Genomic DNA, 57671 nt, shown 5'->3' with positions numbered 1-57671 from the left:
CTTCGCAGGCAAGCCAGCTCCCACACTTGGCACGGTGTGTCAGTTGGATCAGCTTCGGCTGTCAGGCCGTCACGGGAGCAAGCTCCCTCGCCACAGGTCCAGCTTTGCGCCAACGTTGTGTAGATACCTATGCCTATCGCAGGCAAGCCAGCTCCCATACAAGCCCGCTCCCGCCTTTTGGGAGCAGGATCAGTGTGCGAACAACGAGTTGCCCTTCTGCCCTGCCAGCTTTTCAGGCTTGATCAGGAATCGCGCCAGCGCCGGCAACAGCCACAGCGCGCCGAACATGTTCCACAGCAGCATGAAAGTCAGCATCAGGCCCATGTCGGCCTGGAACTTGATGGCCGAGAAGATCCAGGTGCACACGCCGATGGCCAGGCACAAGCCGGTGAACAGTACGGCCTTACCGGTGGACTTCAACGTCTGGTAATAGGCCTCTTGCAACGGCAAGCCAGCGCGCAGGAAGCTTTCCAGACGGCTGTAGATGTAGATGCCGTAGTCCACGCCAATCCCCACACCCAGGGCTACCACCGGCAAGGTTGCGACCTTGACGCCAATGCCCATGAACGCCATCAGTGCGTTACCCAGTACCGAGGTCAGCACCAGCGGCAACACGATGCACAGGGTCGCCGCCCAGGAGCGGAAGGTGATCATGCACATGGTCGCCACGCACAGGTACACCAGGATCAGGATGATCAGTTCCGACTCCTTGATCACCTCGTTGGTGGCCGCTTCGATCCCGGCATTACCCGCTGCGAGGATGAATTCCAGGCCGTCCTTGTTGTTTTCCTTGGCGAACTCCTGCACCGCATGCACCGCGCGGTCGAGGGTTTCGGCCTTGTGGTCATTGAGGAACACCAGCACCGGCGCCAGTGAGCAATTGTTGTTGTACAAACCATCGGCACGGGCGATGGAGTTGTTCAGCACATCCGGGTTGCGCGACAGGGTTTCCCATTTCAGGTTGCCCTCGTTCATGCCCTTGATCATTTGCTTGGACACGGTCACCAACGAGATCGCCGACTGCACGCCCTCGGTGTTCTGCATCTTCCACATCAACTGGTCGATGGGCGCCATGGCTTCATAGCGCGAGCAGCCTTCGGCCTTGGTCTTGACCATCACCACCAACACGTCGGAGCTGGTGGAGTAATTGCTGATGATGAAGTTGTTGTCCTTGTTGTAGCGCGAATCCGGGCGCAGTTCCGGTGCGCCTTGGTCCAGGTCGCCAATCTTCAGGTTCTGGCTGTACCAGAGGCCGCCACCAAAGGCGATCAACGCCAGGAATACCGAAACCGGCGCGACTTTCGGGCTGGCAAATTTGGACAGCAGGCGCCAGAAGCTATGTTCGCGGTTCGCGTCTTTCTTGCTCTTGGCGATGGCGCGCTTGCTGATGCCCACGTAGGAAATCGCGACCGGCAGCAGGATCAGGTTAGTGAACACGATCACCGCCACGCCGATGGACGCGCCGATAGCCAGTTCGCGGATCACGCCGATGTCGATGATCAGCAGCGTGATGAAGCCCACCGCATCCGCCAGAATGGCGATCATCCCCGGCAGGAACAGTTGCCGGAAGGTGCGCCGCGCGGCGGTGAGGGCGTTGTCTGCCTCGCTGGATTGCAGGGCAATGCCGTTGATCTTTTGCACCCCATGGGAAATGCCGATGGCGAAGATCAGGAACGGCACCAGCATCGAATACGGGTCCAGTCCGAAACCGAAGAAGTGCATCAACCCCAGTTGCCAGACCACCGCCACCAATGTCGTGCTCAACACCGCAATGGTGCTGCGCAGGCAGTTGGTGAACCACAGCAGCAGAATCAGGGTGATGACGAACGCAACGCCGAAGAACAGCACCACCATCACCAGGCCATCGATCAGGTCGCCGACCTTTTTGGCAAAGCCGACAATATGAATCTTGACGTTGGGGTTCTGGGTTTCGAACTTGTCGCGGATCTTGTCTTCGAGTTCATGGGAGAACTTGCGGTAGTCCAGGGCCAGCAACTTGCCCTGGTCTTGCGGGTCCGGGTAGGACTCCAACAGCGGGATATCAACGATGCTCGACTTGAAGTCATTGGCGACCAGCCGCCCGACCTGGCCGGACTTGAGCACGTTATTGCGCAACTGGTCGAGGCTCTGCGGCGAACCGTTGTAGCTCTGCGGGATGACCTCCCCGCCGGCAAAACCTTCTTCGGTCACCTCGGTCCAGCGCACGCTGGGGCTCCACAGCGACTTGAGGCCCGAGCGGTCCACACCGGAGATGTAGAACACCTCGTCGTGGATCTGGCGCAGGGTCTCCATGTACTCCTTGGTGAAGATGTCCCCGTCCTTGGCTTCCACCGAAATACGCACGGTGTTGCCCAGGTTGGCCAAATCGTTGCGGTGCTCCATCATTTTTTCGATGAAGGGGTGCTTGAGCGGGATCATCTTTTCAAAACTGGTGGACGGGCGAATCAAGGTCGCCTGCCAGAACAGGAAGAGGCTCACCAGCAGGCAGATGACGATCACCGCCGGGCGATTGTTGAAGATCAGACGCTCAAGAAAGGTCGCTTTATCGTTGTGATGACTGCTCATTGGATCCCCGCCTTCTTATTATTTTGAGAGCTCTGCGCCGGCCGATGTGGCAACCCGCACGCCACCCTGCCCCGCGAGGATCAAATTGCCATTGCCGGCCGCCGTGACCGCCGAGAGTGAAATACGGTCCGGGCGATTGAACACACTGAAGGTCTGGCCATCGTCATGGCTGACCACCACGCTGCCGCCGTTGCCGACCACAACAATGGAACCGTCCTCCAGCAAGGTCGCCCCCGACAGGCCAAACTCCAACGCGCCACGCGCTGCGTTCAATTGGACCTGTTCCCAAGTGCTGCCGAAATCGGTTGAGCGGTAGAGGTTGCCGCGCAAACCATACGCCAACAGGGTCTGTGGCTGTGCGGTGCTGATCACGCCAAACAGTGAACCCTCGTAGGGGCCTTCGAGTTTTTCCCAGGTCTGGCCGTCGTCGCTTGAGCGAAACATGCTGCCTTGCTCACCGACGATAAACAGGCCGGCGCCCTTGACGTGTGCAATGGCGTTGAGGTGGTACTGGTCTTCGTTGTCGAGGCGCTCGCTGACATCGTTCCAGGTTTTGCCGGCGTCGGTGGTCTCGATCAACGCACCGTAGGCGCCCACGGCCAGGCCGTGGTTGGCGTCGTTGAACCACACATCGAGCAACGGCGCTTCGCGTTTGAGGTCTTGATATTGCTGGGTCCACGTGGCGCCGCCATCGGTACTGGCAAGAATCTGCGCATCGTGGCCGACGGCCCAACCGTGCTGATCATCAACGAAAAACACCGCCGTGAGCAGTTGCCGGGTGGGTACTTTGGCTTGGGCCCAGGTGTTGCCCTGGTCATCGGAATAAAGGATATGCCCCCGATCACCGACCGCCACCAGGCGCTTGCCCGCGTGAACCACGTCGATCATCAAGCCTTTGGCGGCCTTGGGGGATTCAATTGCAAAGACTGCGGCGGCGGAGGTATCGCTGGCGGCCAGAACCGGCAGCGACAATGCGCTGCCAGCAAGCAGCGAGAGCGCTGTGGCCAGCAACGCAACCCTGCGTGCGGCGCGTGGGCGGCAAACAACCCAACCCATGACAGGCTCACTCATAGACCTTTCTCCCATTTATTATTGTTAGGTCGTCTTCTCTGCCAGGACCTTGAAACCTGCAATCTAGAGCGCCTGGAGGAAGCAGGAGCCATCCTATCGGGCTTTGGAATCGTCTGACAATCGGCGCTACGTTATCTTTTGTTAACTGGCGGCGTTTGGCCATGTGCTGAATATAGCTATATCAGCTGAAATGATGGCCCCACGTGATCGACGTGATCATTCCCACGCTCCGCGTGGGAATGCATCCGCTGACGCTCTGCGTCCTCACCGCGCAAACAGCGGGGCGCAGAGCGCCCGGGCGGCATTCCCACGCGGAGCGTGGGAACCATCAGGAGAAATGAATTTTTATTCTATCTATTGAATTCAGTGAATTTTTATTCCATTAATAGCTTTCCTGAAAACAATAATCCAAAGGACCACGACGATGCGTGAACTCGGAATCGGCTTGATCGGCACAGGCTTCATGGGCCGCGCCCACGCGCTGGCGTTCAACAACGCCCGGGCGGTATTTGAACTGCCGGTGCAGCTCAAGCTGGCCGCCCTGGCCGATGCCGACACCGAACGCGCCCAGCGTTGCGCCAGCGCCTGGCGGTTTGCCCAGGCCCATGGTGACTGGCAAGCGCTGATCAACGACCCAAAGGTCGACGTCGTGGCCATCACCACCCCCAACCATTTGCATTACCCCATGGCCATGGCCGCGATTGCGGCCGGCAAAGCCGTGTATTGCGAGAAACCCCTGGCCGTCAGCCTCGAACAAGCCGACGCCATGCGCCGCGCAGCCCATACCGCCGGGGTGGTGACGCGTGTCGGCTATAACTACCAGCACAACCCCATGATCGTGCTGGCCCGGCAGATGATTGCCCAGGGCGAACTGGGCCAGATCATCAGTTTCCAAGGTGAGTTCAGCGAAGACTTCATGGCGGACCCGGCCTCCCCTTGGTCGTGGCGCTGCGAAGTGGAGCATGCTGGCGGCGCCCTGGCTGACCTGGGCAGCCATTTGCTGTCAATGGCCCGCTACCTGGTGGGCGACGTGACCCATGTCTGTGCCGATACCCAGACCGTGCACAACCAACGCCCCGCCACCGCCGGCAGCCCAACCTCAAAAGCCATTGCCGTGGATGACCAGGTGCATGCCCTGTTGCGCTTCGCCAACGGCGCCCGTGGCACGGTGAGCAGCAGTTGGCTCAAGCACGGCTACAAGAACCATCTGAGTTTCGAGATCAGCGGCACCCAAGGCACGCTGGCGTTTGACCAGGAACGCTTGAATGAACTGCGCCTGCACCGCATCGGCCAGGACGGCTTCCAGCGCCTGCTGGCTGGCCCCGCCCTGCCCGGCTATGCGGCATTCAGCCCGGCGGCGGGGCATCAGTTGGGTTACAACGAATTGAAGACGTTGGAAGTGCACGAGTTGATCATGGCGCTGGCCGGCCAAGGGGCCCAGGGGACGGACTTTGAGGCTGCATGGGAGGTAGAGCGATTGGCGACGGCGATTCGAGTGGCCGCCCTTGAGGAACGCTGGGTCAAAGTGGACACGGTTTAAAAAGTGGGAGCGGGCTTGCTCGCGAATACGCTGTGTCAGTCGGCACCTTCACTGCCTGAACCGCCGCATTCGCGAGCAAGCCCGCTCCCACATTTGGTCGTCTGAACCGTAGATCAGCGCAAGGCCCGGCGCAGCACTTTGCCCACCGTGGTCTTGGGCAGTTCCGTGGTGCGAAACTCCACATATTTTGGCAGCTTGTACCCCGTCAGGTACTCCCGGCAGTGCGCAAGAATCTGCTCCTGGGTCAAGGTCGGGTCCTTGCGCACGACGATGATCTTGACCTTCTCCCCGGTCACTGGGTCTTCGACCCCAATGGCCGCCACTTCAGCAACCCCAGGGTGCATGGCCACCACGTCCTCGATTTCATTGGGGTACACGTTGAAGCCCGAGACCAGGATCATGTCCTTCTTGCGGTCCACCAGGCGGATATACCCGCGTGCGTCCATCACGCCGATGTCCCCGGTGGACAACCAGCCCTCGGCATCCAGCACCTCGGCGGTTTCCTTCGGCCGTTGCCAGTAGCCCTGCATCACTTGCGGGCCACGTACTTGCAACTCGCCCTGCTCGCCGATATCCGCCAGTTCGCCGTCTTCGCGCAAGAAGCGCACCCAGGTCGAGGGCAATGGCACGCCAATGCTGCCGGTGAATTCCATCTCGCGCATGCGGGAAATATCAATAGGGCTGATGCTCACCACGGGCGAGCATTCGGTCAGCCCGTAGCCTTCGATGATCGGCAGCCCGGTCACCTCTTTCCAGCGCTTGGCCACGGCGGTGTGGGTGGCCATGCCGCCAGCAATCACCAGGCGCAAATCGGAAAAGTCCCGCGCACAGAACTCCTTGTTCTCCAGCAACCCATTGAACAGCGTGTTCACCCCGGCAATGCCATTGAAGCGTTCCTTGCGCAGAATCATTTGCACGCGCTTCACGTCCCGAGGGTTGGCGATAAGGATATTGCGCCCGCCCAGGCACATGAACATCAGGCAGTTCACCGTCAGGGAAAAGATGTGGTACAGCGGCAGCAAGGTCACGTTGGTTTCCTGCTTGTGCTGGTCCAACTGATCACCAACCCAGGCCTTGGCTTGCAGCAGGTTGGCGATGATATTGCGATGGCTGAGCATCACACCCTTGGCATCGCCGGTGGTGCCGCCGGTGTATTGCAGGAAGGCCAGTTCATCGCGGTGCAGGCTGACCGGCAAATGGTGCATGGCCCTGCCCTGTTTGAGCACCTGGTTGAAACGCAGCGAACCGGGCAACCTGAAGGCCGGTACCTGCTTCTGCACGCTGCGCAGGATGAAATTCATTGCCGCGCCCTTGAAGGTGCCCAGCAAGTCGCCAATGGCCGCGACCACCACTCGCTTGACGCTGCTGCCCACCATGGCTTTTTCCAGGGTATGCGCGAAATTTTCGAAGATCACCACGGTTTCGGCGCCACTGTCCTTGAGCAGGTGCTTGAGTTCGTGGGCGGTGTACAACGGGTTGACGTTGACCACCACCGCCCCGGCCAGGATCGTGCCCAGCAGGCAGATCGGGTACTGCAAGCAGTTGGGCATCATCAGGGCCACGCGGTCGCCCTTCTTCACGCCCTGGTCCTGCAGCCAGGCGGCAAAGGCAATGCCCTGGGTGCGCCAATCGGCATAGGTCATTTGCGTGCCGATGCTGACGTAGGCCACCCGTTCACGGAACTTCTCCAGGTGCTCCAGGAACACTTCGCGCAGCGACGGGTAGTCCTCGATCCCCGCGTCAATGTCCGCTGGCACGCCGGGCAGGTAAGTGTTCAACCAAATGCGTTCGGTGTGTTCCAGGCTGATAGCGTTCATCGCAGTGTCCTTATTGTTGTTTTTGATAGCGCTACTTTTCGACGATGGCGGTGATGCCCAACCCACCCGCCGCGCAGATCGAAATCAGGCCGCGACCGCCACCGCGTTCATGGATGGCCTTGGCCAGCGCCGCCAGTTGCCGGCCACCGGTGGCCGCAAAGGGATGGCCGCAGCCCAGTGAGCTGCCGTTGACGTTCATCTTGGCCCGGTCGATGGCGCCCAGGGGGGCGTCAAGGCCGAGTCGCTCGCGGCAATACTGCGGGTCTTCCCACGCCTTGAGCGTGCACAACACCTGGGCGGCGAACGCTTCGTGGATCTCGAAGAAGTCGAAGTCGGCAAAACTCAAGCCTTCCCGCGCAAGCATGCGTGGCACAGCGTAAGCCGGCGCCATCAGCAGGCCCTCGGTGCCGTCGACAAAATTCACCGCAGCCGTTTCGCCGGTGCGCAAGTAGGCCAACACCGGCCAGCCATTGGCGGCGGCCCATTCTTCACTGGCCAGCAGCACCACCGAGGCGCCATCGGTCAGGGGCGTGGAGTTGCCGGCGGTGAGCGTGCCGTTCTGGCGGTCAAAGGCCGGCGACAAGCCGGCGAGCTTTTCCAGGCTGATATCGGCACGCAGGTTGTTGTCACGGGCCAAGCCGCGATGGGGGCTGATCAGGTCGTCGAAGAAGCCGCGTTTATAAGCCGCATCCAGGCGCTGGTGGCTGGTGAGGGTCAGCTCGTCCTGGGCCAGGCGCTTGATCTGCCAGCGCTTGGCCATTTCTTCGCAGTGCTCGCCCATGGACAGGCCGGTGCGCGGCTCGCCATTGCGCGGCAGCAACGGTTTGAACAGCATCGATGGGCGTACTTTCATCAAGGCCTTGAGCTTGTCGCCCAGGCTTTTGGCGCGATTGGCCGCAAGCAAGGTATGGCGCAAGGATTCGTTGATGCCAATGGGCGCGTCGGAGGTGGTGTCGGCACCACCGGCAACGCCCACTTCGATCTGGCCGAGGGCGATTTTATTCGCCACCAGCAGCGCAGCTTCAAGCCCTGTGCCACAGGCTTGTTGCACATCATAGGCGGGGGTTTGCGCCGACAACGTGGTGGACAACAGCGCCTCGCGGGCCAGGTTGAAATCCCGCGAGTGCTTGATCACCGCTCCGGCGGCAAACTCACCCAGGCGTTGGCCGTGCAGGTTGTAGCGCTCCACCAACCCTTGCAGGGCGGCGACCAGCAGGTCTTGGTTACTGTCGTGGGCATACACCGTGTTGGAGCGCGCAAATGGAATACGGTTGCCGCCGATAATCGCCACGCGGCAGGTCGGGGCTGGGGTAAAACTGTAGTCACTCATTGCTGGCTCTCTTTCCAAATGAATAGCCCGCGCATATGGGGCTTGTCCCCGGCGAAATTGCGCACTTCGAACTCGCGCCGTGGCCCGCTCACGGGGTGGCCCCACAGGGCGACCTGGCCGGGCAGGAAGATCGGCAATTTGAATTCGCAGTGGGCCTCGGCCTGATCCAGGCCACCGGGCGGCTGTTGCGCTGCCAATGCGCGGCCCAGGGTCCACATGCCATGGGCGATGGCGCGACGAAAGCCGAACAGCCTGGCACCGATGACCGACGTGTGAATGGGATTGAAATCCCCCGAGACCTTGGCAAAGCGTCGCCCCAGGTCGGCGGGCAGTACCCAGCGCTGGGTGCGTAACAGGCCGTCTTCCTGTAGCGGCAGAGGGTCATTCCAGGGTTCACCCACCGGATTGCTGACGTCACGGCGCAAATACAGACTGTCGCTTTCCCACACCAGGGTTTCCTGGCTGTAGGCACGGGTGGCGATATTCAAGGCCTGCCCTTTCGGATGAGCCACCCAGCGCTCGCAATACACCTCCAGGCGCACCGCCTGGCCCTCGTGCAAGCGTTGGTGCTGACGAATGCGATTGGCCAGGTGCACCATGCCACTGGCCGGGTACGGGAAGCTTGGCCGGGTCAGCAGCATGAGGTGCAGGGGGAACGCCAGCACATGGGGATAGGACAATGGCACGCCCTGTTCGCGACGAAAGCCACACGCCCGTGCGTAACCGGCGATACCGGCCGGCGAAAGCTCCACCGCGCTGCGCACCAGGCGCGCTGTAGGCAATGGCGGCGCACCGTCTAACTTGGGTTTGCGCAAGGCGCGCAGGCCGTCGAGCAACAACTGCGTGCGCGACGGCGATGGGTCGATAATCTGCGTCACGTAGTCCATCGGTCAGGCTCCCAACAGGCTTTGGCCGCACACCCGCACCACCTGGCCATTGACGCCGCCCGACGCCGGATGCGCCAGCCAGGCAATGGTCTCGGCCACGTCGATGGGTTGCCCGCCCTGGGACAACGAATTCATGCGCCGCCCCGCTTCGCGGATCATCAGCGGGATCTTCGCGGTCATCTGGGTCTCGATAAAGCCGGGCGCCACCGCGTTCACCGTGACCTGCCGGGCTGCCGCACGCGGTGCCAGGCCCTGTACCAGGCCTATCACACCGGCCTTGGACGTGGCGTAGTTGCTCTGCCCCAGGTTGCCGGCGATACCGGAAATCGACGACACGCACACAATGCGCCCACCAGGGTTCAAACCCTGACTGTCGAGCAAGGCCTCACTGAGCTGCCACGGCGCTTCGAGATTGACCGCCAGCACACTGCGCCAGGCGCCCTCGGTCATTTTGGCGATGGTCTTGTCGCGGGTGATCCCGGCGTTGTGCACCACCACATCAAAGGCGCCGTATTGGCTGACGTGGGTTTGCAACAGTGAGGCGGTGTCGGCGGCGGTGATATCCAGGGGCAACGCCGAACCGCCCACGCTGGTCGCCGCCTGCTGCAAGGCTTCCTGGGCCTGGGGCACGTCCACACACACCACATGGGCACCGTCCCGCGCCAGCACCTGGGCAATCGCCAGGCCGATGCCACGGGAGGCGCCGGTGACCAGGGCGCGTTTGCCGGCAAAGGGTTTGTCCCAGTTGATGGCGGCATGGCCATCGACCGGTTTTTCCAGGCGCACCACCTGCCCCGAGACATAGGCGGAACGGCGCGACAGGAAAAACCCCAGGCTGCTGTCCAGCGCGTCTTCCGCGCCCGGCGCCACGTACAGCAGTTGCACGGTGATCGCGCGGCGCAGCTCCTTGGCCAGCGACCGCACCAAGCCTTCAAGGGCGCGTTGGGCGATGGCCTGGGGCAAGTCGTCGCAATGCTCGGGTGCCGTGCCGAGCACCACTACTCGGCCATGCTGGCTGAGGCGCTTGGCATTGCTGTGAAAGAACAGGTAAAGCTCATCCAACTGTTGCAGGTCGGTCACGCCGCTGGCGTCGAACACCGCGCCTTGCACCTTGACCGTGGACGGTGCCTTGAGCGTCGCCGGGCTCGCGGCGACGGTGTCGGTGGCGCTGAACACGCGCTGCACCGAGGCCACCAGGCGCCCTGCCCCGGCGATGATCACAGGATTAGCCAGGCCGGCCTGGCCGCTGCGATGCCGTTGCAGGGGCAAGGGTTGCGGCAAGCCGACCGCCTGGGCCAGACGCCGGCCCCAGGGGGAATTGACGAACGAAAGGTAGCTGTCACTCATAAGGAGTCCACTCACAACACAGTTCTTGCCTGATAAACCGGTCAAATGTGGGGAACTGGATAGCCCTCTGTAGGAGCGAGCTTGCTCGCGAAAAACGTCAACGATAACGCTGGCTTCCTGAATCAACGCGGCGCCTGTGAGTTCTTCGCGAGCAAGCTCGCTCCTACAAAAAGCCTTCTGCCTGGTATTCAAGGCAAGCAGTTCCCACCTGTGGACCGGGTTTTCTCTTAATTGACCGGGACGCTGCGCCGTTTGGCCACCGGCTCGAGCGCCTGCTTACGCTGCTGCAGAGCCTCCAGCAAACCAAAGTCCTGGGGAAAGTCGTCCACCTGGATACCGTGGTCGGCGTATTGCACATAGCGCGCCAGCAAGGCGTCTTCGTCGTCGCTGATCAAATCCAGCGCCCGCGCCTTCACGCGCCAATCGGTGAAGGCCGTGGCAGAAATCGGCAGCGGGCCGAGCAGACCTTGCTTGATGGCGGGCTTGAGCCGCGCCTCGATCAGCTCCACTTGGGGCAGCAAACGGAAACCCAATTCGCCGTAGGCCAGCTTGTCGACTTCCGGACGTGGGATGTAGGAGTTGGCCAGCAAACGGTCGCGGGTCTCGCCAGGGGTCTGCACCACCTCCGCCACCTGCGCCAACAGGCGGTCCGACGGTTTGCGCAGCGGGATGCCAAACGGAAAGCTCAAGGTGCGCACTACTGCTGCTGCGGGTTTTGAAGGGTAGTTGTCGAGCACTTCGGCCAAGGCTTCGTGGGCGCGCAACAAGGCGTCCTGGGCCGCCCAGTGCACCAGCGGCAAGTCCGCCTGGGGCCTGCCGTCATCCTCGAAGCGCTTGAGCACGCAAGACAGGATGTACAGCTGCGACAAAATATCCCCCAGGCGCCCGGTAATACTTTCCTTGCGCTTGAGGGCACCGCCCAGCACGCCCATGGAGATATCCGAGATCAGCGCCAGCACCACCGACAGCCGATTGGCCTGGCGATAGTAGGCAGCCAGCGCCGGGTCGGTCTTGGCCGGGGCCGCAATCAGGCGCCCGCCGGTCACGGCATGCACCGCTGCGCGTACGGTGTTGGCTACTACAAAACTCACATGGCCAAACATTGCGCTGTCGAAGTCTTCCAGTGCCTTGCGCCGGTCGGGGTTGTGCGCCGCCTCCATCTCGCGGAACACGTAGGGATGGCAACGAATCAAGCCCTGGCCAAAGATGATCAGGCAGCGGGTCATGATGTTCGCGCCCTCCACCGTAATGGCGATGGGACTTTGCTGGTAGGCACGGGCGAGGAAGTTATTGGGGCCCATGCAAATGCCTTTGCCGGCGACGATGTCCATGCCGTCGTTGACGATGATGCGCGCCCGCTCTGTGACGTGGTACTTGGCAATGGCCGAGATCACCGACGGTTTCTCGCCGGCGTCCAGGGATGCCACCGACACCTTGCGCACCGCATCACAGGCATACAGATGCCCGGCCATGCGCGCCAGCGGCGCCTGTACACCTTCGAACTTGCCGATGGGCAGGCCGAATTGCTTGCGCATCGCCGCATAGGCTGTGGTACCGCGCACCGCCACTTTACCCAGGCCGACGTTGGCCGAAGGCAGGGAAATCGCCCGACCTGCCGCCAGGCATTCCATCAACATGCGCCAGCCGTTGCCGATTTGTTCGCGGCCACCGATCACCCATTCCAAGGGAATGAACACATCCTTGCCAGTGGTAGGACCATTCTGGAATACCGCATTCAACGGCCAGTGGCGTCGGCCGCTGTTCACCCCTGGATGGGAGGTGGGGATCAACGCACAGGTAATGCCCAGGGAACCTGGCGCGCCAAGCAAACCCTGCGGGTCTTCGGCGCGGAACGCCAGGCCCAGCACCGTGGCAATCGGGCCGAGGGTGATATAGCGCTTGTCCCAAGTCACTTTGAAACCCAGTACTTCCTCGCCCTCATGCATGCCTTTGCAGACAATGCCCAGGTCGGGGATCGCGCCTGCATCCGAGCCGGCATACGGGCTGGTCAGGGCGAAACACGGAATGTCGTCACCGCGTGCCAGGCGCGGCAGGTAGTAGTTGCGCTGGGCGTCGGTGCCGTAATGCAGCAGCAGCTCGGCCGGGCCCAGGGAATTGGGGACCATCACCGAAATCGCTGCCGCCGAGCAGCGTGTCGACAGCTTCATCACCACCTGGGAATGGGCGTAGTGGGAGAAGCCTTTGCCGCCGTACTGCTTGGGAATGATCATGCCGAGGAACCCGGCCTCCTTGGTGTACTGCCAGCCTTCGGGGGACATGTCCTGCCAGACCTGCGTGGTTTCCCAGTCGTTGGCGATGTCGCACAGGGTTTCGACTTCGTTGTCGAGGAAGGCTTGCTCCTCCGCGCTGAGGCTGGCCGGCGCGGCTTGCAGCAGGCGCTGCCAGTCGGGTTTACCGCTGAACAGCTCGGCATCCCACCACACGGTGCCGGACTCGATGGCCGCACGCTCGGTATCGGACATCGCCGGCATGATCGTGCGAAACAGGCCCAGAGCCTTGGTGGTCAGCAGCTTGCGGCGCAGGGGTTTGATTGCCAGCACCAAGGCGGGCAGCACCACCAGCAAAGCCGCGACAGTAAGGCCCAGGCCGGCCACCGCGTTGAACAGGTAACCAACCGCCAGCCAAAGGATGCCGGCGCTTAGCCACAGGGCGGCGGCGGCTTGTCGGTAAGCCAGGGCAATCGCTGCTGCGATACCCACCAATAACCAGATAAGCATGGGGGAGACCTCTACTTGATTCAGGACGTGAAACCACACTACAAACTTCAAATCATTAATTCAAATTTTGTTTTGAAATTTTTATTTAATTCCTTGCCGAAAAAATAGGCTGACCGGGTCAGCCTGACGAAAGAAGGAATCAATGCACGTCGCCGAAAACAACAGCCATGGCAAGGCCTCCAGATGCGCTGAGTGCCCTGCCTTGCACGCGCTTCAGAACTTATAAGTCGCCGACAGGCTGACCACGTCACCTGAGGATTCAGCTTTGCCGTCCAGCTGCGCGCCTCCAAGGCGGTCAACGTTCTTGGTCTTCAGATTGACCTTCTGGACGAATTGGTGCGAGTAGGCGGCATCCACCGACAGGCCTGGTACCGCCTTGATGTCATAACCTGCACCAAACGCAAGGAAGTAGCGATCCCCGTCGGGGATCCGAGGGTCACGGGTGGAGTTTCGGGTCGGTGTCTGGTCGTAAGCCACGCCGGCACGGAGGGTGAGTTCGTCGGTCGCTTTGTAGTCGCCGCCGATAGAAGTCATCCACGCGTTCTTGTAGTTGTAGGGTATGGCAACGATGGTCGAGCCTTGTGACTTGAGCGTGAGGTCCTTGAACGAGGACCACTCTGTCCACTGGGCACTCACGCCCAGCGTCCAGCGCTCATTGAACTGGTGGACCCAGTCAATCGCCGCCGTCGCCGGGATATCCAATTGAGCACTGGCATGCGCGCCATCCGGGAACAGTTTGAGACCAGGGTAGGCCATTTCAACCAGCGTTTCGCCGTTCGGACCAATCGGGTTGGTCATCGCGTTACGGCCAATCGCGTCTGTATAAACGTCGTACTTGCCCGTCATCTTGTTTTTGATCTTGGCGTGATAATTCACGCCCAGCGTGTCTTGCGCTGTCGGCTTCCAAACCACGCCGCCAAACCAGCCCACTGAGATATTGTCGACTTTCACGCGTATCAAGGAATGCCCGACGCCGGTCGGAAAACCGGTGCCTCCCAGACCGGGAGAGACATCCGCGGCAGCCAGCAGGTCAACGTTCTGGCTGACGTTCCCTTGGCTACGTTGAACGATGGCACCGGCACCGACGGAAAACTCATCATTGACCTTGAATGACAAGGAGCCTGTCAGGCCAATGGTCTCGATCTTGGTGTCAACGGCGAAATCTCGCAGCTTAGAGTTTTCGTTCCACGTACTTTTCATGCCTTGCGGTACGACTTGGCTCAGGCCAAAAGCAAAACGGTCGCCGATGGGCATGACCATAAAGCCAGTAGGTAGCCATGCGGTGAAACCACCCTGGCCGCCATTATTCGTATTCAGCGTCGGATCGCCCAGGTTGCCCTGATCATCCAGCACCGGCGTATTGGTCACCGGGTTACCGTTATGGTCATACGCCTGGCCAGAATATTTGATCTTGATCCGGGCGTAATCGACGGTCTGCTGCACGATGGTTGAATCGATGAACGCCATGGCCGCCGGGTTGTTGTACGCGGCACTGGGGTCGTTCTTGAACAATGAACCGCCACCAAACGCGCGCCCCCAGCCAGGCGCACCGTAGGTTGGCGTGGAAAAGCCGCCCGCCTGCACATTTCCTGTGGTCAACAAGCCTCCCAACAGCGCCAACCCCAGTAACGTGTGAGCGTGTTGTTTCTTATTATTCATGCGCTGCTCCTTATTATTATTTCGCCCGGCCCCTGCCGGTGGGTCGTGTGGCCGTAGGCAGACCGTAAGTACCCTGCCCAACCGATGCCTCGCATGAGGCATCGGCCTTTCAACGGGTGATCAGCCCTCTGGAGTCACATGCTTACGGGTTAACCGTCAGCGTCGGGGCAACAACATTCAGCGATACGACGGTGCAGTTGCCGGTCAGCGACTGATTGGTAGCCGAAAGTGTTTTGGTACCAGGAGTCCAAGCCACGGCAATGGTGGTAGGGCCGCAGTTAGTGGCCGGAATCGAGGAGATTTTGTAGCCTACGTTGGTCACGGTGCCGGTGGTGCCCGTCGCAGCGGTAAGAACCCAAGGCAGGTTGGTCAGCGTGGGCAGTGCGCACAGGCCGCCGCCGGTCAAGGAAGCACCGTTGATAGAAGCCACGCCACCGCTAACGTTGCCGGTAAAGGTAATGCCGCAAGTCACTGCCGCACCAAAGGATGAGGGCGACTTCACCACGATGGTACCGGCATTAGTCGAGAACGGACCGTCTGGAGAAACGGAAGCCGCGCTCGCCATGGAGGCGGCACCAAAGCACAGAGCAAACGAAGTTGCACAAACGAGGGTTTTCAAGCTTTTCATTGTTTTTCCTCACATGTAATGGCGATTCATTTCGCCAGGGGGTAATGGCCATGATCGAGAGGTCACGGTGAAACTGCAAAACTTCCCTTTCCAGCCAAATTTCAATGCATTTACCGCTACAACTGTCGGAACGTGTTATTCGACAACTTTGAAGTTGGGCGGCATCTTGATCGACACCGTCTTGATCTTGCAGTCTTCGCCAATCGCAACATCAACGGCTTCCAACTTGCCGGTGGCGTTATCCCAAGTTCCGTCGACCGTCGACGGCCCACACTTGCCGCCCAGGCCAAAGGCATGCACGTCCACGCTGATCTTCGACATGGAGCCGCTGTTTTTATCTTTGGCGATTAACACCCAGGGCAAGTTGATGGCTTCGACACGGCTGCACTTGAGGCCACCGTCGAACTCGACTTTGTCGACATTCACCGATGAACCATCGGCTGCAACCTTGCCGGCTACCTTGATGGTGCAGTCGGCACTGATGAGCTTGCCTTTGGAAAAGCTGATAGGTCCTTGGGCGGTGAAGGCACTGCCAGCGGGTTCGATACGCGCAGCCTGGGCCTGGTGGTAAGCAATCAGGCCCATGGCCGCCAACAGGATGTGGGCGGTGAACTTGGCAGAACTTTGCATGGTGTACGTCCTTCCCTTGAAATTATTGTTGTAGGGTCAAACCAGGTTCTTGCATTTCATTACCGGGGGCGATCAGAACCTGCGCGATACACAGATCCCGAGTACGCCCTGAACGCTTACTTCATCTCAAAACGGCTTGGCACTACCGCTGTACTTCTCCAGATACTTCAAACGCTTTGACGGCTGAAGATTGGTCAGGTTGATATCGCCGGCATAGTGATTCAGTACACGATGGTCCATGCGACGCCGCCACAAGTACGGCACATAAGCCCAGACAATCATGCTGGCGTAGCCATACGGAAGTTGCGGTGATTCATCAAAGTGACGCAGCGACTGATAACTACGGGTGGGGTTGGCATGGTGATCGGAGTGCCGCTGCAACTGGAACAGAAAGATATTGGTGACAATTCGATTACTGTTCCACGAGTGACGCGGTGAGCAGCGTTCATAACGGCCATTGGGCAACTTCTGACGCTTGAGGCCGTAATGCTCGACGTAGTTCACCACTTCCAGCAACGAGAACCCGTAGACGCCCTGGATAATCAGGAACGGAATTACCGCCGCCCCCAGCCAGGCAATCATTGCGCCCCACAACACCACGCTGTACATCCAGGCGCTGAGTACGGCGTTCTTCCAGTGCAAGGTCGGCAGGCCGAGTTTGCGCAGGCGTTCGCGCTCCAGGTTCCAGGCCGACACGGCGCTGAACCACACCGAACGCGGCAGGAATGCCCAGAAACTTTCACCGAGGCGCGAGCTGGCGGGGTCTTCCGGGGTGGCGACCCGTACGTGATGGCCACGGTTATGTTCGGTGTAGAAGTGGCCGTAGAAGGTCGGCGCCAGGGTGACCTTGGCCAGGAACACTTCCAGGGGTTTGGGTTTGTGCCCCAGTTCATGGGCGGTATTGATGGCAATACCGGTGGCGGCACCGGTGGACATGGCCATGCCCACATAAGTCAACCAGCTGACTGCACCGTGAAGTTCAGTGCGGGCGGTGATGAACGCGGCGGTCCTGGCCAGCCAGTTCGAGGGTTCCAGGGTGGCCGTGGCGTGCAACAGGCCGCCGTTGATGATCCAGTCTATACCGCCCGCAGCGAGCCAACCGGTGATGACCACCGAGGCAATCACAAACAGCACGCCGGTGTAGACGATCCAGCGGTAGTAGCGTTGGGACTCAAGGTGGCTGACCGCAGATTCGGGCGGGTTGCTGACGTCTTCGCCGAGCAGGCCGTCAATCAGCGGGATCAGGCCGAAGATCACGAGTACGCCCACCCACCACAGTTGTTGCACGCCTGTGGTGATGGCAAGGGCGCCGGAGAGCAAGGGCGTCGCCAGCGGCATGATGCCGAGCCACCACAGGTGGCGTTTGCCGTCGGCCCAGACATGCGGGGCTGCCAGAGTCTGGTTCATGGCAGCCTCCGAACGCATTCGGTGGGCAACGAGGCAGACGACAGGTATACGGAGCATTGACTGCTCCGGGAAATCAACCATGCGATAAAAGGCGTTTTTTTCATTATTTTATTCGCTCTTAGGCATTTCAAAAATAATTTCAAATTACACATTGAAATAATTTTTTTAAATAAATAGCGCGGAATCGTTAGGTCGTCAACTAGTTTCTCCAGCCCTTTTTTCCGTGACCGAGCAGTCTCTTTTCAGCCGTTTGGTCAGGTACTCAGGGGCAGGCGTCAACGCCAGGCGCCGCAGTCAAGTGGCACTGTTACTGGCTCGCCAGGGCGACAGGTGGGTTTATCGGCCGGACGCTCTCGCCGGGTCGAGCCCGCTTGGCCACCTGCTCCACCAGCGCCGCCACGCGCTCGGTGGCGGTGATCGGCAACATATGCCCACGGCCTTCGATCACCTGCATTTTCAGCCCTGGCACCTTGCTGGCCAGGGCCTGGCCGTGTTTCTGGAAGTCGAGCACCTTGTCCTGCGCCCCGTAGATCAGGCCGATGGGCAGGGTCAATCGGGAGTAGCGCTTGACCATCTCCGGCAGGTGGTCGTTGACCCGGTTGATCTCGGTGGACGCCGCGTAGAAATTGTCGGGTCGCATGCCCAACAAACCGCCGCCACGGGTGGCGAAGTCCGGCGGCGCAGGATCGGGGGCAAATACGCCCTTCACCACCGAGTCTTTGGTCAGCAGGCCGATGGGTAGGGTCAAGGTGTGGGCCACCCAGCGCCGTAGCCAGGCCGGGCGCACCGCCAGAGACAGAAACACCAGCGGCAGCATGCGTTGGGGGTGAGTCAAGGGCGCAACCAGCACCAGCCCGGAAACGGCATGGGGATGGTCGAGGGCCAGCGCCAGGGCAATCGCGCCGCCCAGGGAGTGCCCCAGTACCAGCGGTTTACCCAGATCCAGCGTATTGATGAAGGCCGCGATTTGTCGCGCCTGGGCCGGCAAGTCTGCCGGCGTGCCGCTGTGCCGGGTGGAATAGCCTGAGCCCGGCCGGTCGAGGCTGATGACCCGAAAATGCTCACGCAACTGACCGGACAAGGCATAGGTCAGGTTGCGACTACTGCCCATCAGCCCGTGAATCATCACCAGCGGCGGGCCCTTGCCCTCTTCGACATAATGAAAGCGCTCGCCATCCACCTCGACGAAGCGCCCGTTGATCGGCACAGTCGCTTCAATGCGCCGCGTCATCCAGGCACTCAAGCCCCATAACGCAGCACTGGCGCCCGCCAGCACACCCGCAGCGACAACCCATTCGACAGCCATAGCTCGGTCCTCTGCTTCCCTGCTGCTGGCGACCCGACCGGAATTGATCTGGCCCCAGCCATCGTCCACACCCTGGACCTAGACTTCATGCATACCACGTTCGTCCGTCGGACAAATCGCTCATGCGCAACAAGGCCCTAGCGTAGGCGAATTTTTCAGGTAGATTATTTAAAATCTTTTTTAAAATAAATAATTCAATTTTCCTTTGCAATGGTGTTCTATCTAAAAGACAAAACAAAAACAGGAGCACATCCGATGCCCAAGCGCTTTATTGACGAGGCAGCCCTATGAATGCCCCCAGTGACTCAATCGACATCGCCATCATTGGCTCCGGGTTCGCGGGCCTGTGCATGGCGATCAAACTCAAGGAAGCCGGGCTCACCGACTTCTTTATTGCCGAACAGGCCGAGACCCTCGGCGGTACGTGGCGCGACAACCACTACCCAGGTTGCGCCTGCGACGTGCAGTCCCATGTGTATTCGTTTTCCTTTGCGCCCAACCCGAACTGGACGCGACAGTTCGCGGCGCAACCCGAGATCCGCGCCTATCTGGAAGACTGCGCCAGGCGCTTCGAACTGGCGCCCTACCTGCGCTTTGGCATGGGCCTGCAACGTGCGGTGTTTGATGAACAGCAGCAGCGCTGGCAGCTGACCTTCAGTAACGGCCGCCACGTCAGCGCACGGGTGCTGGTGTCGGGAATGGGGGGCTTGTCGCGCCCGGCAATGCCGGATATCCCAGGGCTGGACAGTTTCAAGGGCAAGCGCTTCCACTCCCAGCAGTGGGATCACGAGTACTCCTTGAAGGGCAAGCGCGTGGCGGTGATCGGCACCGGTGCCAGCGCCATCCAGTTCGTGCCACAGATCGCCCCGCAGGTAGCGCACCTGGACCTGTTCCAGCGCACACCGCCGTGGATCATGCCCAAGCCTGATCGGCCGATTTCCGCTGTCGAGCGCTGGTTGTTCAAGCATGTACCGCTCACCCAAAAGCTGGTGCGCGCTACGCTTTACTGGGCGCTGGAAGGCCGTGTGGTGGGCTTTGCCCTGCATCCACGCCTGATGAAAATGGTGCAGAAAATCGCCCTGCGTCATCTGCGTAAACAAGTGGCCCGCCCTTCCCTGCGCAAAACCCTGACGCCGGACTACACCATCGGCTGCAAGCGCGTGCTGATCTCCAACGATTACTACCCGGCACTCTCGCGCAGCAATGTCGAGGTGGTCACCGACAACGTGCTGCGCATCGAAGCCGACGGCGTGATCACCGCCGACGGTATCAAGCACCCCGCCGATTGCCTGATCTTCGGCACGGGTTTCCAGGCCAGCGACCCGTTGCCCCGTGGCTGCATCATCGGCCGTGACGGCATCGACCTGATGGACGCCTGGCGCGATGGCGCCCATGCCTACAAAGGCACCACCGTGCCGGGCTACCCGAACCTGTTTCTGATCGTGGGCCCCAACACCGGCCTGGGGCATAACTCGATGATCCTGATGATCGAGGCCCAGGTCGCGTACATCCTCGACGCCCTGAAACACATGCAGCGCCAGCGCCTTACCACGGTAGAGGTCAAGCCCGCCGTGGAGCACGCCTACAACCAGCAGTTGCAGGACAAGCTCAAGCGCACCATCTGGAACACCGGCGGCTGCCAGAGTTGGTACCTCGACCCGCGCACCGGCAAGAACACCACGCTGTGGCCCGGCTCGACCTGGCGCTTCAAACAGGTCACCCGGCATTTTGCCCTCAAGGACTACAGCGTCAGCCAGGCGCCGGCGCCAGCCCTCCCGCGAGCGGTTGCAACGCACTCCACCACAGAAGGCAGCCTGTCATGAAGTCATTCAACGGCCGCGTCGCGGCGATCACCGGCGCGGCTTCCGGCATGGGCCGCGCACTGGCCCTGGCGCTGGCGCGGGAGGGGTGCCACCTGGCGCTGGCAGACAAAAACAGCCAGGGCCTGGAACAGACCCTGGCGCTGATCCGCACCTCGACCTTGTCGCCCGTCACTGTCACCACCCAAGTGCTGGACGTGTCCGACCGCCAGGCCATGCACGATTGGGCAGCACGCTGCGCGGCCGAGCACGGCCAGGTCAACCTGGTCTTCAATAATGCCGGGGTGGCGCTGTCGAGCACCGTCGAAGGGGTGGATTACGCCGACCTGGAATGGATCGTCGGCATCAACTTCTGGGGAGTGGTACATGGCACCAAGGCATTCCTGCCGTACCTCAAGGCCAGCGGTGACGGGCACATCATCAATACGTCCAGCGTGTTCGGCCTGTTCGCCCAGCCCGGCATGAGCGGCTACAACGCTACAAAGTTCGCGGTACGCGGCTTCACCGAAGCCTTGCGCCAGGAACTCGACCTGCAACGCTGCGGCGTCTCGGCCACCTGTGTACACCCCGGTGGTATTCGTACCGATATCTGCCGCAGCAGCCGCATCGACGCGAACATGACCGGTTTTCTCATCCACAGCGAGCAACAAGCCCGCGCCGATTTCGAAAAACTCTTCATCACCGACGCCGACCAGGCCGCCAAAGTGATCCTGCAGGGCGTACGCAAAAACAAGCGCCGCGTGCTGATTGGCCGCGATGCCTATTTCCTCGACCTGCTCGCCCGTTGCCTGCCGGCGGCCTATCAGGCCCTGGTGGTGTTTGCCAGTAAACGCATGGCGCCCAAGCCGCGCACGCCAGTGTTTGAAACCAACGACGAGCCCCGACTCTGAACAGGAGCACGCACCATGCTGCCGATCCGTCGCGATATCCGTTTTGCCTTGCCTGCCGAGCGCATCAAGAACTGGCACGAACAAGGGCCTGTGGTCAGCCATTTCTTCAATGCCCTGTCGTTGCTGTTTCCCCAGGGCGAGCTGTTCTTCATGGACAGCGTGCGCCACTACCGTGGGCAGATCGACGATGCCGAACTGAAAAAAGAGATCCAGGGGTTTATCGGCCAGGAGGCCATGCACAGCCGTGAACACGTGGCGTATAACGACTTGCTGCAAGCGGCCGGCCTGCCGGCGCACACCCTTGACCGACGCCTGAAGTTCTTCCTCGACCTGCAGAAAAAACACCTGCCGCCGTCGTTCAACCTGGCGGTGACCATCGCCCTGGAACACTACACCGCCATGCTCGCAGAAATCCTGCTGAGCGACCCGTCGCGCTTTGGCGACTCACTCAAGGGTTACCAGCAGATGTGGTATTGGCACGCCCTGGAAGAAACCGAACATAAAGCCGTGGCGTTCGATGTGTGGAACACCGTGATCAAGCCAGGGCCGGCACGTTACCTGCTGCGCACGGGAACCATGCTGACCACCAGCGTGCTGTTCTGGGTGGTGGTGCTGGATTTTCACGTGCGCCTGTTGATTGCCGACCGCACTTCGGGCGGCACGCTGAAGGGCTTGTGGCGCATGGTGAAGTTCTTGTATGGGCCCAAGGGGGTGTTTCCACGGATGTTCCGGCCGTGGCTGCATTATTTCAAGCCGGGCTTTCATCCTTGGGATCATGACAACCGAGCACGGTTGGCGGGCATTGACCGGTTGGTCGAAGAGATAGAGCGCACGCGCCGCAGCTATGAATCGGCCTAGTGCCAGGGATCAATCCTGCCGCCTGTAGGAGCGAGCTTGCTCGCGAAAAACGTCAACGATGACGCGTGCTTCCTGAATGAACGCGGCGCCTGTGAGTTCCTCGCGAGCAAGCTCGCTCCTACATAAAGCAATGAGGTTTACGCCAGGCTCTTGCTGACCACCTCAAACACATCGCTGGACAGCTTACCCGCACCCAGGATGCGCTCCAGCTCCGCTTTCATCAGCGCCTGCCGTGCGCTGTCGTATTTACGCCAGCGTGTCAGCGGCGCCAGTTGGCGCGAGGCGATCTGCGGGTTCAACGTATTGAGCTGGATCACCAGGTCCGCCAGGAAACGGTAGCCCGAGCCATCCGCCGCATGGAAGTTGATCAGGTTCTGCCCGGCAAATGCGCCCACCAGCGCGCGCACCTTGTTGGGGTTCTTGATGGTGAACGCCGGGTGCTCCATCAACGCCTTGACCCGTGCCAGCCCGCCCGGCAAGGTGCTGCCGGCCTGTACGCTGAACCATTGGTCCATGACCAGCGGGTTGTCCTTGAAGTTTTCGGCAAACACCGCCAAGGCCTGGGCTTTCTCTGCTTCGAACGGCGAGTTCACCAACACCGCCAACGCCGTCAGGCGTTCGGTCATGTTATCGCTGGTGTCGAACTGATCCAGGGTGGCCGCCAATACTTCTGGCTTGCCGCTGAGCATCAAGTAAGACAGCGCGATGTTCTGCAGCGCACGGCGGGCGAAGTGCTCGGCCTCTGCCACGTAAGGCGTTTGCTTGGACAGCTCGCGGTTGGCCTGGTAGCGCAGCCACAAGCCTTCGAACAGGTTGTCGGCCAGTTGCTTGCGGGCAAACTCGCGGGCAGCGTGGATGGCATCCACATCCGCCACTTCGCTGATTTCCGTGAGATAGGCTTCGCTCGGCAGCGAGAGCATTTCGGCGACCATGGCCTGGTCCAGGCTTTCATCGCTCAACACCGTGCGCAGCGCGTCGATCAAGCGCTGATCAAGCTTCAGCGGCTGGCCAGCCTGGTGTTGGCCGATCAGTTCCTGCAATACCTGCACAGCCAACTGCTGGCCAGCATCCCAGCGGTTGAAACCGTCGCTGTCGTGCTGCATCAGGAACATCAGTTGATCGCGGCTGTAGGGGAAGCTGAGCTTCACCGGCGCCGAGAAACCACGCAGCAACGAAGGCAAGGGTTTTTCAGCGATGTCGACGAAGGTAAACGTCTGCTCCGCTTCGGTCACCGAGACTACCCGCGAAGTGTCGCCCGCTGTCGCTTCACCGGCCAGGCGCAAGGCAATGCCGGCGCCTTGCCCGTCCAGCAAGCCCAGCGCCACCGGGATCACAAAGGGCAGTTTCTCGACCTTGTCCGGAGTCGGCGGGCAGCTCTGGCGGAAGGTCAGGCTGTAGGTCTTGGCCGCCGCATCGTAGGCCTCGCTTACCGCCAGGCGCGGGGTACCTGCCTGGCTGTACCAGCGCTTGAACTGGCTGAGGTCGGCGCCATTGGCGTCTTCCATGGCCTTGATGAAGTCGTCGCAGGTCACGGCCTGGCCGTCATGGCGTTCGAAATACAGGTCGCTGCCTTTGCGAAAGCCCTCGGCGCCGAGCAAGGTGTGGATCATGCCGACCACTTCCGAGCCCTTTTCATACACGGTCAGGGTGTAGAAGTTGGAGATCTCGATAAAGCTGTCCGGGCGCACGGCGTGGGCCATGGGGCCGGCATCTTCAGCGAACTGGTGGGTACGCAGGTACGCCACGTCCTGGATGCGTTTGACCGTGGCCGAGTTCATGTCGGCAGAGAAGCCCGAGTCACGGAACACGGTGAAGCCTTCCTTGAGCGACAGTTGGAACCAGTCGCGGCAGGTCACGCGGTTGCCCGACCAGTTATGGAAGTATTCGTGGGCGACGATGGCTTCGACGCGCTGGTGGGCGGCATCGGTAGCGGTTTCGGCGCGGGCCAGCACGGCGCTGGAGTTGAAGATGTTAAGGCCCTTGTTCTCCATGGCGCCCATGTTGAAATCGTTGACCGCCACGATCATAAAGATGTCGAGGTCGTACTCGCGACCATAGGTTTCTTCGTCCCAGCGCATGGATTTTTTCAGGCTGGTCATGGCGTGCTGGCACTTGTCGATATTTTCCGGCTCGACGTAGATGCGCAACGCGACTTCGCGGTTGGTCATGGTGGTGAAGCTGTCTTCGACGCACCACAGGTCACCGGCCACCAGCGCAAACAGGTACGCCGGCTTCTTGAACGGATCTTCCCAGGTCGCCCAATGCCGGCCGTCTTCGCCAGGGCCGCTGGCAATCGGATTGCCGTTGGACAACAGCACCGGGTAGCTGTGTTGCTCGGCGATCACCGTGGTGGTGAACACACTCATCACGTCCGGGCGGTCGAGGTAATAGGTGATCTTGCGGAAACCTTCGGCCTCGCACTGGGTGCAGAACATACCGCTGGATTTGTACAAGCCTTCCAGGGCGGTGTTGGTTTCCGGGTGGATCTTGACGGTGGTGTCGAGGGTGAAAGTCTCACTCTTTGGCTGCACCGTCAGGTGGCTGTCGGTCAACTGGTAGTCAACGTCCGTGAGCGGCTGGTCGGCCAGGTTGACACTCAACAGCTCAAGTTGCTGGCCATCCAGTACCAATGGAGGCAAACCGGCGCCGCGCTCGGGGTTGCGGCGCATCACCAACTGCGCGTGGACCAGGCTGTGGTCCTCGAACAACTCGAAGGTCAGGTGCGTCTCGTCGATCAGGTAGTCCGGCGCCTGATAGTCCTTCAGGTAAATCATCTTCGGTTGTTCGGTGCGCATGCTTGGGATCCTTCTACTGATGCACGGCGAGCTGGTAGGCCGTGTATTTACGAATGTTGATGACGCCGGTGTCGAAGATCAGGTATTGGCCCTTGATCCCCAGCAGCGTGCCTTCGGCAATCGGGTTCTTGTCCAGGTTGAAGCTGACGATCTTGGTCGGATACTGCTCGACCGGGTAGCGGATTTCAATCGGCTCGATGTCGGCAATGGTTTGGATGGCTTGCAGGCCAAAGCGTTCCTGCAAACCCAGCAAGCCCTCGGCGCAAGAGGCGAACAGCTCATCACGCACCTGCTTGAGGTCCACCGATTGCGCGTCGCCCTTGAGCAAGGCACGCCAGTTGGTCTTGTCGGCCACCTGGCTGCGAAACAGATCTTCGACGAAGCCCGATTGCTGGCGCGTCGCCACGCGCATGATCGGCAGCGCCTGGCTGGCGCCCTGGTCCAGCCAACGGGTGGGCAACTGTGTAGCGCGCGTAATGCCGACCTTGATCCCCGACGAGTTGGCCAGGTACACCACGTGGTCGGTCATGCAGAATGTCTCGCCCCAACCCGGATCGCGGCAGGTGCCGGCGTCGTAATGGCAACGCTCGGGGCTCATGATGCACAGGTCACACTGGGCCAGCTTGGTCATGCACGGGTAGCAATAGCCCTGGCTGAAGCTGGTCTTGGTCTTGCGCCCGCAATGGCTGCAATGAATCGCGCCCAGGTATTCCAGGCGTACATGGGTGCCGATCAACGGATTGACCGGCACCTCGGTGTCGCCCAGGCGAAAGGCGTATTGAACGGTCGGCTCACCGAGTTGCGCCGACATTTTGCTGACTGCACCGCGACCAATTTCAATCAATGGATCGCATCCGACTTGAACAGGATGTTCGCCACCGGTTCTGACTTGGACGCGCACTCCTGCGGGCCCATATAGCCGGTGCGCTGCTCTTCGGGCAGGTTCTGGATCTCCCAGGCGATCATCGCTTGCAACGACAATTCGCGCTGCTCGGCGGTGAGCTTGCGGCCATCGGACCATTTGCCGATCTCTACCGCGAGCTTGAGGCTCTCGTAGATGTCCGGGGTGATGTTTTCGATCATTTCAGCAAAAGAGGACATAAGGCTCTTCCTTATCAAAGAGACGCTTTGCGACGGTTGTACAAACCACCGAGCAAACCCGTCAAGCAACCGATGACCAACCCGCCCACATGGGCCGCGTTGGCGATTTCGCCGAAACCGATCATCGAGACCAGCCCCGACAGGCAGAGCAGCAACCACACCAGCATCATCACCAGCACCCCACGGGGCAGGCGATAGGCCGGGTTGGGCGACAATAACTGAAAGATCCAGCAGTGCCCGAGCAGGCCGTACAACACGCCGGACAAACCGCCAAACAAGCCGGGGCCACCGTAGGCGTATTGCGCGTAGTTGGAAACCAGGCTGAACAACAGGGTCAGGCCCAGCAGGTTGATGCTGCCCTGGCGCGCTTCAATGCGCCGACCCAGCTCCCAGTACCACATGCCGTTCATCGCCAGATGCAGGATGCCGAAGTGGATCAGCATCGGCGTGACCAGGCGCCACCACTGCCCCGAGGCAAGCGTGTCGGCCAACGGTGTGAACTGGATGTACTCGCCCAGCACCCGGAACGGCAGGAAGGTCAGCCAGGCCATGGTTTGCAGGTTTTCACCCAGCAGGGTCACCGCACCCACAATCAGGCTGGCCAACAGCACCAGTGCGGTGACTGGGCTGTGGCGCACCTGCTGGACAAAGCCTGGCCGCGCAACCGGCGCCTGCTCGGGAATATCCAGTTGCTGGTCGGGGTCGCCAGCGGGGAAGCGTTGATACAACACGCGCACATCGTCGCTGATGGCCTCGGGCACCCACAGCACCTGTTCACCGGCCTCCTCGCTGACGCGGTGCGGCACCTGCATGCGGTGCAGCAACTTGACGAAACCACCCAGGTCAACGCTCAGGGGCAAGCGCAATACAGCTACGGTACTCATGGAATGGCCTCTGGTCGCTCAACGTCGACCCATACGAATTTACGCGGATCCAGCTGGGTTTCCTGGTCCAGCCGATACGCCACCAGCTTGCCGTACAGCACCGCGCTGTAGTCCAGGCAGGCCAGGTTCGGGCGGATCGGCGCCGGTTTGCCGCTGCGCCAGTAGTGGCCGACGAACAACAGCGGTTCATCGACGCCATAGCGCAGCAGGGAATTCTTTTGCGTGGACGACAATGGCGTGCGTGCCACCGGCTCTGGCAAGGCGTCGGGCTGGAACACGATGTCGCCGTAGGTCTTGGGGTCGTCTTCCCAGAACTTGGTGCGAAAGAACGACCGCGTCAGGCCATCGCCACCGGTCAGGGTGAGCCCATCGGGCAGGCGCATATCGGTGCCGCGCAACAGGCGATCGAATGCATTGCAGGCAAAACTGCCCGGTACGGCGGCGGCTTGCAGGAAGTGTTGGTCGATGCAGCCGTCCGGGAAGGTGGCGCGCAGCGGCTGGATAAAACTGTCGTCCCAGCACGCGTGCACTACGCGAAAACGCCCGGCGTCGACAAACAGCGGCATGTCGTAGAACCAGCCGAGGAAGTCGTGCCAGTCGGCCGGGTGGTGTTCGAACTGCGTCAGGGTCTCTTGGATCAAGCGGGCGTGGCGCGGGTTGTGCTCACGCACGAACTGCTTGCCACTGCCCGGCGGGGCCGGCGTGGTCCAGCCCAACGCATTGAACTCGTGGTTACCCATGATGCACAGCGCCTGGCCGGCCTCGGTCATATCGTGGACGATATGCAGCGCCTCACGGATGCGTGGGCCACGGTCGATGATATCGCCCAGGAACACAGCCATGCGTGACGGATGGCGCCAAGTGCCGCCCTGCTTGTGGTAACCCAATTGGTCGAGCAAGTGCTCAAGGGTATGAGCGCAACCGTGCACGTCACCAATCAGGTCGTAGCTACGCGCGGGATCGAGCATCAGTCGCCTCCACCTCCCAAGCGGCTGCCCCAGCCCAACTTGGTACGGCACACTTCGTAGTAGTTGTGATCCAGCGGGTGGATCAAGCGCAACTTCTGTGCCTTCTTGCTCACGGTGATGGTGTCACCGGGGGCGCAGGTGAAATGGTTCTGCCCGTCGCAGGAGACTTGCGGGTAGATTTGCATGTCTTTGGACACCACGATTTTCAGCTCACTGTTGCCATCGACCACAATTGGCCGACTGGACAACATATGGGGGTACATCGGCACGATCACAATGGCATCGAGCTTGGGATGCATGATCGGGCCTCCCGCCGACAGCGCATACGCGGTTGAGCCGGTAGGCGTGGCGACGATCAGGCCGTCAGCCTTCTGGCTGCACACGAACTGGCCGTCGATATACAGTTCGAACTCAATCATCCGCGTGGATTTGCCCGGGTGCAGCACCACATCGTTGAGGGCATCGCCCTGGCCGATCGCCTCGCCATGGCGGCGCACTTCGGCCTGCAGCAGGAAGCGGTTCTCCACCAGGTAATGGCCGTCGAGCACCTTGGCCACTTCGACTTCCAGCTCATCGGGGCGTATATCGGTCAGAAAGCCCAGGCTGCCACGGTTGATGCCCAGCACCGGCACGTTATGCCGCGCCAGTGCCCGGGCAGCGCCGAGCAGGCTGCCATCGCCACCGACCACGATGACCATGTCGCACACCTCGCCGAGCATCTTGCGCGACGAGGTTTGCAGGCCGTGGCCGGGGAGGATTTCAGCGATGGTGTCTTCGAGGATCACATGCAGGTGGCGCTCGAGCAGAAACTTCTTCAGCCGGCGGACGGTGTCCAACACCTGGGTACTGCCCAGGCGACCGATAATGCCGATATTGCGAAATTGCTCCATGGGGCTCCTGCGGGATCTGGGGTGAGGCAAAAAGAGCGATTATGGGCGAAAGGCCGTCTCAGGCAAAATCCTTTGTCGCCGCCAAGCCTTGATGACAATGGTTCTCAGGCACCTTCTGCACGCTGAAAAGGCTATGCTCGGACCATGACCCCATTCCCCGACTTGCACACCCTGCCCCGCCAACTGCGCCACCCCGAGGTGCGCGACCTGGCGTGGGTGATGCTCGCGCCGCCGATGCTGGCGCAGACGCCTTGGCCGCAGCGCCATCCGCTGGCGGGCAGTGACTGGGTGCAAGCCCCTCACCAACTCGAAGCCTGGCTGCGCCAGCTGGACCAGGACAGCAGCGCGTTGCAGCAGTGGCTGAGCCTGTCACGTACCCGGCGCCTGGGCCTGTACTACGAGCGCTTGTGGCAATTTGCGGTGCAGCAGGCGCCGGGTGTGGAGTTGCTGGCCGCCAACCTGCCGATCCGCCGTGCCGGGCACACGCTGGGCGAACTGGACATGCTGCTGCGCGACCGCGATGGGGTGCACCACCTGGAACTGGCGATCAAACTCTACCTCGGCCCGCAGGACGGCAACGGCCAGGACGCTACGCAATGGCTGGGGCCTGGCTGCCATGATCGGCTGGACCGCAAACTCGCGCACCTGGCCGAGCATCAATTGCCAATCTCCGCGCGGGCAGAAAGCCGCGAGGCATTGGCGGCGTTGGATATCCAAGCGTTCGATGCGCATTTGTGGCTCGGCGGCTATCTGCTCTACCCCTGGCCCGGCGCGGCGCACTCCCCCCTCGGCGCTCACCCGCAGCATCTGCGTGGGCGCTGGTTGCATCAGCGCGACTGGACAGACTTTGTCAGCACCCGCCCGGCGGGCCGCTGGCAACCCCTGCCCCGCCATGCCTGGCTGGCGCCCGCGCATTACCCGGCCGATGAAGTGTGGAGTGAGGTGCAGATGCAAGGTTGGCTGGCAGAGCTAGACCCAATGGCCCCGGCGCAGTTGCTGGTGCGCATGGTGCCGAACGGTGAGGAGTGGGAGGAAGCCGAGCGGTTGTTTCTGGTGGCTGATCTTTGGCCGAATGTGCCGGGGACAGGCTGATAGGTGTGGGGTGTTTGAGGGCCTCATCGCAGGCAAGCCAGCTCCCACAGTTTGACCGCGCCGCTGGCTTGCCTTTTGTAGGAGCGAGCTTGCTCGCGAAAAACTCACTGACTCCGCGTTCATTCAGCAAACACGGGTTATCGTTGACGTTTTTCGCGAGCAAGCTCGCTCCTACAGAATTGACCGCAGCGCCGATTCCATGTGGGAGCTGGCTTGCCTGCGATGGCGATAGCCCAGGCGCTACAGCTTATCGATGTGCTGATACTCCAACTGCAACCCCACCGCCAATTCCTCAGCCCGCCCCAACCTGATCGGCCCACGCTCGATGTCAATCAACATGCCTGGGCACTCCAATCGCGGCAGCGCGCCAATCGCCTTGAGCCGCCCATCGGTCACCACCAGCAACTTCTGTTGCTCGGCGGGATAGCGCTTGCGCCGTGCCGCCAACCAATGCCCCGCCTCCGTCAGCGCAGCCAGCAACGGCGTCCCGCCGCCTGCTCCCAACTGCTCCAACCAATCGGACAAGCCTTTCGCCGCCTTCAAACCTTGCACCTGCCACTTCGGCGATTGCCCGCTGGCCGTCAATAACGCCATACGCGCCCGTTGGCGATAAGCATCATCAAACAGCTGGGCCAGCAGCCCCTTGGCATCGGTCAGTGCCCGATGGCGCCGCGTGGACGCCGAGGCATCGACAATCACCAGCCACAGTTCAGGAGCCGACCGGCTGCGCAGGTGGAACAGCAGGTCCTCACGGCATTGCGGCCGCCCACCCAGCAACGTGCCCGGCCAATTGATCGCCCCGCGCTGTGCGCTGCGGGCCTTGCCCTGCCTGCCGGTGTTCAATCGCCCCGCCTGGGGCCGGGCATCCGCCCCCGCGTCAGGTCGGGGGCGGATGCCTAGGGCTTTTTTGGCCAGGTGGGTACATCGCGGCGTGCGCCCGTGGGCAAGGCGGGTGCGGGCATATCGCCCCACTGGCCTTGGCCGGGTGAGGTGTCAGAGGGTGACGATGACGGCCCGTCATCCGGCTGGGGCGGCGCGCCTGCCGGGGTTTGCTGCTGGCGGCGATGGCGCAAGGCGAACTCCGCCACCGCGTCGATATCTTCCTGCTCGATAGCAGCGGCGCCACGCCACGCCGCATGGGCGCGGGCGCCACGCAACCAGACCAGGTCGGCACGCAGGCCGTCGACCCCTGCGGCAAAGCAGCGCTCGGTGATGCGGGACAACGCCTGGTCATCCAGGGCGATACTGTCTAGCCGTGCCCGCGCCAGGGTGCAGCGTTCGCGCAAGGCAGCTTGCGCTGGCGCCCACTGCGCGCAGAACGCAGCCGGGTCAGTGTCGAAATCCAGGCGACGCCGGATGATCTGCCCGCGCTCGGCGGGCAGAGTCTGCCCGCTCAAGGCCACGTTGAAGCCGAAGCGGTCGAGCAACTGCGGGCGCAGCTCGCCCTCCTCCGGGTTCATGGTGCCGATCAGTACAAAGCGCGCCGCATGGCGATGGGAAATCCCGTCGCGTTCGATCAAGTTGGTGCCGCTGGCGGCTACGTCCAGCAGCAGGTCCACCAAGTGGTCGGCCAGCAGGTTGACTTCATCCACGTACAACACCCCACCGTCAGCCTTCGCCAACACACCCGGGGAGAATTGCGCACGGCCTTCGCCCAGTGCTGCGTCCAGGTCCAGGGTGCCGACCAGGCGCTCTTCGGTCGCCCCCAGGGGCAAGGTTACAAACTGACCGCTGGCCAGCAGGTCTGCCAGCCCACGGGCCAGGGTCGACTTGGCCATGCCGCGTGGCCCTTCGATCAGCACGCCGCCGATCTTCGGGTCGATGGCGGCCAGGCACAGTGCCAGTTTCAAGTCGTCGGCGCCGACCACGGCGGACAGCGGGAAATGGGGAGTATCAGTCATAGTCAACTCTTAATAACGCGTTCAAACGCTCCCGCGTGGGAACGCTTCGCTGGACGCTCGGCGTCCGTTCTTGTGACGCAGAGCGTCACGGGCTGCATTCCCACGCGGAGCGTGGGAACGATCAGCGGAGCGCGGGAATGATCACTCAGCTGTCTTCTTCTATGTCCAGCAACAGGTTTTCCAAGGCTTCGCGGTACGCCCCCGGTGCCTGCCACAAGCCACGTTGCTGGGCTTCGAGCATGCGCTCGGTCATGTCGCGCAGGGCATCGGGGTTGTGCTGTTGCACAAAGGCACGGGTGTCAGGGTCCAGCAGGTAGGCATCAGCGAGCAAGGCGTATTGGTGATCGTCAATCAGCGCGGTGGTAGCGTCGAAGGCGAACAGGTTGTCCACGGTCGCGGCCATTTCAAACGCGCCTTTATAGCCATGGCGCTTCACGCCTTCGATCCACTTGGGGTTGGCCGCTCGGGAACGGATCACCCGGTTGAGCTCTTCCTTCAAGGTGCGGATTTTCGGCACGTCCGGCTGGCTGTGGTCGCCATGGTAGCTGGCGGCCTTTTCGCCGCTCAGGGTTTCCACGGCGGCCAGCATGCCGCCCTGGAATTGGTAGTAGTCGTTGGAGTCGAGCAAGTCGTGCTCGCGATTGTCCTGGTTCTGCAACACCGCCTGCACCTGGCTCAACCGCTGGGCAAATTGCTCGCGGGCCGCAGTGCCTTCGTCAGCCCCCCCGTAAGCGTAGCCACCCCAGTTCAGGTAGACCTCGGCCAAGTCCTCGCGGCTCTGCCACAAGCGCCCGTCAATCGCGCCCTGCACGCCCGCGCCATAGGCACCCGGTTTGGCGCCGAAAATGCGCCAGCCGGCCTGCTTGGCCGCGGCACCTTCATCCAGGCCCGCCTCAAGCAATGCTTGGCGTTCACTGCGTACTTTGGCGGCCAGCGGGTTCATGTCGTCGGGTTCATCCAGGGCGGCCACCGCCTGCACCGCCGCATCGAACAGGCGGATCAGGTTGGCAAACGCATCGCGGAAGAACCCGGACACGCGCAGGGTCACGTCCACGCGCGGACGGTCCAATAAGCTGATCGGCAGGATCTCGAAATCGTCCACCCGCTGGCTGCCGGTGGCCCATACCGGGCGCACGCCCATCAGCGCCATGGCTTGGGCGATATCGTCCCCGCCAGTGCGCATGGTGGCAGTGCCCCATACCGACAGGCCGAGCTGACGCAGGTGGTCACCGTGGTCTTGCAGGTGCCGCTCAAGAATCAGGTTGGCCGACTGGAATCCGAGACGCCAGGCCGTGGTGGTTGGCAGGTTGCGTACGTCCACGGTAAAGAAGTTACGCCCCGTAGGCAGCACATCCAGCCGACCGCGACTCGGCGCACCGCTGGGCCCTGCCGGGACAAAGCGCCCACTCAAGGCATCAAGCAAGCCGCGCATCTCCGCCGGCCCGCAGGCATCCAGGCGTGGCGCGACGACAATGCGCAGGCTTTCGATCACCGACTTCACCTCCTGCCAGCCGGGCTCTTCCAACTGTTCGATGGGGCCTTCCAATGCCTGCTCGATCAAGCGCGCCGCGTACAACTCCAGACGTTCACGGGTATCCCCGGCCGTACGCCACAGCTGATCGTCAATCTTCTGCAACACCAACGGGCGCCGCCCCGTCCAGGGCTCGGCCAGTGCACAATCGAGCGGATCAAACCCCAGGTCGAATGCCTTGGCCAACACACGCAGCAGACTCGACTGCGGGCCCCGGCCATCGCCACGGGGAATGCGCAACAGCGCCAGCAAGGTGTCGATACGCAAACGGCCCTCGGGCGACTCGCCAAAGATATGCAGGCCATCGCGGATCTGCGATTCCTTCAAGTCGCACAGGTAGGTATCCAGGCGCGGCAGCCACACCGCCGCGTCCGCCTCACTGCCCAGTTCAAGCTCCTGGTCGATACGGGTTTCGCGCACCAGCTTGAGGATGTCTTTTTGCAGCTCCAGCGCACGGCGCGGGTCGAGCAATTGCGCCTCGTAATATTCGTCGGCCAATAACTCAAGGTCACGCAGCGGGCCGTAGGTTTCGGCGCGGGTCAGCGGTGGCATCAGGTGGTCGATGATCACCGCCTGGGTGCGCCGCTTGGCCTGGGCGCCCTCACCCGGGTCGTTGACGATAAACGGGTAGACATTCGGCAGCGGCCCCAGCAATGCATCCGGCCAGCAGTGCTCCGACAGGCCCACGCCTTTGCCGGGCAGCCACTCCAGGTTGCCGTGCTTGCCCACATGGATCACGCCGTGGGCGCCGTAGGTGTGGCGTAGCCAGAAATAGAACGCCAGGTAGCCATGGGGCGGCACCAGGTCCGGGTCGTGGTACACCGCGCTGGCATCGACCTGGTAACCCCGGGCCGGCTGGATGCCGACGAAGGTCAGGCCCAGGCGCAGGCCGGCGATCATCATGCGGCCATCGCGGCACATCGGATCGTTTTGGGGGGCGCCCCAACGCGCCAGCACGGCCTGGCGATTGGAGGCCGGCAAACGATCAAACATCGCCTGGTATTCCACAAGGCTCAGGCTTTGATGGCAGGGGCGCAGGTCGAGGCTGTCGAGATCGTTGGTGACGCCCCCGAGCAGTTCATGGATCAGCGCGGTGCCGCTATCGGGCAGCCGCTCCGCCACCGGGTAGCCCTCGGCTTGCAAGGCGCGCAGGATATTCAGCGCTGCCGCAGGGGTGTCCAAGCCTACGCCGTTGCCGATGCGACCGTCGCGGGTCGGGTAGTTGGCGAGGATCAACGCAATCCGTTTCTCGGCATTGGGCACCCGCGCCAACTCGACCCAACGGCGTGCCAGCTCAGCGACAAAATCCATGCGTTCGGGCGCTGCGCGGTAGCACACCACATCCGACTGGCTGCGCTCGCTGCGCCAGGCCAGGTCCTTGAAACTGATCGGCCGGCTGATGATGCGCCCGTCAAGCTCCGGCAAGGCAATGTGCATCGCCAGGTCGCGGGGCCCCAGGCCTTGTTCGCTGGCCTGCCAGCCGGGTTGGTTGTCCTGGGCGCAGATCGCCTGGATCACCGGGATATTGCGGCGAAACGGGCGCAAATGCGGCGCTTCCGGGCTCGATTGGGCAAAGCCGGTGGTGTTCAGAATTACCGCGGCTTGCACGTCATCCAACAGGTCCTCGACCACCGAGAGGCAGCCGGGTTCTTTCAAACTGGCCACCGCGATAGGCAAGGGGTTGAGGCCCGCCGCCTGTAAGCGCTGGCAGAACACATCAATAAAACCGGTATTGGCAGCCTGTAAATGGGAGCGGTAGAACAGCACCGCAGCCACAGGCCAATCGGGCTGCCAATCGGCCTGCCAGTCATTGAGGCGGGCATTGGCGTTGTGCGGGTGATAGATCGCCGTGCGCGGCAGCACTTGCGGCTCGGCCCAGGCATAGTCGCGGCCCAGGTGGGCACTGGCCAGGCAGTGATAAAAATCCAGGGCATTGCCCAGGCCACCTTGGCGCAGGAAGTGCCACAGGCGCTCGCGGTGTTCGGCCGCAACGGTGCTCAGGCTGCTGAGTTCCGGGTCCGGGCGGTCGTCACCCGGCACCAGGATCAGGGTGACGCCGCGTTCGGCCAACTCCACCAGGCGCTCGATGCCGTAGCGCCAATACCCGATGCCGCCGTGCAATGACAGCAGGATGACCTTGGCGTGGCGCAATACCTCGTCGACGTACAGGTCGACCGAGGCATGGTTCTGCACCTGCATCGGGTTGGCCAGGCGCAGGCTGGGGTAATCCTCGGGCAATTGCTGGGCGGCTTCGGCGAGCAGCGCCAGGCTGGAATCGCCGCTGCACAGGATCACCAGTTCAGCGGGGGTCTGGCCAAGGTCGGCTATATTGTCGTCCGCGACGAAACCACCGGGTTGGGTCCTGAGCAGGTGCATGGTTAAACGCTGAGGGCAGCGCGCAATTGCGCTTCGAGGCCAGCGGCGTCCAGTTCCTGGCCGATCAGCACCAGGCGCGTGGTGCGTGCTTCGTCAGCGCCCCAGGCACGGTCGAAGTGTTTGTCAAAGCGCGTGCCCACGCCCTGGATCAGCAGGCGCATCGGTTTGTTGGGGATCGCGGCGAACCCTTTCACCCGCAGGATGCCGTGCTGCACCACCAATTGGGTCAGGGCGTCGAGCAGCAGCGCCTCATCGGCTTGGGGCAAGTCGATGGAGATGGAGTCGAAGGCATCGTGATCGTGGTCGTCTTCACCTTCGTGGTGATGGTCGTGATGGCTGTGACGCCCGTCGATATGTTCCTCGGAACCGGCGCCCAGGCCGATCAGCACGTCCAGAGGCAGGCGACCGCTGCTGGCTTCGATGATCTTCACCGCGGCCGGCAGTTCTTCGGCGACTTCCAGGCGCACGCGGGCCAGGTCTTCGGCGCTGATAAGGTCGCTTTTGTTGAGGATCACCAGGTCGGCGCTGGCCAGTTGGTCGGCGAACAGCTCATGCAACGGCGACTCGTGGTCCAGGTTCGGGTCAAGTTTGCGCTGGGCGTCGACCTGGTCCGGGAAGGCGGCAAAGGTACCGGCGGCCACGGCCGGGCTGTCGACCACGGTGATCACCGCGTCAACGGTGCAGGCGCTGCGGATTTCCGGCCACTGGAAGGCTTGCACCAACGGCTTGGGCAGGGCCAGGCCCGAGGTTTCGATGAGGATATGGTCCAGGTCACCGCGACGGGCGACCAATTCGCGCATCACCGGAAAGAACTCTTCCTGCACCGTGCAGCACAGGCACCCGTTGGCCAGTTCGTAGACGCGGCCATTGGCTTCTTCTTCGGTGCAACCGATAGAACACTGCTTGAGGATTTCACCGTCGATGCCCAGCTCGCCGAACTCGTTGACGATCACCGCAATGCGACGGCCCTGGGCGTTGTCGAGCATATGGCGCAACAGCGTGGTTTTGCCCGAGCCAAGGAAGCCGGTAACGATGGTGACGGGAAGTTTGGCCAGTGTTTTCATCGAATGCCCTTTGGGGCGGGCATACGGGACGACAGGCCCTGCGGCGGCGCGCAGCAGCGGATTTCGTCACCGGATCACCCCGCCCGGTTGAATTGGAAAATCGGTTGCGAGGCAGGTCTCCTGGCTTGGGGTGTGCAGGTCTTGCGACCAACGCTGACTGCGCCTTCCCGCCCTATCGGCAGTGGCGTGGCAGTCAACTGAACCCTTCACAGTTGCGGGGGCAGCCGCGGCTTGAACCGCGTTCCCTTCTTAGCTTCGGCCTGGGCCGAAGAACCTCGAAGGTGCAAGGCTACAGTGGCTTGCAGCATTTGACTACCGTCCCGGCCCATGCTCTCCTACACGCCTTGTTTCGGGTGCCCTTCACAGGGTGAAACGGGAAACCGGTGCGTCATAGACCTATGACCAGTCCGGTGCTGCCCCCGCAACGGTAAGCGAGCGAAGCGTCACGGCCACTGTGCTTTATGCATGGGAAGGCGATGCTTTCAGGAGGACTCTTTCAAGAGCCGCCCCTCGCAAGCCCGGAGACCGGCCCGAAAAATTCAGATAACAAACCCGCGGTGGGCGGGCGCTGTTCAGAACCCTGCGTGCCTGGCGCGTGGGGTTTTCATGCGCTCGTTTCACCCTGACACCTGAAAGGGACGCGCCATGTCGATCATCAGCAGCACTTCGCACACCGCTACTAGCACCGCCACCCTCAGCCAACGCCTGACCGCCGCCATCGGTGCGTCGATACTCGGCGCGTGTTTGGTGTATTTCGCCGGGTTCTCGCATATCGAGGCGGTGCACAACGCCGCCCACGATACCCGCCACAGCGCCGCGTTCCCGTGCCATTGAGAGCTGCCGACATGATCAAGCGTATTGCGCAAACCGCAGGGTTCACTGGGCTTTTGGCTGCCTTGCTGCTGACCCTGCTGCAAAGTTTCTGGGTGGCACCGCTGATCCTGCAGGCGGAAAGCTTTGAAAAAGCCCCGCCAGCCGCTGAAGTGGTGCACGAGCACGCCGCTGGCGCTGCTGCCCACAGCCACGATGCCCAAGCCTGGGAGCCGGAAGATGGCTGGCAGCGTGTGTTGTCCACCACTGGAGGCAACCTGGTGGTGGCCGTAGGCTTTGCACTGATGCTCGCCGGCCTCTACACGCTGCGTGCGCCGACCCGCATCGCCCAAGGCCTGCTCTGGGGCCTGGCCGGCTACGCGACCTTTGTACTGGCACCCACCCTGGGCCTGCCACCGGAACTGCCGGGCACTGCGGCGGCTGACCTGACGCTACGCCAGACCTGGTGGATCGGTACCGCAGCCTCCACCGCCGCCGGCCTGGCGCTGATCGTGTTCGGCCGCAACTGGCTGTTGAAAGGCCTTGGGCTGGCGATCCTTGCCGTACCCCACGTCATCGGCGCTCCGCAACCTGAGGTACATTCAATGCTGGCCCCGGAGGCGCTCGAAGCGCAGTTCAAGATCGCCTCGCAGTTGACCAACGTCGCCTTCTGGCTGGCCCTGGGCCTGATCAGCGCCTGGTTGTTCCGCCGCAACGGCGACGACCAATACTCGGCATGATGCTGGTTGTCGGTTTGGGCTGCCAGCGTGGCTGTGAGGTTCACAGCCTGCTGGCGTTGCTGGACGGAGCCCTGGCCGCGGCAGGCATTGATCGCTCACGCATAACTGCGCTGGCAAGCATTGATCGCAAGCGCGATGAACCTGGGCTGCTGGCGCTGGCCCAGCGGTTGAACCTGCCCTTGCAGTGCTTCAGCGCCGAGCAACTGGCGGGCTATGAGCATCGGCTAAGTCATCGCTCAACGCTGGCGTTTGCCCATACCGGCTGTTATGGGGTGGCCGAAAGCGCCGCCCTGGCCCTGGCGGAGCACCTGTCCAACGGCCCCGCGCGCCTGCTGATCACCCGCCAGAAAAGCGCACAGGCCACCATTGCATTAGCCTGCGCGGGCTAAAATCCCGATAATTGCCGCTTTTGAGCATGAGCCGTGTTCATGCTCACCCGTTTCTGAACAGGACTTCTCCATGACCGTCTACTTTATCGGCGCCGGCCCCGGCGACCCGGAATTGATCACCGTCAAGGGCCAGCGGCTGATCCGCAGTTGCCCGGTGATCATCTACGCCGGCTCGCTGGTGCCCGCCGCCGTACTGGAAGGTCATCAGGCGTTCCAGGTGGTCAACAGTGCCGAGCTGCACCTGGAACAGATCATGGAGTTGATCAAGACGGCCCATGCCAAAGGCCAGGATGTGGCGCGGGTGCACTCCGGCGATCCCAGCCTGTATGGGGCGATTGGTGAGCAAATACGCCATTTGCGTGAGCTGGGCATCCCTTTCCAGATCATTCCAGGGGTCACGGCGGTCGCGGCGTGCGCGGCCTTGCTGGAGACCGAACTGACCCTGCCGGACATCGCCCAAAGCGTGATCCTGACCCGTTACGCCGATAAAACCAGCATGCCGCCCGGTGAAGACTTCGACAGCCTGGCGCGACATGGCACCACGATGGCGATTCATCTGGGGGTCAATCATCTGCAGAAGATCGTTGCTGAACTGTTGCCGCACTATGGCGCAGACTGCCCGATTGCCGTGGTACACCGTGCCACCTGGCCGGATCAGGATTGGGTGGTCGGTACGCTGAGTGACATTGCCAAGAAAGTCGCGGCGAAGGGGTTTCGGCGGACAGCGTTGATTGTAGTGGGCCGGGTGTTGTCCAGTGACAGTTTCAGCGAGTCGTCGCTGTACCGCGCAGGGCATGCGCACCTCTACCGCCCCTGAAGCAATGCGAACAACAATAATGTGGGAGCTGGCTTGCCTGCGATGGCGGTGTAACAGTCAGCGGGTCGGATGACTGACACACCGCCATCGCAGGCAAGCCAGCTCCCACACTTGATCTGCTTTGTCAGATATATTTTGCAACTCTCTGAATTTAAATAATAAAAAACGGCGCTCACGGGGCGCCGTTTTTTATGCTCGCAGTGAACACCTTACTCAGTAGTAGGCGTTTTCTTTCTGCGTGTGGTCGGTCACGTCACGTACGCCCTTGAGCTCCGGGATGCGTTCGAGCAGGGTGCGCTCGATACCTTCGCGCAGGGTTACGTCCGCCTGGCCGCAGCCTTGACAGCCGCCGCCGAACTTCAGTACGGCAATACCGTCATCCACCACGTCGATCAGGCTCACCTGGCCGCCATGACTGGCCAGCCCCGGGTTGATCTCGGTTTGCAGGTAATAGTTGATGCGCTCATTGACCGGGCTGTCGGCGTTGACGTTCGGCACCTTGGCGTTGGGGGCCTTGATGGTCAACTGGCCACCCATTCGGTCGGTGGCGTAGTCGACCACTGCGTCGTCAAGGAAGGCTTCGCTGAAGGCGTCGATATACGCGGTGAAGCTTTTGAGCCCCAGCGCGGTGTCTTCAGGCTTTTCTTCGCCGGGCTTGCAATACGCGATGCAGGTCTCTGCGTACTGGGTGCCGGGCTGGGTGATAAAGACGCGGATGCCGATACCTGGGGTGTTCTGCTTGGACAGCAGGTCAGCCAGGTAATCGTGGGCGGCGTCGGTAATGGTTATGGCAGTCATGGAAACTCCTCACAGGCTTGCCCGCAGTTTACGCCAAATTATTACGCAGGTACAAAGTCCTAGTATTTTTGTCGGGAAAGACTTGTCTCTGTTGACCTGACGCATCGTGACACCTGGCCATTTCTGCGAAAACCTGTGCCTACCTATATAGCCCCCCCGCAAAACCCGGCTCAATAGAGTGAATCCTCTTCGACTACGGATTGTGAGGATTGAATGAATAACGCGTTGCAGAGTTTCTATTTCAAGGGTTTGCCGGAACAGCAAGCGCATCTGGACCATCTGATTGATTTCGTGACGGCACAAAGCTCGCTGACGGCATCCGCCGCCGAGGTGTACTACTCCCCGCCGCACAACAGCGAACTGCATCGCGAATGCAAGGAAGCCTTTCGTGTCTTGGCAAAGCTGGAAGCCGATGAAGACTTTCAGCAGTTCCTGCGGGAAAAGCCCGAACCAGATGCTTCCATTCTCGGCCGGGACTTTCTTTACGACCTGCTCTCCACCATGCTCAGCAGCGTGCGCGCACCGATACCCGACCCTGCCGAGACGTTCAGCATCGCCGACCATTCGGTGATCCTGCGCCATATACCCACCTATTGGTACATCGACGCCGACGTGTTGCTGGATATCAACCGGCGTGTGGGTAACGGCCTTAAAAGTGATGGCTCGGTGCGGTTTGACCTGGTGCTCAAGTATTACTCGATCATCCCGGCACAGCCCAAAACCCGCGAACAGTGGAAAGCGGTTCTCGCTGGCTTGCAGGAACACCACACTCTGAGAAAACTCGGACACGAAGGCGACCTCAGCGATTTGCAGCACTTGCTGGATGCGCCTGCCGACCAGAAAATCAAAGAGGTTATCCGCCAGATCGAAACACAAACACGTCAATCGCTGTTCCGTCATGTATTGCCCGAAACATTTACCGCCTCACAACAGGACATGCTCACCACCACCCCCACCGTGCTGCTTGAGCAATTGCTCAATAGCCCCGATAACCTGGCGCTGGGCGAACGGATCGCCAAGGCCTTGGACTGGTATGGCAGCCAACAGGACGAAATCTGCCCAGACCCGGTACGGGTGAAATTACTGTGGCGCGCGCTGTGGCTGACGATCATCCCCAACCCCGACTCGCCGGTGGATAACGAATTGAAGTTATTCATCTCGCCGGGGGCATCTTATAGGACGATCCGCCAACACCTGATCAGCCGCTATCACCACGACTTGTCGATCAGCACTGACGCAGCGCTATTGGCCGTGTGCGTGATCAAGGCCAATGTCGCCAGTGAAGTGTGGGTGGCCGATATTCCCGATGACCTGCCCTACGCTGCAACCAGTACCTGGGTCAATTTCAGAAGCGGCTTTCTGCTGGCCGAAACGATTGCACCTGGTTCATCGCGCCACATGAGTTTCGAACAATTGCTCAACCTGGCGGCGGAACACTTTCGCGCCAGTGGCGATGACATCAAACAACAGGCACTGGTCGCAGCGGCCAAATTGGCCCCCACCGTGCAATGGGCACAGGCCAACGGCCTGATCGCCAACCGATCGTCGGGCCACTCCCGCGACGAGCTCACCCAGGCCGTCACTGCACTGGAGCAGCATGAATATGAGATGTTCAACGCGGTTCAGAACCTCAAACTCAAGCTGCCCAGCCGTTGGCGCTTTGCCTCGGACACGGAGTACGACAAAGCCTTTCACGAAGCCCTCCAGGTGCCGAGAAACGCCTATAAGACCTTAATCCAATCACTGCTTGCCCACCTGGGCAGCGCGACTCTGAATGTGGATCAGGACGAGATCACCGTGTATTCATTAAGAGAAGCCCTGAAAAAGGTGCCCATCGAATATGAAACCAAAGCCAAGACCGATGCCATTCGTTACCGGACAGGTTTTATCCTACGCATCGTCAAGCCCCGCTCGCCCTTCCATGCCATTTACATCGAGGTATTCCCCTTCGCCGGTCTGCTGCGTCGACGTAAAGACCTGCAAAGCCTACCGCTGAACGGCAAAGTGGTAGAGCTACGCGACGCCATGAGCTGGTGCAAATACCGATTGGCCACCGACGTGCCATTAGATCGCGAGGCCTACCGCGAGAACAAAGCGCCCAGACCAGGCAAAAAAGCCGAGTTGATCGTTGAACAAGTCGGCGAGACACTGCCTGCCATCGACGCAGGGCCGCGTATCCAATCGTTCGCGCCCAACACGCTGTATGCGCCGCGCAGTGAAACCCTGGCGAGCATGATTGCCCGCGAGCTGTTTTTCTGCGACGAACAGGCCCTGCTGGAAAAAACCCGTAAAGCCACACGGGAAGTAGACATCCCCGCTGAGGTACTCGAAGACTTGGCGTTCTGGGGCAAGATATTTGTGCCGTTCTGGGGCGGCATCGACGACATCGCTTCCGGCGATCCTCAGCGCATCAAATCCGGCGTCGCCAGCCTGTTCATCGACATCGTGGCTTTCGCGCTGCCGGTGGGGCGGTATGTGGCTGGCTCGACTCGCTTGCTCATCCAGGCGGGTAAAACCGGGCTACGCCTGGCATTGCCTAAACTGGCGAAACTGACCGGAAAACTGGTGATCGCCACACTCCAGGAACTCAACCCCCTGGCCGCCCTACCAAGCCTGCTCAGGCTCGCGCGCTTTGGTTTGCTCAAGCTGGGCCACAAACTGATGCGCCATGCACAACGGGGTATCGCCCAACTGCGAGATGGGGCGATCGCCGCAAGGCATATGCGCTCGGTCGACCCTGACAGCTGGAAGCCGCTGCAGGCGGGCGATCAACTGTTTACCGTGGACGGCTTCGCCAATGTCCCAATGCGCAACGTCGGCAGCCTCGAGGCGCCGGATTATCGCTTGATCGATACCGCGTCCAACCAAGCCTTCGGGCCGCGTTTTAGAGAACCGATCACGGTCATCAGCAACAGCAGCCCGTTGATCCGTCAGTACGCGGTTGACCCAGAGTTGATCAGAGGCCTCAAGCCCGACGCGCGCGGTATCTTCTCCCGGGCGGACTACAACCAGAAGTTCATCTGTAATGTCGATGACAAGGGCAAAATCGCGGTGTACCAGATCCGCGACAACTCCTATGGGTTCATTCAGGAGGCCGCCACGAGCGCCGACAACAGCTTTTCTATCGTGCTGGTCAATCCGAGGACCAACCGGGATTCGTCGATCACGCTGTCGTCGGTGGAACCCGGTCATTGGTATTCAGGCCCGATCAAGCTCACGGGCGGCGCGACGGATGCGCCAAGCGTTGTAACGCCCTCAGTGCTGTTGAAATGGACCGAAGCCAGTGAAGACGCCCTGAAAAAAACCATGGACAAGTTCGTCAGCACTTACAACCTGGACCCCAGCGCCTTTCGGCAGTTCGTCAACAGCCGCAACACCCTGACACCTCGGGGGCTAAAGATGCTAGACCGCGCGGGAACCGCCCGCACCAGCGTCACTTACGAGCATATGGAGCACTGGAGCAAGGCGTCCCAGCGCGAGCGCAACAACCTCACCCTTGAGGGCTTCGCCGCCGACCATAACCTGGACCCGGTGGCCCTTGCCGAGCATGTAAACCTTGATGGCACCTATAGAGCGGCAGGCAAGGTACTGGCCAAATACGCCAGGGGTGAACAATTCGACGACCTGAAACCCGAACACCTGCAAGAGTGGAACAAGCACTACAACGCCCCCAATTCAAGGGTGTCCATGCACGCATTTGTCGAGCAGAACAACCTCAATCCGGTTATCTGGAGCAACTACGTCAATGACAATGGCAGCATGACCCGCGCCGGTAGAGAAAGGTGGCTGTTCGGACAGAGAAGCCCGCTGGACGAGCCTGTGGCCAGGAAGCGGCCTGCGCCGCCCACCGCAAGCAGCTCAAAACGTCCGCGCCTGGAGGACGACACCGCAACCACGCGGCGCCGATCCACTTCAATCACCGCGTCTTTTGATCATAAAATCAACAATAATGCGCCAATTCTGCAAGACCCCAACGACGTCAGGCGCAGCTTGACCCTTGAACTTGAAGGTCCGTTGCAAAACATAGAGATCACCGACGCCAACCAGTTTTTTGACGAGTTCACAGGGCTGCAACACGTCGAAGTCAAAGAGGCTGCAACCAAGAGTATCCGCGACTGGATCTCTAAAGAAGGCAACCATCATCGCAAACTCGATCGACTGCTGGAGGTCAGGAAACTGGCCGAGGGCCCGGAGCGTGGCCTGTCGGTGGTGGCCCGAACCGATATAAAACGTTTTGATGTCATTGGGCCGTACACCGGCAAGGTGCACTTGAATCAAGCCTCGCTCAATACCGAGATACTGGAAAAAGGTGAAGCGGCCGTCGGCACGTATTTATTCCAAACCCACACTCATGGCGCGACTATCAGCGGCCACGGTAACAGCAATACGCTGAGCCTGATCAATGCGGTCAAGGTGCCCAACCTGCCCGACGTTGGCATCGAAAATGTCGGCGCCCTGTACGTAGGCAAATACATGGTGTTTATAGTCGCTTGGCGGGACATCCCTGCCGGGACCGAGTTGCTGATGGACTATGGGAAAGCCTACTGGAAGTACGTGAGGCCCTGAGCCGCCAAACAGCAGTCCTAATGCTTTTGCCTTATGGGTAACGCATCATCAATGCCAAACCAATGTTTGAGCCTGCGATGCGTAGCCTGCTCCAACACTTGATAACTGGCCAAGGCGCCCAGCGCAATGACGGCGATGCACACCGGTATCATTGCGTAGGGGTCTATTGCCCTGTGTTCGATGGCCCAGCGCCCAGCACACAGCACCAGTACGTGAAGCAGATAGACCGAGTAGGAGCAGTCCCCCAGCAGTTTTATCAAGCGCGAACCATGGAAGTAAGGCTCCAGCGCCACACAACTGATCACTAACACGGCGCTGGGCACTCCCCATTCCAATACTCGGGGTACATCCGCGCCGTGGTAAATCGCTGCCAATGCCGCGACGACACCCAGCAACGCCAGCCAAGGCCTGGCTCGGCACAGACCGCGGCGGTAAAGTATGCCGATTGCCATGCCCATGAGAAATTCCAGAGCAATGTCATTACGGTAAAACCCATCGGCCAAGTCAAAGGCGGGGCCAATGACGTAGCACAGCAGATACAGCAGTACCGCCACCACCCAGAGCCTATAGGCTTCACGCACCAGCAGCGCAACAGCAAACAGGCAGTAGAACAGCATCTCGAAATTCAGTGTCCAGCCCACATCCAGCAGTGGATACACGCCGTAGCCCGCCGGGTTTTGCGCGGGAATAAAGAGCATCGACAGGAGCGCATGACCCAGTTCTAGCTGAACGTCTGGAAACATCCAGGGCATGACCGTGACCAGCACAGCCAAAAGCACGGTATAGAACCAGTACGCCGGAGCAATCCTGGCCACGCGCATCAGCATGAAGCGCCAGGGCGTGAGCGCTTTATCGGCGCTCGCGAGGAAAATCACCAAGCCACTGATGACGAAGAATACGTCCACCCCGGCGCCGCCCTTTTCGACCAACAGGTCCTCGAAGGCGTTGTGGGCCTCGAAGTTGAAAAACAGCTGCATGACATGGTGACCCACCACCACCCATGCAGCCAACGCGCGCAACAACTGCACTGAAATCAGCATCGGCCTACCCCTTTCCAATCTGTAGGTAAATATCCGACTGCTTCAGCCCCACATGGAGAAATGACCGGATCAATGCACTTCGTTATAGGTTCTCATAGCGGTTCATGTCCAATACACCCTCTTCCACCGGCGTGGTTTCGCGGATGTACTGCGACAAGTCGTGGAAATACTGCCAGAACAACGGATGGCTGCGCCGCACACCCCAGCGGTCGACGATTTTCTCGAAGCTCTTGGCGTCCTTGGCCTGCTCCATCAGCGCGACAAACTCAGGCACTTGCCGGGCCGGTATATTGAACATGAAGTTCGGGTAGCTGCTGAGCACGCCAGGGTAAATGGTCACAGTGTCCAGGCCCGGCTGATAGCGATACGCCTCTCCCAGCAGGAACGCCACGTTACTGTGGGCACGGTTGCGCAGCAGGCTGTAGACCTCGCGCTTGCCGCTGGCAGTTTCGATGCGCAGCATCGTGGCTTCGGGCAATTGCTCGATCACCTTGAGCCCTGCCGCCGGCCGCGAGGTCAGGCGGCTCAGCGCTTGTTCGGCATCCTGCAAGGCCGGGTCGATGCCGTCGCGGGAGCAGAACGCGCCGCTGCAGCGGTTGATCGGGTCGGGGTTGGCGTTCAGATGGCCGTAGCGGGTCAGCAACTGGTTGGCGAAGTCACGCTTGGGGTCTTTTTCGCTCAGGTGCAAACCACTGGCCTTGTCATCGTCAATCGCTTCGTAGTCCAGCCACAGCTTGAGCTTGCCGCTGTTCTGGTACCAGTCGTCCATGAAGTCTTCGCGGGTGTCGGCGGGCATCAGGCGCAGGAAGTTCTGCTCGGCACCGTTGCGGATCAGGTCGAAATACAGGCGGGTCTGGGCCTGGTGCGAGACGTTGCCAAACACATCGAAATTCACCGCCAACTGGTAATAGGTGCGTTCCAGCAGTGGGTAGTCGAACAGCCACATCGTCTGCGGAACCTCGCCAATCAGGCCCTTGGTCACCGAAGCGCTGTCGAAATGGCGGAAAATGCTCAACAAGGCATTGTCATTGCCCGCCCACAATGTCGACCAGCTCGGCGCCGGCAGGTCTGCATAGTTGTCACGGCGCAAGGCTTCGTACTGGTTGCGCTTGTCGCGATAGGCCAGCCACAGGCTCAGCACACTGCCCACGTCGTCATTCTGCCCGGGCATGGCCAGCAACGGCGTGGCCTGGCCGCGATAACGCGCATCGGTGACGTACAGATCGTGGTCGGGGTCCTGGAACAGCGTCCAGAAGTTATCGCGGATCACGTCCGTAGCGATCTGCCCACGGCACACCGGCCCGCGAATGAAGGTACGCACGAAGTACTCAGCGTTATCGAGCATGAATTGGTAACGCGCTTTAGCCGGGATGGCTTCGAATGTCGCGAACGGGTTGGCGCGGCTGCCGGGGCCGTAGCCTGGCAAGGCCGTGACTTGCCAGTCGGCGGCGTAGAACAATGCCTTGATCCGCGCCATCTTCGCCGCGCTGAAGGGGTAAGTGATGTGGGTTTTATGCACGACCACGCCCTGCACCGGCCACAGGCGGTAGTACACCTGGGTGCCGGGGTCGTCGTTGGGGCGACGGGTGGCGATCAGGTCAATCGGCTGGCCACTGGGCGTACGCGAACGCACCCACTGGAAATAATGCCCCGGCTCGCCGTTCTCGAAATAGATATGCGCCAGGAACAAATGCTCGAACAGCCAGCGCGCCACCAGGCTTTCCCGGGCGCCCGGCTGGTTGAACAGGTTTTCCCACTGTTGCACTTGCAACGCTTCCCTGGCGCTCGGCGCCAGGCCCTGCTCGTCAATCGGCGCGCCGGAGGCCAGCCAGCGTTGCAAAGTCTGGTACTGCTGATCGGTCAGGCCGGTGACCGCCAGCGGCATGCCTTCCTTGGGGTGAGCGCCGGCATAGGCATTGAACTCGCCGGGCGTTGCGCACATATTTTCGCGGTTGAGCCCCAGCACAATGTTGTCGGGCAGCTTGGCATTGGGCGCCAGCGGCGCGTTGTGCCCCAGCTCCAGCATGCGCGCCATCAGCGCAGCCTGGCTGCCCTGGGCGTCCAGCACCGAATAGAAGCCCTTCTGCTGCCACGCCTGCTTACCGAATGCGTCATAAAACAACCGCGTAGTTGGCGTGGCCTGGCTGCGCTCGCCGTCATACACCGGCATTTTGCTTGCCCCGCGTGCGGCGCCCTCGGCGCTCCCGAGGTTGAGCTGGCAGGCGGAGTCGTAGCAGGCGTGGCAGGCCACGCATTTCTCGGTGAAGATCGGTTGGATATCGCGGGTATAGGAAATCGCCGAAGCGGGACCCTCTGCCTGCGCAGTACTGGCTATCAAGGCCAGGACGGCGCTGACGATCAAACGAAGTGACATGTATCGGGTCCCGATTCAAGGCGTGCGGTCTGTGAAATGGCGGTGATTCTACCGGGCCATGACCGCCAGCAACATGAGCGATATTCATGCACAACCCGGACATGCTCCAAATCGGCACAGGTTTGCTATGATTCACGCCCTCCGTAATGCCTGACCAGAGTAGTCCCATGCCCGATCGTAGCGCTCGCCTGCAAGCCCTTCACCAAGCCCTCAAGGAACGTATCCTGATCCTGGACGGTGGCATGGGCACGATGATCCAGAGCTATAAGCTCGAGGAGCAGGACTACCGTGGCAAACGCTTCGCCGATTGGCCAAGCGACGTCAAGGGCAACAACGACCTGCTGGTGCTGACCCGCCCGGACGTGATCGGCGGCATTGAAAAAGCCTACCTGGACGCCGGCGCCGACATTCTTGAAACCAACACCTTCAACGCCACGCGTATCTCCATGGCCGACTACGGCATGGAAGAACTGGCCTATGAACTGAACGTGGAAGGCGCACGCCTGGCGCGCAAGGTGGCCGACGCCAAAACCCACGAGAACCCGGCCAAGCCGCGTTTTGTCGCCGGTGTACTGGGCCCGACCAGCCGTACCTGCTCGCTGTCGCCGGATGTGAACAACCCCGGCTACCGCAACGTGACCTTCGATGAGCTGGTGGAAAACTACACCGAAGCCACCAAGGGCCTGATCGAAGGCGGCGCCGACCTGATCCTGATCGAAACCATCTTCGACACCCTTAACGCCAAGGCCGCGATTTTCGCCGTGCAAGGGGTGTTCGAGGAACTGGGCGTGGAACTGCCGATCATGATCTCCGGCACCATCACCGACGCCTCCGGCCGTACCCTGTCGGGCCAGACCACCGAAGCGTTCTGGAACTCCGTGGCCCACGCCAAGCCGATCTCGGTCGGTTTGAACTGCGCCCTTGGCGCCAGTGAACTGCGCCCCTACCTGGAGGAGTTGTCGAACAAGGCCAACACCCATGTGTCGGCGCACCCCAACGCCGGTCTGCCCAACGAATTCGGCGAGTACGACGAACTGCCGTCAGAAACCGCCAAGGTTATCGAAGAATTCGCCCAAAGCGGCTTCCTGAACATCGTCGGCGGTTGCTGCGGCACCACGCCGGGGCATATCGAAGCCATCGCCAAGGCCGTGGCCGGTTACGCGCCGCGCCCGATCCCGGACATTCCCAAGGCCTGCCGCCTGTCGGGCCTGGAGCCGTTCACCATCGACCGCAGTTCGTTGTTCGTCAACGTCGGCGAACGTACCAACATCACCGGCTCGGCCAAGTTCGCCCGCCTGATCCGCGAAGACAACTACACCGAAGCCCTGGAAGTCGCCCTGCAGCAGGTGGAAGCCGGCGCCCAGGTGATCGACATCAACATGGACGAAGGCATGTTGGATTCGAAGAAGGCCATGGTGACCTTCCTCAATCTGATCGCCGGCGAGCCGGACATCTCCCGCGTACCGATCATGATCGACTCCTCCAAGTGGGAAGTGATCGAAGCGGGCCTCAAGTGCATCCAGGGCAAGGGGATCGTCAACTCCATCAGCATGAAGGAGGGCGTAGAGCAGTTCATTCACCACGCCAAGCTGTGCAAGCGCTACGGCGCGGCAGTGGTGGTGATGGCGTTCGACGAAGCCGGCCAGGCCGACACCGAAGCGCGCAAAAAAGAAATCTGCAAGCGCTCCTACGACATCCTGGTCAATGAAGTGGGCTTCCCGCCGGAAGACATCATCTTCGACCCGAACATCTTCGCGGTCGCCACCGGCATCGAAGAACACAACAACTACGCCGTCGACTTCATCAACGCCTGTGCCTATATCCGCGACGAACTGCCGTATGCGCTGACCTCCGGTGGCGTGTCCAACGTGTCGTTCTCGTTCCGCGGCAACAACCCGGTGCGCGAAGCGATCCACTCGGTGTTCCTGCTGCATGCGATCCGTGCGGGCCTGACCATGGGTATCGTCAACGCCGGCCAGTTGGAGATCTACGACCAGATCCCCGCCGAGCTGCGTGACGCCGTCGAAGACGTAGTACTCAACCGCACACCCGAGGGCACCGACGCCCTGCTGGCGATTGCCGACAAGTACAAGGGCGACGGCAGCGTCAAGGAAGCCGAGACCGAGGAATGGCGCGGCTGGGAGGTCAACAAGCGCCTGGAACATGCGCTGGTCAAGGGCATCACCACGCACATCGTCGAAGACACCGAAGAGTCGCGCCTGTCGTTCGCACGCCCGATCGAAGTGATCGAAGGCCCGTTGATGTCGGGCATGAACATCGTTGGCGACCTGTTTGGCGCCGGCAAGATGTTCCTGCCCCAGGTAGTGAAATCCGCCCGGGTGATGAAGCAGGCGGTGGCGCACTTGATTCCGTTCATCGAGCTGGAAAAAGGCGACAAACCCGAAGCCAAGGGCAAGATCCTGATGGCCACGGTCAAGGGCGACGTGCATGACATCGGCAAGAACATTGTCGGCGTGGTGCTGGGTTGCAACGGCTATGACATTGTCGACCTGGGGGTGATGGTACCGGCGGAGAAGATCCTGCAGGTGGCCAAGGAGCAGAAGTGCGACATCATCGGTCTATCCGGCCTGATCACGCCGTCTCTGGATGAAATGGTGCATGTGGCCCGCGAGATGCAGCGCCAGGATTTCCACCTGCCGCTGATGATCGGGGGCGCCACCACCTCCAAGGCGCACACGGCGGTGAAGATCGAGCCCAAGTACAGCAATGACGCGGTGATCTACGTCACCGACGCCTCCCGCGCCGTGGGCGTGGCCACCCAGTTGCTGTCCAAGGAGTTGAAGGCCGGCTTCGTCGAAAAGACCCGTCTGGAATACATCGACGTACGTGAGCGCACCTCCAACCGTAGTGCACGCACCGAGCGCCTGAGCTACCCGGCGGCCATCGCCAAGAAGCCGCAGTTCGACTGGAGCAGCTACACCCCGGTGGTGCCAACCTTTACCGGCGCCAGGGTACTGGACAATATCGACCTCAACGTCCTGGCCGAGTACATCGACTGGACGCCGTTCTTCATCTCCTGGGACCTGGCCGGCAAGTTCCCGCGCATCCTCACCGATGAGGTGGTAGGTGAAGCGGCTACCGCGCTGTATGCCGATGCCCGGGAAATGCTCAAGAAGTTGATCGACGAGAAACTCATCAGCGCCCGTGCGGTGTTCGGTTTCTGGCCGACCAACCAAGTGCAGGATGACGACCTGGAAGTCTACGGCGACGACGGCCAGCCTATTGCCAGGCTGCACCACCTGCGCCAGCAGATCATCAAGACCGACGGCAAACCGAACTTCTCCCTCGCCGACTTCGTCGCCCCCAAGGACAGCGGCGTGACCGATTACATCGGTGGGTTCATCACCACCGCCGGCATCGGTGCCGAGGAAGTGGCCAAGGCTTACCAGGACGCTGGCGATGACTACAACTCGATCATGGTCAAGGCCCTCGCCGACCGCCTGGCCGAAGCCTGCGCCGAATGGCTGCACCAGCAAGTGCGTAAAGAACACTGGGGCTACGCCAAGGACGAGCAACTGGACAACGAGGCGCTGATCAAGGAGCAATACAGCGGCATCCGCCCTGCCCCCGGCTACCCGGCGTGCCCGGATCACACCGAAAAAGCCCAGCTGTTCCAACTGCTCGACCCCCAAGCCCGCGAAATGCACGCTGGTCGCAGCGGCGTGTTCCTCACCGAGCACTACGCAATGTTCCCGGCGGCAGCGGTCAGCGGCTGGTATTTTGCCCACCCACAGGCGCAGTACTTCGCCGTGGGCAAGGTCGACAAGGATCAGGTCACCAGCTACACGGCACGCAAAGGCCAGGACCTGAGCGTGACGGAGCGTTGGCTGGCGCCGAATCTGGGCTACGACAACTGAGGTAACGCTGCTAGTGGCTGCGGTAACCGTTTACCGCACCTACGATGACTCAATGCGATTTCCTGTGTCGGACCGATTCTCGGTCCGCTGAACCGGCAGCTCAGCACAACCGGTTTTATACAGGAAACGCATGTCATCATGACCGAACCCAATACTCCCTCGTCAAACTCAGCCTTTCGCCAACTGCCCGCCCAGGCAGTGCATGAGCGCTTCGCTACGCGGCCGGCGCTGTATTCCGTCGTCTTCAAGGCATTGCGCAGCCGGATGCTGGAGCACTACCCGTCGCTGAACCTCGACTGGCTTGCGGTCAAACTTGCCAGCCCTCAGCCCAATGGCGAATACACCTACCCCGCACTCATGGAGGTGGCTGTCGCCCATGTACTGAACCCACAGTTACTTGACCTGCGCGCCGTACGCGAGCGTCCGTACTTCCTCACGACACGGCCCCCCGCCGCGCTCAAGACCGGGGATGGCCAGCCGCTCGACATGCAGGTGGTCGCCCAGATTCTTGACGAATTTCCCGCGTCCCTTTACTTGTACATGCAACACGATCTGGCCGACTACTGGAGCCAGGTCGACAATCATGGCAACAGCCGCTGGCAGTGGCTTGCAGAGTTTCTCAATGGTCAGATGATTGCCACTGCGGCCAGCCAGTCACCGCTGAGCGACGTGCAGCGCGATATGCTGGCGGTAGTCGCCGCCTGGCCAGCGCAACGTGAGCGCCTGCCCCGTTCCTCACCCGCCACCTATGTATATTTCATCGAGAGCACCCTCACCCGCCTCGGCAAGACGGTGCGGGTATTGACCCCGGACCTGTTATTGGTACGCGATAAACAGGTGTTGCTCTACAGCGTAGCCGGCGCAATCCAGGCGTTTGATTCGCTGGAGGCGTTCAGCCAGGCCTGGGGGAGCAGGATGCAACGCGAGTTTCAGTTCGACAGCCTCACTTGGCAACGCAACGAAACTGCCGCCAACGTGTTTGAACAACAGGCCGGGCTGATCCTCAACCAACAACTCGAAGACCTGGCAGCCCTATCGTTCCAGGGGCAAGACGAAAAAGAACTCGATCAACGCCTGGACATGATCACCAACCCGGCCAGGTATTTTACCGACATCAAGTTGCCCGACACCGAGCGCCTTGGCACTGTGAGCCAGCAACTGCCGCAATGGCTCAAGCAAGCCGAGCCCGCGGATCGTTTCGCCTATCACCGCCACTTGCAGGATATGGCGCATGTTCTGCAAAAAAACCAGGGGCGATCGTTCAACGAGGGTATTGAAAACATCCACACATTCAGCCGCAGCGCATTGCGCAAGCAGATGCAAGCCGATCACGGCGATTTCGACCCTGATGCGGTGCTGTTGGACTTTGCCGTAGCGGCAGGTTATCCGGGCGGCGCGGGAATCATCGAGCACGTGCGCATGTCGCTGACGGAGCTGGCCCTGAAGAATCTGGCCGGCAAGCCCAAAGGTACGTTGAAGCTGTCTTCCACAACAGCCACGCCACTGCCTGGCTGGTTGAATGAAGACTATCTGATGGGCAGCAACGGCCTGATCCAGCGCGTCGATATCGGCACCACCTACCCTAATGCCCTCAAAGATCTGTTGCTGTCCGATACCGTCGAGGCGCGTCGCCGCGAGTTGCTGTTTACTCGCGAACTGAAGGCTCATCTGCCGATGCAGGCGCTGGAATTCAAGGTCCGCCAGCAGCATGGCATGACCGTGACGGGTTATCAGTATGTCAAGGCGCTCATGGGAGAAACGCCTTCGCTCAGACTCGTCAACGATCAGGAAATCGTCCTGCGCCCCCTGGCGTTGTGCCGTAAAGCCGGGGCCACGCCGGACGAAGTGAATAATATGTTTATCATTGAGCCTCGCGACTCCCAGGTCGGCCCACACTTGCTGTACCGACCGCTGTACGCCGAGTCCCTCAACGAATACCCCACGCGCCAGGCGCTGCTGGAGGCCATCGCCGAACCGGGTGCGTTGCAGGACAGCGTGCTGACCTGGCTGTCGGACAAGGCGCGCCCCATCTATGCACACGGCGGCATCAAAGAGCCGCACATCATCCGTTTCTTGCCCGGCGACGAGTTCAACCGACCCGAGAAACCAGCGCCCGCGACCCTGGCCGTCGATGACGGCGCCGGTGAATGGCTCCAGTCCCAGCTCAACGGCCAACTGCCCAACCATCTGTTTGGCAGCACCGCACGGGCACTGGTCGACCTGGCGGACCGCGAGTCGATCTCCAACACCGAAAGCCGATGGGCCATTGTGATGGAGGGTGCCTGGTTGTTGTTCAATACACTGCTGCTGCCCTTGGTACAGGGCCCAGCCATGTTGGCCGGCTGGTTCCTGGTGCTGGTTGCCAGCCTGGAGCAGGACTTGGCGGGCCTGGACAGCAACGATCCCACCACCCGCGAGTTGGCGCTGATTGATCTGCTGCTCAATACTGCGATGGTGTTGCTGCATGGCGCATCGCCTTCTGCCAAACCGTTGTCGCCACCGAGTGCAACCGACAGCGCGTTGCGCCTTGAAACCTGGCGCCGTGCACCAGGCCTGCCGCCACCACAGGATGCGCCAGTGATACGTTCTGGCGCAGTGTCATTGCCGGGAGAACCCCCTGCATCAGGCCACACCGCCCTGGACTTCATTCGCTCGCTGGCAAGCCCACACGCAAGCGAACGACTGAGGGCGATGCTGGACATCAATGTGCCATGGCCTGAACCCTTGCCGACTGCGCAAGGCAGCGGCCCGCTCAAAGGCCTTTACCGCATAAATGGCACCTGGCACGCCAGCCTCGGCGGGTTGCTGTTCCAGGTCAATGTGGTGCCGGGATTCAACGAGGTCTATCTGGTACACCCGCAATATCCGCAACACCCCGGTTTCAAGCTGATAAGCGACCACCAGGGGCACTGGCGCCTGGACACTCACGCCAGGCTGGAGGGCGGAATGCCCCGGGAACGCTTGAGTAAATGGCAGAAGGAACGTGCCGAAAAACTGGGTGTATTAAAGGCCGAATTGCAAGCACTGAATGCCGAAATATTCTCGCTGATACCCACTTCGCTTTCGCTACAAAGCACTCTGAACGCAGCCCGTGCCCAACTTGTTGAACAAAGCAAAAGCCTGCGCAAGGATTGGTTATTGCTGGCCAGTTCCGCGAACATACCGAAGTTGCACGCAGAAGTTCTTATCCGTCATGAGAAACGGCGCGTCGCGGCGGCCCAAGCCAGGACGCAGTGGAATATCGCCCTCGATAACTTCCAGCAGTACGGCCGCGAGGTAATGACGCTGATGAAAAAAGTCGAAGCCAAGGCCAGCGAACTGATGGCTGTCGACAGGACTGACCCCACTTATGTAAGGGAGCGAAACAGGGCAAGCAAAAGCAATTTTGACTTCTGGGCAGGCATCTACGAATCGGTGTCGCAAAAAATGGCAGACGCCCTGGAAACCGATCGTGGCGAAACCGACGCTGAACTCAGCGCCCGCGCATCACGGGAGCTGCCGCAAAACATCAGCGGCGCCTACGACGACTACATCATCACCAAAAAACGCCAGCTTGCCGCGCTTACGGAAATGGTCGAGCCCGCTGAAAAGATCGAGACGTTACTCAAAGAGGCAGACCCGGCCCTGCGCCAGATACTCTTGCAAGGCAAGCCCTCTGATCAAAACATCCGCTCGGTCGCGATCAAACAGCACGCCCTGCTGGTGTTCATGGACTTGGTGTTCAATCGCATGAATGACTCGCGCAACCCAACGGAATTTCCATTCGTACGCGAGCTGACCGACAAGAGAACCGCAACCAGCTTGATGGCGCATACGGAAATGCTCACCACTACCGGCTATTCGGCCCGAGAGCAGATCGACGTCCTCAAGGACGTTCTGGAGCGATATGAGCAATTGGAAAACGCTGTCACGTCGCTGGCTGAAATGAATTCCGGCTTCATTCGCGAGGAGCATCGCCAACCGTTTCTGGACTATCTGGCTTATGCCCGCACCAGCCTTGAGGCGCAGTTGGCCAATTTGATTCTGGTGGAAGAAGGCTTCGCGCCACTGCCAACGCCCGAGCGCATCACACGGCAGAAAGCACCGAACCGAAGAGTGATCAAGACCCGTGACCGCAGGACCCTGGTGGGTGAAGTGCGCCCTACCCAGCGCGACACACCGGGTAACTTCGTCGATATCAAGGACCCGCTCACCGGAAAAACCCTCGCCACCTACCTTGAACACCCCGGCGAAGGTGTATGGAACGTGGTTGAAGAGGTCGGGCCCTCAGCGCCCGCGCCGACGGCAATCAAGCGTTCGCTGAAGACCATAGAAGCACAGGCGCAAACCGTCAGGGACGAGCGCACCGGCATTGACAGCAGCATCGCCTTCCAACAACGAAAGTTACGCGACCCGGGCCGACTGGAAAGCCTCGATCCCCTTGAGTGGGATGTGATACTGACCCAGCACGCAGCGAAGTTCACAACCCTTGCCGAAGAACTCCAGCGCGATCACGCCAACGATCCCGGCGCTCGCACGTTGATCGATCAGTACCGCAGCCTGGCGGCCGAGGCAACGCAACAGGCACGTGAGCGTTGCAGCGAAGGGTACAAGTTGCAACGCCCCAAAGCCTCCCACGTCGATTACTTGTGGAAACACGGTTTTGTCGATATCAACCTGGTGAAGAGCCGCGTGCCGTTGAAGGCCGGTGACTTTCTCACCGAGTATGCAGTACGCGATAAAAGCAAAATCAGGGCGGGTATAAAGGGAAAGGACAATGTTTTGTGGTACGCGCATTTTCATTATTCGGCCGTCGATCAAGCGCCCTCCCAACCTGATTTCGGTCACCTTAAAACCCCGAGTGAACAGCGATATACGCGCCGGGAACTGATTGAACAGGCGCGTGCCGACAACCGCGCCGTGGTCAACCTGGAGAAAGCCGAGATCAAGTCACCGCTTGATCAGCGACTATTCCTGGGGTTGGAGGTACTGGCTTCCAAATGAGCCTCGACAGACTGTCTATACTCTGCATGAGAACCTTGTTGACGAGGGGTTTATGGACGATCCAATCGATGACAAACCACCGACCTTCCGGCAGATGCTGCACAGCGTGACGGCCGCCGCGTTCGGTGTGCAAAGCGGCAAGAATCGCGCCCGCGATTTCACCCATGGCAAACCCAGCCAC

General features: G+C 61.0%; 38 protein-coding genes and 2 riboswitches (1 of these 40 only partly in view). Of the genes, 13 read left to right on the top strand and 25 right to left on the bottom strand.

Going from position 1 to position 57671, the window contains the following annotated elements; translation table 11 throughout:
* Positions 1 to 189 precede the first annotated feature (189 nt).
* Both JFT58_RS19505 and JFT58_RS19500 read right to left on the bottom strand, forming a co-directional pair.
* Positions 190 to 2565, bottom strand: a complete 2376-nt coding sequence (locus tag JFT58_RS19505) for an efflux RND transporter permease subunit (protein ID WP_054898985.1) — start codon at positions 2563 to 2565, stop codon at positions 190 to 192.
* An 18-nt stretch (positions 2566 to 2583) separates the two neighbouring features.
* Positions 2584 to 3621 (bottom strand): WD40/YVTN/BNR-like repeat-containing protein, encoded by a 1038-nt coding sequence (locus tag JFT58_RS19500; RefSeq protein ID WP_082423471.1) that lies wholly within the window; start codon positions 3619 to 3621, stop codon positions 2584 to 2586.
* Positions 3622 to 4060: 439 nt separating this feature from the next.
* Between JFT58_RS19500 and JFT58_RS19495 the strand changes: the two genes are divergently transcribed.
* A complete protein-coding gene (locus JFT58_RS19495) occupies positions 4061 to 5176 on the top strand; it encodes a Gfo/Idh/MocA family protein (protein WP_054898987.1) in 1116 nt (371 codons plus the stop codon).
* Between the two features lie 113 nt (positions 5177 to 5289).
* Here the strand turns inward: JFT58_RS19495 and JFT58_RS19490 are convergent, their stop codons facing one another.
* The 10 genes from JFT58_RS19490 to JFT58_RS19445 all read right to left on the bottom strand — a co-directional run bounded on the left by JFT58_RS19490 (position 5290) and on the right by JFT58_RS19445 (position 18925).
* Positions 5290 to 6993, bottom strand: coding sequence for an AMP-binding protein (locus JFT58_RS19490; protein WP_054898988.1), 1704 nt, complete (start codon positions 6991 to 6993; stop codon positions 5290 to 5292).
* Between the two features lie 31 nt (positions 6994 to 7024).
* Positions 7025 to 8323 carry an acetyl-CoA C-acetyltransferase gene (locus tag JFT58_RS19485; RefSeq protein WP_054898989.1) on the bottom strand — a complete coding sequence of 433 codons (1299 nt, stop codon included), beginning with the start codon at positions 8321 to 8323 and terminating at the stop codon, positions 7025 to 7027.
* On the bottom strand, positions 8320 to 9210 hold the full coding sequence (locus JFT58_RS19480; RefSeq protein ID WP_054898990.1) for a MaoC/PaaZ C-terminal domain-containing protein: 891 nt from the start codon (positions 9208 to 9210) through the stop codon (positions 8320 to 8322). The genes JFT58_RS19485 and JFT58_RS19480 overlap by 4 nt, the downstream gene beginning before the upstream one ends.
* Positions 9211 to 9213: 3 nt before the next feature.
* A complete protein-coding gene (locus JFT58_RS19475; protein WP_034126041.1) occupies positions 9214 to 10557 on the bottom strand; it encodes a 3-oxoacyl-ACP reductase in 1344 nt (447 codons plus the stop codon).
* A 227-nt stretch (positions 10558 to 10784) separates the two neighbouring features.
* Positions 10785 to 13295 carry an acyl-CoA dehydrogenase gene (locus tag JFT58_RS19470; RefSeq protein ID WP_054899111.1) on the bottom strand — a complete coding sequence of 837 codons (2511 nt, stop codon included), beginning with the start codon at positions 13293 to 13295 and terminating at the stop codon, positions 10785 to 10787.
* A gap of 213 nt (positions 13296 to 13508) precedes the next feature.
* Entirely contained in the window at positions 13509 to 14954 is a 1446-nt protein-coding gene (locus JFT58_RS19465; RefSeq protein ID WP_054899110.1) for an outer membrane protein transport protein, read from the bottom strand.
* 142 nt (positions 14955 to 15096) lie between these two features.
* On the bottom strand, positions 15097 to 15582 hold the full coding sequence (gene praB, locus JFT58_RS19460; protein WP_014718293.1) for an alkane oxidation protein activator PraB: 486 nt from the start codon (positions 15580 to 15582) through the stop codon (positions 15097 to 15099).
* A gap of 135 nt (positions 15583 to 15717) precedes the next feature.
* On the bottom strand, positions 15718 to 16212 hold the full coding sequence (praA, locus tag JFT58_RS19455; protein WP_103299641.1) for an alkane oxidation protein activator PraA: 495 nt from the start codon (positions 16210 to 16212) through the stop codon (positions 15718 to 15720).
* A 126-nt stretch (positions 16213 to 16338) separates the two neighbouring features.
* Complete coding sequence (locus JFT58_RS19450; RefSeq protein ID WP_054897525.1) at positions 16339 to 17619, bottom strand: alkane 1-monooxygenase; 1281 nt, start codon at positions 17617 to 17619, stop codon at positions 16339 to 16341.
* Positions 17620 to 17926: 307 nt separating this feature from the next.
* Complete coding sequence (locus tag JFT58_RS19445; RefSeq protein ID WP_054897524.1) at positions 17927 to 18925, bottom strand: alpha/beta fold hydrolase; 999 nt, start codon at positions 18923 to 18925, stop codon at positions 17927 to 17929.
* 287 nt (positions 18926 to 19212) lie between these two features.
* Here JFT58_RS19445 and JFT58_RS19440 point away from each other — a divergent pair, with 287 nt between their 5' ends.
* Genes JFT58_RS19440 through JFT58_RS19430 form a run of 3 tightly spaced genes read left to right on the top strand, consistent with a single transcriptional unit; the run spans position 19213 to position 22493 of the window.
* On the top strand, positions 19213 to 20748 hold the full coding sequence (locus tag JFT58_RS19440; protein WP_054897523.1) for a flavin-containing monooxygenase: 1536 nt from the start codon (positions 19213 to 19215) through the stop codon (positions 20746 to 20748).
* Positions 20745 to 21635, top strand: a complete 891-nt coding sequence (locus JFT58_RS19435) for an SDR family NAD(P)-dependent oxidoreductase (protein WP_054897522.1) — start codon at positions 20745 to 20747, stop codon at positions 21633 to 21635. Before JFT58_RS19440 ends, JFT58_RS19435 begins: the two co-directional genes overlap by 4 nt.
* Before the next feature lie 15 nt (positions 21636 to 21650).
* A complete protein-coding gene (locus tag JFT58_RS19430) occupies positions 21651 to 22493 on the top strand; it encodes a metal-dependent hydrolase (protein ID WP_003190755.1) in 843 nt (280 codons plus the stop codon).
* Positions 22494 to 22630: 137 nt separating this feature from the next.
* Here JFT58_RS19430 and pepN read toward each other — a convergent pair whose 3' ends face one another.
* Genes pepN through JFT58_RS19400 form a run of 6 tightly spaced genes read right to left on the bottom strand, consistent with a single transcriptional unit; the run spans position 22631 to position 29131 of the window.
* A complete protein-coding gene (pepN, locus tag JFT58_RS19425; protein WP_054897521.1) occupies positions 22631 to 25288 on the bottom strand; it encodes an aminopeptidase N in 2658 nt (885 codons plus the stop codon).
* A gap of 13 nt (positions 25289 to 25301) precedes the next feature.
* Positions 25302 to 26132, bottom strand: coding sequence for a DUF2797 domain-containing protein (locus tag JFT58_RS19420; RefSeq protein ID WP_003190752.1), 831 nt, complete (start codon positions 26130 to 26132; stop codon positions 25302 to 25304).
* Positions 26129 to 26389: a YeaC family protein gene (locus tag JFT58_RS19415; RefSeq protein WP_005788688.1), complete on the bottom strand. Its 261-nt coding sequence runs from the start codon at positions 26387 to 26389 to the stop codon at positions 26129 to 26131. The genes JFT58_RS19420 and JFT58_RS19415 overlap by 4 nt, the downstream gene beginning before the upstream one ends.
* 14 nt (positions 26390 to 26403) lie before the next feature.
* Complete coding sequence (locus tag JFT58_RS19410) at positions 26404 to 27273, bottom strand: rhomboid family intramembrane serine protease (protein ID WP_054897520.1); 870 nt, start codon at positions 27271 to 27273, stop codon at positions 26404 to 26406.
* Positions 27270 to 28244: a metallophosphoesterase gene (locus JFT58_RS19405; protein ID WP_161793215.1), complete on the bottom strand. Its 975-nt coding sequence runs from the start codon at positions 28242 to 28244 to the stop codon at positions 27270 to 27272. The genes JFT58_RS19410 and JFT58_RS19405 overlap by 4 nt, the downstream gene beginning before the upstream one ends.
* Positions 28241 to 29131, bottom strand: coding sequence for an NAD(+) kinase (locus JFT58_RS19400; RefSeq protein ID WP_003217892.1), 891 nt, complete (start codon positions 29129 to 29131; stop codon positions 28241 to 28243). Before JFT58_RS19400 ends, JFT58_RS19405 begins: the two co-directional genes overlap by 4 nt.
* A 144-nt stretch (positions 29132 to 29275) precedes the next feature.
* Here JFT58_RS19400 and JFT58_RS19395 point away from each other — a divergent pair, with 144 nt between their 5' ends.
* Complete coding sequence (locus tag JFT58_RS19395; protein WP_054897519.1) at positions 29276 to 30223, top strand: DUF1853 family protein; 948 nt, start codon at positions 29276 to 29278, stop codon at positions 30221 to 30223.
* Between the two features lie 240 nt (positions 30224 to 30463).
* Here the strand turns inward: JFT58_RS19395 and JFT58_RS19390 are convergent, their stop codons facing one another.
* From JFT58_RS19390 to cobW, 4 genes are all read right to left on the bottom strand, one after another.
* On the bottom strand, positions 30464 to 31066 hold the full coding sequence (locus JFT58_RS19390; RefSeq protein WP_054897518.1) for a vWA domain-containing protein: 603 nt from the start codon (positions 31064 to 31066) through the stop codon (positions 30464 to 30466).
* Between the two features lie 53 nt (positions 31067 to 31119).
* Complete coding sequence (locus JFT58_RS19385) at positions 31120 to 32124, bottom strand: ATP-binding protein (RefSeq protein ID WP_054897517.1); 1005 nt, start codon at positions 32122 to 32124, stop codon at positions 31120 to 31122.
* A gap of 145 nt (positions 32125 to 32269) precedes the next feature.
* On the bottom strand, positions 32270 to 36031 hold the full coding sequence (gene cobN / locus JFT58_RS19380; RefSeq protein ID WP_054897516.1) for a cobaltochelatase subunit CobN: 3762 nt from the start codon (positions 36029 to 36031) through the stop codon (positions 32270 to 32272).
* 2 nt (positions 36032 to 36033) lie between these two features.
* Positions 36034 to 37095, bottom strand: a complete 1062-nt coding sequence (cobW, locus tag JFT58_RS19375; RefSeq protein WP_014718278.1) for a cobalamin biosynthesis protein CobW — start codon at positions 37093 to 37095, stop codon at positions 36034 to 36036.
* A gap of 93 nt (positions 37096 to 37188) precedes the next feature.
* A riboswitch (cobalamin riboswitch) is annotated at positions 37189 to 37388 on the bottom strand.
* Between the two features lie 41 nt (positions 37389 to 37429).
* Positions 37430 to 37643: riboswitch (cobalamin riboswitch) on the top strand.
* A 97-nt stretch (positions 37644 to 37740) separates the two neighbouring features.
* Here cobW and JFT58_RS19370 point away from each other — a divergent pair.
* The 4 genes from JFT58_RS19370 to cobM all read left to right on the top strand — a co-directional run bounded on the left by JFT58_RS19370 (position 37741) and on the right by cobM (position 39851).
* Positions 37741 to 37929 (top strand): CbtB domain-containing protein, encoded by a 189-nt coding sequence (locus JFT58_RS19370; protein ID WP_003190735.1) that lies wholly within the window; start codon positions 37741 to 37743, stop codon positions 37927 to 37929.
* Positions 37930 to 37940: 11 nt separating this feature from the next.
* Entirely contained in the window at positions 37941 to 38645 is a 705-nt protein-coding gene (locus JFT58_RS19365; RefSeq protein ID WP_054897515.1) for a CbtA family protein, read from the top strand.
* Positions 38642 to 39034: a cobalamin biosynthesis protein gene (locus tag JFT58_RS19360; RefSeq protein WP_054897514.1), complete on the top strand. Its 393-nt coding sequence runs from the start codon at positions 38642 to 38644 to the stop codon at positions 39032 to 39034. Before JFT58_RS19365 ends, JFT58_RS19360 begins: the two co-directional genes overlap by 4 nt.
* 70 nt (positions 39035 to 39104) lie before the next feature.
* Entirely contained in the window at positions 39105 to 39851 is a 747-nt protein-coding gene (gene cobM / locus JFT58_RS19355; protein ID WP_054897513.1) for a precorrin-4 C(11)-methyltransferase, read from the top strand.
* A gap of 213 nt (positions 39852 to 40064) precedes the next feature.
* Here the strand turns inward: cobM and nfuA are convergent, their stop codons facing one another.
* Positions 40065 to 40649 carry a Fe-S biogenesis protein NfuA gene (gene nfuA, locus JFT58_RS19350; RefSeq protein ID WP_003190728.1) on the bottom strand — a complete coding sequence of 195 codons (585 nt, stop codon included), beginning with the start codon at positions 40647 to 40649 and terminating at the stop codon, positions 40065 to 40067.
* Positions 40650 to 43955: 3306 nt separating this feature from the next.
* Between nfuA and JFT58_RS30825 the strand changes: the two genes are divergently transcribed.
* Positions 43956 to 45215, top strand: coding sequence for an SET domain-containing protein (locus JFT58_RS30825; RefSeq protein WP_371264144.1), 1260 nt, complete (start codon positions 43956 to 43958; stop codon positions 45213 to 45215).
* A 17-nt stretch (positions 45216 to 45232) separates the two neighbouring features.
* Here JFT58_RS30825 and JFT58_RS19340 read toward each other — a convergent pair whose 3' ends face one another.
* Positions 45233 to 46255 (bottom strand): acyltransferase family protein, encoded by a 1023-nt coding sequence (locus tag JFT58_RS19340; protein ID WP_054897511.1) that lies wholly within the window; start codon positions 46253 to 46255, stop codon positions 45233 to 45235.
* Between the two features lie 82 nt (positions 46256 to 46337).
* Positions 46338 to 48629 (bottom strand): fatty acid cis/trans isomerase, encoded by a 2292-nt coding sequence (locus JFT58_RS19335; protein ID WP_054897510.1) that lies wholly within the window; start codon positions 48627 to 48629, stop codon positions 46338 to 46340.
* A gap of 167 nt (positions 48630 to 48796) precedes the next feature.
* On the opposite strand from JFT58_RS19335, the gene metH reads away from it, so the two are divergent.
* From metH to JFT58_RS19320, 3 genes are all read left to right on the top strand, one after another.
* Entirely contained in the window at positions 48797 to 52507 is a 3711-nt protein-coding gene (gene metH, locus JFT58_RS19330; RefSeq protein ID WP_054897509.1) for a methionine synthase, read from the top strand.
* A gap of 138 nt (positions 52508 to 52645) precedes the next feature.
* Positions 52646 to 57490, top strand: coding sequence for a dermonecrotic toxin domain-containing protein (locus tag JFT58_RS19325; RefSeq protein WP_054897508.1), 4845 nt, complete (start codon positions 52646 to 52648; stop codon positions 57488 to 57490).
* Between the two features lie 52 nt (positions 57491 to 57542).
* Positions 57543 to 57671, top strand: partial view of a DUF2970 domain-containing protein gene (locus tag JFT58_RS19320; RefSeq protein ID WP_054897507.1) — the 5' portion only. It continues 90 nt past the right edge of the window; only the first 129 of its 219 coding nucleotides appear in the window; it begins with the start codon at positions 57543 to 57545; the stop codon falls past the right edge of the window.

Source organism: Pseudomonas sp. MF6767, from assembly GCF_016405475.1.
Lineage (GTDB): Bacteria > Pseudomonadota > Gammaproteobacteria > Pseudomonadales > Pseudomonadaceae > Aquipseudomonas > Aquipseudomonas paracarnis.
The sequence above is the reverse complement of the archived record's forward strand: the minus strand, read 5'-3'. Positions and strand labels throughout refer to the sequence as shown.

Coding starts and splice junctions, on each gene's coding strand:
- JFT58_RS19505 (WP_054898985.1), bottom strand. CDS start 2,565: ATGAGCAGTCATCACAACGATAAAGCGACCTTTCTTGAGCGTCTGATC.
- JFT58_RS19500 (WP_082423471.1), bottom strand. CDS start 3,621: ATGGGTTGGGTTGTTTGCCGCCCACGCGCCGCACGCAGGGTTGCGTTG.
- JFT58_RS19495 (WP_054898987.1), top strand. CDS start 4,061: ATGCGTGAACTCGGAATCGGCTTGATCGGCACAGGCTTCATGGGCCGC.
- JFT58_RS19490 (WP_054898988.1), bottom strand. CDS start 6,993: ATGAACGCTATCAGCCTGGAACACACCGAACGCATTTGGTTGAACACT.
- JFT58_RS19485 (WP_054898989.1), bottom strand. CDS start 8,323: ATGAGTGACTACAGTTTTACCCCAGCCCCGACCTGCCGCGTGGCGATT.
- JFT58_RS19480 (WP_054898990.1), bottom strand. CDS start 9,210: ATGGACTACGTGACGCAGATTATCGACCCATCGCCGTCGCGCACGCAG.
- JFT58_RS19475 (WP_034126041.1), bottom strand. CDS start 10,557: ATGAGTGACAGCTACCTTTCGTTCGTCAATTCCCCCTGGGGCCGGCGT.
- JFT58_RS19470 (WP_054899111.1), bottom strand. CDS start 13,295: ATGCTTATCTGGTTATTGGTGGGTATCGCAGCAGCGATTGCCCTGGCT.
- JFT58_RS19465 (WP_054899110.1), bottom strand. CDS start 14,954: ATGAATAATAAGAAACAACACGCTCACACGTTACTGGGGTTGGCGCTG.
- praB (WP_014718293.1), bottom strand. CDS start 15,582: ATGAAAAGCTTGAAAACCCTCGTTTGTGCAACTTCGTTTGCTCTGTGC.
- praA (WP_103299641.1), bottom strand. CDS start 16,212: ATGCAAAGTTCTGCCAAGTTCACCGCCCACATCCTGTTGGCGGCCATG.
- JFT58_RS19450 (WP_054897525.1), bottom strand. CDS start 17,619: ATGAACCAGACTCTGGCAGCCCCGCATGTCTGGGCCGACGGCAAACGC.
- JFT58_RS19445 (WP_054897524.1), bottom strand. CDS start 18,925: ATGGCTGTCGAATGGGTTGTCGCTGCGGGTGTGCTGGCGGGCGCCAGT.
- JFT58_RS19440 (WP_054897523.1), top strand. CDS start 19,213: ATGAATGCCCCCAGTGACTCAATCGACATCGCCATCATTGGCTCCGGG.
- JFT58_RS19435 (WP_054897522.1), top strand. CDS start 20,745: ATGAAGTCATTCAACGGCCGCGTCGCGGCGATCACCGGCGCGGCTTCC.
- JFT58_RS19430 (WP_003190755.1), top strand. CDS start 21,651: ATGCTGCCGATCCGTCGCGATATCCGTTTTGCCTTGCCTGCCGAGCGC.
- pepN (WP_054897521.1), bottom strand. CDS start 25,288: ATGCGCACCGAACAACCGAAGATGATTTACCTGAAGGACTATCAGGCG.
- JFT58_RS19415 (WP_005788688.1), bottom strand. CDS start 26,389: ATGTCCTCTTTTGCTGAAATGATCGAAAACATCACCCCGGACATCTAC.
- JFT58_RS19410 (WP_054897520.1), bottom strand. CDS start 27,273: ATGAGTACCGTAGCTGTATTGCGCTTGCCCCTGAGCGTTGACCTGGGT.
- JFT58_RS19400 (WP_003217892.1), bottom strand. CDS start 29,131: ATGGAGCAATTTCGCAATATCGGCATTATCGGTCGCCTGGGCAGTACC.
- JFT58_RS19395 (WP_054897519.1), top strand. CDS start 29,276: ATGACCCCATTCCCCGACTTGCACACCCTGCCCCGCCAACTGCGCCAC.
- JFT58_RS19385 (WP_054897517.1), bottom strand. CDS start 32,124: ATGACTGATACTCCCCATTTCCCGCTGTCCGCCGTGGTCGGCGCCGAC.
- cobN (WP_054897516.1), bottom strand. CDS start 36,031: ATGCACCTGCTCAGGACCCAACCCGGTGGTTTCGTCGCGGACGACAAT.
- cobW (WP_014718278.1), bottom strand. CDS start 37,095: ATGAAAACACTGGCCAAACTTCCCGTCACCATCGTTACCGGCTTCCTT.
- JFT58_RS19370 (WP_003190735.1), top strand. CDS start 37,741: ATGTCGATCATCAGCAGCACTTCGCACACCGCTACTAGCACCGCCACC.
- JFT58_RS19365 (WP_054897515.1), top strand. CDS start 37,941: ATGATCAAGCGTATTGCGCAAACCGCAGGGTTCACTGGGCTTTTGGCT.
- JFT58_RS19360 (WP_054897514.1), top strand. CDS start 38,642: ATGATGCTGGTTGTCGGTTTGGGCTGCCAGCGTGGCTGTGAGGTTCAC.
- cobM (WP_054897513.1), top strand. CDS start 39,105: ATGACCGTCTACTTTATCGGCGCCGGCCCCGGCGACCCGGAATTGATC.
- nfuA (WP_003190728.1), bottom strand. CDS start 40,649: ATGACTGCCATAACCATTACCGACGCCGCCCACGATTACCTGGCTGAC.
- JFT58_RS30825 (WP_371264144.1), top strand. CDS start 43,956: ATGGACAAGTTCGTCAGCACTTACAACCTGGACCCCAGCGCCTTTCGG.
- JFT58_RS19340 (WP_054897511.1), bottom strand. CDS start 46,255: ATGCTGATTTCAGTGCAGTTGTTGCGCGCGTTGGCTGCATGGGTGGTG.
- JFT58_RS19335 (WP_054897510.1), bottom strand. CDS start 48,629: ATGTCACTTCGTTTGATCGTCAGCGCCGTCCTGGCCTTGATAGCCAGT.
- metH (WP_054897509.1), top strand. CDS start 48,797: ATGCCCGATCGTAGCGCTCGCCTGCAAGCCCTTCACCAAGCCCTCAAG.
- JFT58_RS19325 (WP_054897508.1), top strand. CDS start 52,646: ATGACCGAACCCAATACTCCCTCGTCAAACTCAGCCTTTCGCCAACTG.